The 57671-nt window shown below is 54.4% G+C and carries 51 protein-coding genes (2 of these 51 cut by a window edge); 19 read left to right on the top strand and 32 right to left on the bottom strand.

Features of this window, described 5'->3' with window-relative positions:
- On the top strand, positions 1-2592 hold the 3' portion of the coding sequence (gene acrD / locus QNH99_RS06755) for a multidrug efflux RND transporter permease AcrD (RefSeq protein ID WP_109717570.1). 525 nt of this gene lie to the left of the window's left edge; only the last 2592 of its 3117 coding nucleotides appear in the window; the start codon falls outside the window, past its left edge; the stop codon is at positions 2590-2592.
- A gap of 125 nt (positions 2593-2717) precedes the next feature.
- On the opposite strand, the gene ypfM is transcribed toward acrD, so the two are convergent.
- Positions 2718-2780 carry a protein YpfM gene (gene ypfM / locus QNH99_RS06750; protein WP_139015967.1) on the bottom strand — a complete coding sequence of 21 codons (63 nt, stop codon included), beginning with the start codon at positions 2778-2780 and terminating at the stop codon, positions 2718-2720.
- Between the two features lie 386 nt (positions 2781-3166).
- On the opposite strand from ypfM, the gene QNH99_RS06745 reads away from it, so the two are divergent.
- From QNH99_RS06745 to QNH99_RS06735, 3 genes are read left to right on the top strand one after another with little or no spacing between them, the layout of a single operon-like run.
- Positions 3167-3535, top strand: a complete 369-nt coding sequence (locus QNH99_RS06745) for an ArsC family reductase (protein ID WP_063880517.1) — start codon at positions 3167-3169, stop codon at positions 3533-3535.
- Position 3536: 1 nt separating this feature from the next.
- Positions 3537-4664, top strand: coding sequence for a succinyl-diaminopimelate desuccinylase (dapE, locus tag QNH99_RS06740; RefSeq protein ID WP_063880518.1), 1128 nt, complete (start codon positions 3537-3539; stop codon positions 4662-4664).
- A gap of 22 nt (positions 4665-4686) precedes the next feature.
- Positions 4687-4872 carry a YpfN family protein gene (locus QNH99_RS06735; protein WP_047715355.1) on the top strand — a complete coding sequence of 62 codons (186 nt, stop codon included), beginning with the start codon at positions 4687-4689 and terminating at the stop codon, positions 4870-4872.
- A gap of 35 nt (positions 4873-4907) precedes the next feature.
- Here the strand turns inward: QNH99_RS06735 and ypfH are convergent, their stop codons facing one another.
- The 6 genes from ypfH to dapA all read right to left on the bottom strand — a co-directional run bounded on the left by ypfH (position 4908) and on the right by dapA (position 11401).
- Entirely contained in the window at positions 4908-5588 is a 681-nt protein-coding gene (gene ypfH / locus QNH99_RS06730) for an esterase (RefSeq protein WP_096012848.1), read from the bottom strand.
- A gap of 73 nt (positions 5589-5661) precedes the next feature.
- Positions 5662-7629 carry a tRNA(Met) cytidine acetyltransferase TmcA gene (locus QNH99_RS06725; RefSeq protein WP_410516184.1) on the bottom strand — a complete coding sequence of 656 codons (1968 nt, stop codon included), beginning with the start codon at positions 7627-7629 and terminating at the stop codon, positions 5662-5664.
- Positions 7626-8486 (bottom strand): neutral zinc metallopeptidase, encoded by an 861-nt coding sequence (locus QNH99_RS06720; protein ID WP_283350507.1) that lies wholly within the window; start codon positions 8484-8486, stop codon positions 7626-7628. The genes QNH99_RS06725 and QNH99_RS06720 overlap by 4 nt, the downstream gene beginning before the upstream one ends.
- 130 nt (positions 8487-8616) lie before the next feature.
- Complete coding sequence (gene purC, locus QNH99_RS06715) at positions 8617-9330, bottom strand: phosphoribosylaminoimidazolesuccinocarboxamide synthase (protein WP_063880523.1); 714 nt, start codon at positions 9328-9330, stop codon at positions 8617-8619.
- Positions 9331-9476: 146 nt separating this feature from the next.
- Complete coding sequence (gene bamC, locus QNH99_RS06710) at positions 9477-10508, bottom strand: outer membrane protein assembly factor BamC (protein WP_063880524.1); 1032 nt, start codon at positions 10506-10508, stop codon at positions 9477-9479.
- 14 nt (positions 10509-10522) lie between these two features.
- On the bottom strand, positions 10523-11401 hold the full coding sequence (gene dapA / locus QNH99_RS06705) for a 4-hydroxy-tetrahydrodipicolinate synthase (RefSeq protein ID WP_109717565.1): 879 nt from the start codon (positions 11399-11401) through the stop codon (positions 10523-10525).
- 110 nt (positions 11402-11511) lie between these two features.
- Between dapA and QNH99_RS06700 the strand changes: the two genes are divergently transcribed.
- Positions 11512-12126 carry a glycine cleavage system transcriptional repressor gene (locus QNH99_RS06700; RefSeq protein WP_217268180.1) on the top strand — a complete coding sequence of 205 codons (615 nt, stop codon included), beginning with the start codon at positions 11512-11514 and terminating at the stop codon, positions 12124-12126.
- Between the two features lie 142 nt (positions 12127-12268).
- Positions 12269-12736: a thioredoxin-dependent thiol peroxidase gene (gene bcp, locus QNH99_RS06695; RefSeq protein ID WP_014605294.1), complete on the top strand. Its 468-nt coding sequence runs from the start codon at positions 12269-12271 to the stop codon at positions 12734-12736.
- 37 nt (positions 12737-12773) lie between these two features.
- Here the strand turns inward: bcp and QNH99_RS06690 are convergent, their stop codons facing one another.
- The 3 genes from QNH99_RS06690 to QNH99_RS06680 form a co-directional block, all read right to left on the bottom strand.
- On the bottom strand, positions 12774-13844 hold the full coding sequence (locus QNH99_RS06690) for an AI-2E family transporter (RefSeq protein ID WP_063880527.1): 1071 nt from the start codon (positions 13842-13844) through the stop codon (positions 12774-12776).
- Between the two features lie 262 nt (positions 13845-14106).
- A complete protein-coding gene (locus QNH99_RS06685) occupies positions 14107-16062 on the bottom strand; it encodes a glycoside hydrolase family 127 protein (RefSeq protein ID WP_410517466.1) in 1956 nt (651 codons plus the stop codon).
- Positions 16063-16072: 10 nt separating this feature from the next.
- The gene (locus QNH99_RS06680; RefSeq protein WP_283354870.1) at positions 16073-17473 is read right to left on the bottom strand and encodes an MFS transporter; all 1401 of its coding nucleotides are present in this window, start codon (positions 17471-17473) and stop codon (positions 16073-16075) included.
- Positions 17474-17720: 247 nt separating this feature from the next.
- Here QNH99_RS06680 and QNH99_RS06675 point away from each other — a divergent pair, with 247 nt between their 5' ends.
- Positions 17721-18542, top strand: a complete 822-nt coding sequence (locus tag QNH99_RS06675) for an AraC family transcriptional regulator (protein ID WP_410517659.1) — start codon at positions 17721-17723, stop codon at positions 18540-18542.
- A gap of 71 nt (positions 18543-18613) precedes the next feature.
- Here QNH99_RS06675 and QNH99_RS06670 read toward each other — a convergent pair whose 3' ends face one another.
- From QNH99_RS06670 to QNH99_RS06635, 8 genes are all read right to left on the bottom strand, one after another.
- Complete coding sequence (locus QNH99_RS06670; protein ID WP_109717561.1) at positions 18614-20194, bottom strand: sensor domain-containing diguanylate cyclase; 1581 nt, start codon at positions 20192-20194, stop codon at positions 18614-18616.
- A gap of 155 nt (positions 20195-20349) precedes the next feature.
- On the bottom strand, positions 20350-21180 hold the full coding sequence (locus QNH99_RS06665) for a phosphodiesterase (protein WP_283350509.1): 831 nt from the start codon (positions 21178-21180) through the stop codon (positions 20350-20352).
- An 11-nt stretch (positions 21181-21191) separates the two neighbouring features.
- A complete protein-coding gene (locus tag QNH99_RS06660; protein WP_218995381.1) occupies positions 21192-22178 on the bottom strand; it encodes an ABC transporter ATP-binding protein in 987 nt (328 codons plus the stop codon).
- Complete coding sequence (locus QNH99_RS06655; RefSeq protein ID WP_096012838.1) at positions 22175-22990, bottom strand: ABC transporter permease; 816 nt, start codon at positions 22988-22990, stop codon at positions 22175-22177. Before QNH99_RS06655 ends, QNH99_RS06660 begins: the two co-directional genes overlap by 4 nt.
- Positions 22987-23868 carry an ABC transporter permease gene (locus QNH99_RS06650; protein WP_410517465.1) on the bottom strand — a complete coding sequence of 294 codons (882 nt, stop codon included), beginning with the start codon at positions 23866-23868 and terminating at the stop codon, positions 22987-22989. Before QNH99_RS06650 ends, QNH99_RS06655 begins: the two co-directional genes overlap by 4 nt.
- The gene (locus tag QNH99_RS06645) at positions 23868-24890 is read right to left on the bottom strand and encodes an ABC transporter substrate-binding protein (RefSeq protein ID WP_410517464.1); all 1023 of its coding nucleotides are present in this window, start codon (positions 24888-24890) and stop codon (positions 23868-23870) included. The genes QNH99_RS06650 and QNH99_RS06645 overlap by 1 nt, the downstream gene beginning before the upstream one ends.
- On the bottom strand, positions 24874-25899 hold the full coding sequence (locus QNH99_RS06640) for a substrate-binding domain-containing protein (RefSeq protein WP_410517463.1): 1026 nt from the start codon (positions 25897-25899) through the stop codon (positions 24874-24876). Before QNH99_RS06640 ends, QNH99_RS06645 begins: the two co-directional genes overlap by 17 nt.
- 230 nt (positions 25900-26129) lie before the next feature.
- Positions 26130-26336, bottom strand: a complete 207-nt coding sequence (locus tag QNH99_RS06635) for a hypothetical protein (RefSeq protein ID WP_283354867.1) — start codon at positions 26334-26336, stop codon at positions 26130-26132.
- Between the two features lie 114 nt (positions 26337-26450).
- Here QNH99_RS06635 and QNH99_RS06630 point away from each other — a divergent pair, with 114 nt between their 5' ends.
- Positions 26451-27914: a tetratricopeptide repeat protein gene (locus tag QNH99_RS06630; protein WP_283350512.1), complete on the top strand. Its 1464-nt coding sequence runs from the start codon at positions 26451-26453 to the stop codon at positions 27912-27914.
- Between the two features lie 4 nt (positions 27915-27918).
- Complete coding sequence (gene arsC / locus QNH99_RS06625; RefSeq protein ID WP_283354866.1) at positions 27919-28266, top strand: arsenate reductase (glutaredoxin); 348 nt, start codon at positions 27919-27921, stop codon at positions 28264-28266.
- On the opposite strand, the gene hda is transcribed toward arsC, so the two are convergent.
- The 3 genes from hda to upp form a co-directional block, all read right to left on the bottom strand.
- Positions 28263-28964 (bottom strand): DnaA inactivator Hda, encoded by a 702-nt coding sequence (hda, locus tag QNH99_RS06620; protein ID WP_216639872.1) that lies wholly within the window; start codon positions 28962-28964, stop codon positions 28263-28265. The genes arsC and hda overlap by 4 nt on opposite strands.
- Before the next feature lie 95 nt (positions 28965-29059).
- Positions 29060-30355, bottom strand: a complete 1296-nt coding sequence (uraA, locus tag QNH99_RS06615; protein WP_063880540.1) for a uracil permease — start codon at positions 30353-30355, stop codon at positions 29060-29062.
- 159 nt (positions 30356-30514) lie between these two features.
- Positions 30515-31141 (bottom strand): uracil phosphoribosyltransferase, encoded by a 627-nt coding sequence (gene upp / locus QNH99_RS06610; protein ID WP_013026702.1) that lies wholly within the window; start codon positions 31139-31141, stop codon positions 30515-30517.
- Between the two features lie 230 nt (positions 31142-31371).
- Here upp and purM point away from each other — a divergent pair, with 230 nt between their 5' ends.
- Together purM and purN are read left to right on the top strand one after the other, a co-directional pair.
- Positions 31372-32412, top strand: a complete 1041-nt coding sequence (gene purM / locus QNH99_RS06605) for a phosphoribosylformylglycinamidine cyclo-ligase (protein ID WP_096012831.1) — start codon at positions 31372-31374, stop codon at positions 32410-32412.
- Positions 32409-33047, top strand: a complete 639-nt coding sequence (gene purN, locus QNH99_RS06600; protein WP_256853027.1) for a phosphoribosylglycinamide formyltransferase — start codon at positions 32409-32411, stop codon at positions 33045-33047. The genes purM and purN overlap by 4 nt, the downstream gene beginning before the upstream one ends.
- 29 nt (positions 33048-33076) lie before the next feature.
- On the opposite strand, the gene pstB is transcribed toward purN, so the two are convergent.
- The 3 genes from pstB to QNH99_RS06585 are packed head-to-tail and all read right to left on the bottom strand — an operon-like array spanning position 33077 to position 37584.
- Positions 33077-33850, bottom strand: coding sequence for a phosphate ABC transporter ATP-binding protein PstB (gene pstB / locus QNH99_RS06595; protein WP_063880543.1), 774 nt, complete (start codon positions 33848-33850; stop codon positions 33077-33079).
- Positions 33851-33856: 6 nt separating this feature from the next.
- Positions 33857-35491, bottom strand: coding sequence for a phosphate ABC transporter permease PstA (gene pstA / locus QNH99_RS06590; protein WP_410517462.1), 1635 nt, complete (start codon positions 35489-35491; stop codon positions 33857-33859).
- On the bottom strand, positions 35488-37584 hold the full coding sequence (locus QNH99_RS06585; RefSeq protein ID WP_410517461.1) for an ABC transporter permease subunit: 2097 nt from the start codon (positions 37582-37584) through the stop codon (positions 35488-35490). Before QNH99_RS06585 ends, pstA begins: the two co-directional genes overlap by 4 nt.
- A gap of 154 nt (positions 37585-37738) precedes the next feature.
- Between QNH99_RS06585 and ppk1 the strand changes: the two genes are divergently transcribed.
- The 5 genes from ppk1 (at position 37739) to mgtE (ending at position 43811) form a co-directional block, all read left to right on the top strand.
- Positions 37739-39799, top strand: coding sequence for a polyphosphate kinase 1 (ppk1, locus tag QNH99_RS06580; protein WP_063880546.1), 2061 nt, complete (start codon positions 37739-37741; stop codon positions 39797-39799).
- A 5-nt stretch (positions 39800-39804) separates the two neighbouring features.
- Positions 39805-41328 carry an exopolyphosphatase gene (ppx, locus tag QNH99_RS06575; RefSeq protein WP_063880547.1) on the top strand — a complete coding sequence of 508 codons (1524 nt, stop codon included), beginning with the start codon at positions 39805-39807 and terminating at the stop codon, positions 41326-41328.
- A 2-nt stretch (positions 41329-41330) separates the two neighbouring features.
- On the top strand, positions 41331-41969 hold the full coding sequence (gene tehB / locus QNH99_RS06570) for a tellurite resistance methyltransferase TehB (RefSeq protein WP_172896757.1): 639 nt from the start codon (positions 41331-41333) through the stop codon (positions 41967-41969).
- Between the two features lie 98 nt (positions 41970-42067).
- Positions 42068-42253: a YfgG family protein gene (locus tag QNH99_RS06565; protein WP_063880548.1), complete on the top strand. Its 186-nt coding sequence runs from the start codon at positions 42068-42070 to the stop codon at positions 42251-42253.
- Positions 42254-42377: 124 nt separating this feature from the next.
- Entirely contained in the window at positions 42378-43811 is a 1434-nt protein-coding gene (mgtE, locus tag QNH99_RS06560; protein WP_410517460.1) for a magnesium transporter, read from the top strand.
- Here mgtE and QNH99_RS06555 read toward each other — a convergent pair whose 3' ends face one another.
- Together QNH99_RS06555 and QNH99_RS06550 are read right to left on the bottom strand one after the other, a co-directional pair.
- Positions 43812-44315, bottom strand: coding sequence for a helix-turn-helix transcriptional regulator (locus QNH99_RS06555; protein ID WP_096012827.1), 504 nt, complete (start codon positions 44313-44315; stop codon positions 43812-43814).
- A 1-nt stretch (position 44316) separates the two neighbouring features.
- Positions 44317-44580 (bottom strand): hypothetical protein, encoded by a 264-nt coding sequence (locus QNH99_RS06550; protein WP_096012826.1) that lies wholly within the window; start codon positions 44578-44580, stop codon positions 44317-44319.
- A 189-nt stretch (positions 44581-44769) separates the two neighbouring features.
- On the opposite strand from QNH99_RS06550, the gene QNH99_RS06545 reads away from it, so the two are divergent.
- Positions 44770-44949, top strand: a complete 180-nt coding sequence (locus QNH99_RS06545; protein ID WP_063880551.1) for a DUF2158 domain-containing protein — start codon at positions 44770-44772, stop codon at positions 44947-44949.
- Positions 44950-45066: 117 nt separating this feature from the next.
- Here QNH99_RS06545 and QNH99_RS06540 read toward each other — a convergent pair whose 3' ends face one another.
- Entirely contained in the window at positions 45067-45840 is a 774-nt protein-coding gene (locus tag QNH99_RS06540; protein ID WP_096012825.1) for a DUF3750 domain-containing protein, read from the bottom strand.
- 446 nt (positions 45841-46286) lie between these two features.
- Positions 46287-48257 carry a tetratricopeptide repeat protein gene (locus QNH99_RS06535; RefSeq protein ID WP_410517459.1) on the bottom strand — a complete coding sequence of 657 codons (1971 nt, stop codon included), beginning with the start codon at positions 48255-48257 and terminating at the stop codon, positions 46287-46289.
- 362 nt (positions 48258-48619) lie between these two features.
- Between QNH99_RS06535 and QNH99_RS06530 the strand changes: the two genes are divergently transcribed.
- Positions 48620-49639, top strand: a complete 1020-nt coding sequence (locus tag QNH99_RS06530) for an alpha/beta hydrolase (RefSeq protein WP_096012822.1) — start codon at positions 48620-48622, stop codon at positions 49637-49639.
- A 322-nt stretch (positions 49640-49961) separates the two neighbouring features.
- On the opposite strand, the gene QNH99_RS06525 is transcribed toward QNH99_RS06530, so the two are convergent.
- From QNH99_RS06525 to guaB, 4 genes are all read right to left on the bottom strand, one after another.
- Positions 49962-50324 carry a hypothetical protein gene (locus QNH99_RS06525; protein ID WP_218995370.1) on the bottom strand — a complete coding sequence of 121 codons (363 nt, stop codon included), beginning with the start codon at positions 50322-50324 and terminating at the stop codon, positions 49962-49964.
- 10 nt (positions 50325-50334) lie between these two features.
- Entirely contained in the window at positions 50335-52602 is a 2268-nt protein-coding gene (locus QNH99_RS06520) for a type VI secretion system Vgr family protein (protein ID WP_256853033.1), read from the bottom strand.
- A gap of 656 nt (positions 52603-53258) precedes the next feature.
- Complete coding sequence (gene guaA / locus QNH99_RS06515) at positions 53259-54839, bottom strand: glutamine-hydrolyzing GMP synthase (protein WP_063880555.1); 1581 nt, start codon at positions 54837-54839, stop codon at positions 53259-53261.
- 69 nt (positions 54840-54908) lie between these two features.
- Positions 54909-56375 carry an IMP dehydrogenase gene (gene guaB, locus QNH99_RS06510; protein ID WP_063880556.1) on the bottom strand — a complete coding sequence of 489 codons (1467 nt, stop codon included), beginning with the start codon at positions 56373-56375 and terminating at the stop codon, positions 54909-54911.
- 168 nt (positions 56376-56543) lie between these two features.
- On the opposite strand from guaB, the gene xseA reads away from it, so the two are divergent.
- On the top strand, positions 56544-57671 hold the 5' portion of the coding sequence (xseA, locus tag QNH99_RS06505) for an exodeoxyribonuclease VII large subunit (RefSeq protein WP_096012873.1). It continues 246 nt past the right edge of the window; 1128 of the gene's 1374 nt are visible here — the first part of the coding sequence; its start codon is at positions 56544-56546; its stop codon lies off the right edge, out of view.

The raw sequence follows: 57671 nt of genomic DNA, 5'->3' as shown, positions 1-57671 counted from the left end.
GACGCCTACGGCACGCAATATGCGATGCGTATCTGGCTCGATCCCTACAAACTGACCGCCTATTCTCTGACCACAGATGATGTGGTTACCGCCATTAAATCTCAGAACGCCCAGGTGGCCGTCGGCCAGGTCGGTGGCCTGCCCGCCGTCAAAAAACAGGCGCTAAACGCCACGGTAAATGCGCAGTCGATGTTGCAAACACCCGAGCAGTTTAAGGCGATTACCCTGAAGAACAATCCTGACGGGTCGGTCGTCACCCTGGGCGATGTGGCTGATGTGGCGCTGGGTGCAGAAAAGTATGATTATCTCAGCCGCTACAACGGCCAGGCGGCGTCCGGACTGGGTGTAAAACTGGCGTCCGGCGCGAACGAGATGAACACGGATAAACTGGTGCGTGCTCGTCTGGATGAGCTGTCACAGTATTTTCCACATGGGCTGGAGGCCAAAATCGCCTATGAAACCACGCCTTTTGTTAAAGCCTCTATTACGGATGTCGTGAAAACCCTGCTGGAGGCCATCCTGCTGGTGTTTGGCGTGATGTACCTGTTTATGCAGAACTTCCGTGCCACGTTAATCCCCACTATCGCCGTGCCGGTGGTGCTGTTTGGCACCTTCTGCGTTATCTATGCCTTCGGATACAGTATTAACACTCTGACCATGTTTGCCATGGTGCTGGCTATCGGTTTGCTGGTGGATGATGCCATCGTGGTGGTCGAGAACGTTGAGCGAATCATGAGCGAAGAAGGGCTGTCGCCCCGCGCGGCCACCCGCAAATCCATGGGTCAGATTCAGGGCGCACTGGTGGGCATTGCGCTGGTGCTGTCAGCCGTGTTCATCCCCATGGCCTTTTTTGGCGGCACCGTGGGGGCGATCTACCGACAGTTCTCCATCACCATCGTCTCCGCCATGATCCTGTCAGTGCTGGTGGCGATGATCCTGACGCCCGCGCTCTGTGCCACGCTGCTCAAGCCCATCGCCAAAGGAGAGCATCACGGTCAGCGTGGGTTTTTCCGTTGGTTTAACTACCATTTTAACCGCAACGCCGACCGCTATGAACGCGGTGTCGCCAGTATCCTGCGCACCGGCGGGCGCTGGCTGCTGCTGTATCTGGCGATTATTGGCATTATGGCGTACCTGTTTCTTCATCTGCCCTCCTCTTTTTTGCCGCAGGAAGATCGCGGCATGATCATGACCCAGGTACAGCTTCCTGCCGGTTCGAGCATGGATCAAACCTCAGCGGTAGTGGCAAAAGTTGAAAAATATTACCTGACCAAAGAGAAAGACAATGTTCTGTCGGTCTTCTCAACGATCGGTTCCGGGCCGGGCGGTAACGGGCAGAACGTGGCGCGTCTGTTTATCCGTTTGAAAGACTGGGACGACAGACCAGGTGCCGATCGCACCTCATTTGCCATTATTGAACGCGCCGGTAAAGCGTTTAAACACATCAATGAAGCCGTCGTGATTGCCAGCAGTCCACCGGCAATTACCGGGCTGGGCAGCTCATCCGGCTTTGACCTGGAATTACAGGATCATGCCGGTATTGGTCATGACAAGTTAATGGCGATGCGTGACACGCTGCTGGACAGGGCCAGCAAAGACAAACTCCTGTCTCGCGTGCGCCACAATGGTCTGGACGACAGCCCGCAGTTGCAAATCGATATTGATGAGCGTAAAGCACAGGCACTTGGCGTGTCACTGGATACCATTAACGACACGCTGACCACCGCCTGGGGTTCCAACTACGTTAACGACTTCCTGGATCGCGGCAGGGTGAAAAAAGTTTACGTTCAGGCGGAAGCCCCGTACCGCATGCTGCCGGATGATGTCAATAAATGGTACGTGCGCAACAGCAGCGGCACGATGGTGCCCTTCTCCGCGTTTGCCACCAGCCGCTGGGAAACGGGTTCACCGCGTCTGGAACGTTACAACGGCTACTCCTCACTGGAAATCGTCGGGGAAGCCGCGCAGGGCGTGAGTAGCGGCACCGCGATGGACGAGATGGAAAAACTGGTCAACGCTCTGCCGCTGGGCGTCGGTTTCCAGTGGACGGGTGCGTCGTATCAGGAGCGGTTATCCGGCTCTCAGGCTCCCGCACTCTATGCCGTTTCTCTGCTGGTCGTGTTTCTCTGCCTGGCGGCACTGTACGAGAGCTGGTCGATTCCCTTCTCGGTGATGCTTGTCGTCCCACTTGGCGTTCTTGGTGCTTTGATTGCCACCTGGACGCGAGGACTGGAGAACGATGTCTATTTCCAGGTCGGTCTGCTGACCGTCGTGGGGTTATCGGCTAAGAACGCAATACTGATCGTAGAATTTGCCAATGAGCTTAACAGCAAAGGCGGAGAACTGATTGAATCGACGCTGGCGGCCTCACGTCAACGCCTGCGGCCGATCCTGATGACCTCCCTGGCCTTTATCTTCGGTGTGATGCCGATGGCGATCAGCAGCGGTGCGGGATCGGGCAGCCAGCACTCGGTGGGAACGGGCGTCATGGGCGGTATGATTTCCGCCACCCTGTTAGCCATCCTGTTCGTCCCGCTGTTCTTTGTTCTGGTGCGTCGCCGCTTCCCACTCAAAGAGAAACATCAGGACTGAGCTGCCGCCTGTTTTCACAATGAACAGGCAAAAAAAAACGGCCTCTGAAAACAGCGGCCGTTTTATTTCTGTGTGTGGTAAGAATTACAGCAGAGGGGAAATTGCCCTGCTTTTCTCCTCGCGTGTTACTTATTGCGTAACATCGCTTCGATGAATTCTTTCCAGTTCCCCATTTCGGTGTCAATCATAGAACCCTCTCTTATTGTAGTGGCAATATTACGCCTTTTTTTTCGCCTGGTGAATACGTTTACACCTGTTATTACTATCGGCAAAGGCGCCAAAAGGCTGAGTCTTTTCTGATTTGCTGGCTGACGCACATTTCAGCAAAGGCTTAACCTGACAGGTTTTAATGCGGTTTTGACCAGGACGTAGCCTAAAGAGCGTAATTAAGGAAATTCTTAATTCAGAATTGATAAACCACGTAATTATTAGAGGCAAAACTGAAACCGTTTACCTACAGGCGGGAAACCTCTGTATTGGCGCAATTTATTTCCCCCAGACGCCATCGGGCGGATGATGCATCAGATCACACTATGGTAAACTGCCGAGCTGATTTTAATGACAGGAGCAGACGATGAGCGCGCAGTGGGTCATGTTTGGGATTAAGAATTGCGACACGATTAAAAAAGCGCGTCGCTTTTTAGAGGCGGCGGGCGTGGACTATCGTTTCCACGATTACCGTGCTGACGGCCTGACCGGTGACCAGTTGCAGCAGTTTATCGACGTGCTGGGCTATCAGGACCTGCTCAACACGCGCGGCACAACCTGGCGTAAGCTACCCGAGGCAGAGCGTGAGGCCATTACGGATGCCGGGAGTGCCAAAGCGCTGATGCTGGACCAGCCCGCCATCATCAAGCGCCCTGTCCTGCGCGCGCCCGACGGCGCTTTGCTGCTCGGCTTCAGTGAATCCCTTTACCAGAACCTGCTTCAGGAGAAGTCATAATATGTTTTGTCCGGTCATTGAGCTGACGCAGCAGCTTATTCGTCGTCCTTCTCTCAGCCCCGATGACGCCGGATGTCAGGCGCTGCTGATTGCGCGTCTGGAAGCGATTGGTTTCCATATCGAAACCATGAACATCAACGATACCCTGAATTTCTGGGCCACCCGCGGTGAAGGCGAAACCCTGGCGTTTGCCGGCCACACCGATATCGTGCCGCCTGGCGATGCCAGCCGCTGGATCAATCCGCCGTTTGAACCCACCATCCGTGATGGCATGCTGTTTGGTCGCGGTGCCGCCGATATGAAAGGATCGCTGGCCGCCATGGTCGTTGCCGCCGAGCGCTTCGTCGCGGTTCATCCTCATCATAAAGGACGCCTGGCCTTTTTGATTACGTCTGACGAAGAAGCCAGTGGCGCAAACGGTACGGTAAAAGTCGTTGAGCGCCTGATGGCACGTAACGAGCGTCTGGATTACTGTCTGGTCGGGGAACCTTCCAGCAGCGAAGTCGTGGGTGACGTCGTGAAAAATGGCCGTCGTGGCTCGATTACCGCTAACCTTACCGTGCATGGCGTACAGGGCCATGTGGCCTATCCTCAGCTTGCTGATAACCCGGTGCACCGTGCTCTGCCTGCACTCAATGAGCTGGTCGCCACCGAATGGGATCAGGGCAATGCCTTCTTCCCTGCCACCAGCATGCAGATCGCCAACGTTCAGGCTGGCACCGGCAGCAACAACGTGATTCCCGGCGAGCTGTTTGTCCAGTTCAACTTCCGTTTCAGTACCGAACTCACTGACAGCATGATTCAGCAGCGCGTGGCAGAACTGCTGGATCGGCATCAGTTGCGCTATACCATCGAGTGGAAACTTTCCGGTCAGCCCTTCCTGACATCACGCGGCAAACTGGTTGATGCCGTAATAAACGCCGTAACGCACTATAATGAAATTAAGCCGCAGTTACAGACTTCTGGTGGAACCTCTGACGGACGTTTTATTGCTCGAATGGGCTCGCAGGTGGTGGAACTGGGCCCGGTGAATGCCACAATTCACAAAATCAACGAATGCGTTAAAGCATCCGATTTACAAATGCTGAGCCGAATGTACCAACGCATCATGGAACAATTGATCGCCTGACAGCGAGGGAAGGAGCGGGCCTATGGAGTTTATTAAAGATTATTGGTGGATACTGGTGATCCTGCTGATGGTAGGTGTGTTAATGAACGTTTATAAAGATCTGAAACGCATCGATCACAAAAAGTTTATGGATAACAAGCCTGATCTCCCGCCACACCGTGATTTTAACGATAAGTGGGACGACGACGACTGGCCGAAAAAGAAATAACCGCTTCGCGCCCTCGCCTGTGTGAGGGCGCACGATTACATCGTCATAATGACATCATCACTGCCGGGTTTTCCGCCGCCCAGCGCCTCATCAAAATAGCGTTTCGGCACCGTGTACTGCAGATGATGCAGGGCAAAATGCATACTGCGCTGATCGATGGCATGTGCCAGATCTTCCACAATATTTAGCGTCACGTCACCGCCGAGCAGCCTTAAACGCTGTTCAGCCTGCTGGGCCTGTGCCAGCGGAATGTTCTCATCCTCATCGCCGTGAATCAGATGCACAGTCGTACGCGTGCTGGCTTTTTCCGGTAGCGTGACAAAGCGGCCACTAAAGACAATCGCCCGACCAGCCAGATCGTCGTGGGCTTTGATGCCTTCCAGCACCATACTGGCACCCTGTGAAAAGCCCACCAGCGCGGTGGCTTCGGGATTCACGCCGCTTTGCTGCTGCCAGTGGCGAACCGACGCCACAAATTGCGGCATGCTGGTGTCAACACAGGCCTGCTCGCTTTTATCATGCAGTCCGGCTTCCTTAAACCACTGACCGCCAGGGCCAGGCGATCCCACCGACACCACCAGCGCCGCAGGAAAGGTTTTAGCAAACCAGCTGCCAATTTCGGCCATGGCGTCGGGATTATCACCAACGCCATGATAAAGCAGAAACAGCTGGGCAGCCCTTGCAGGCTGCTGAACAATTACGTATCTCAGTGTCATATCGACCTCCTGCTACTACTCTACGCTCCCGGGCGCAGGATGATATTGGGAATATTTGAACGACTTGGTGGATTTATTGCAATTGCCTGCGCAACGCGTCGCCATCCCTGTCGGGTAACGCCAGCAGTGCCCCGGCGGCTTCAGCGCGTAACGCCATAATAAGCGCCTTGCGTCCGTTGAGCCGTGCCGCCTGCGCCAGTTCAGCCAGACTGATGTTGGCGCTGACCGCCTGCCGGAGTAACGGCAAAGGCTGCTGGCTGATATCCACCAGCCGCTGGAGAACCGCCAGGCTTGCCTCCAGTGGGCGCTGCGCCCAGGCAAAACCGGCTGCCAGCCAGGCATCGTGCGGGGTAAAATCCTGATCACAAGCCTCAGGTAATGGCAGGTCCAACTGAATATGTGATCTCAGCAGTGGCCAGTCGCGTGCCAGTTGCCCGCTCGCCTTCTGCTGCAGCTGTTTTCCGGCGGGCGTCAGCCCCCGTAAGGCCATCGCGGCGTAGCAGCCGCTGCTGGCTTCGCGCTGACTGCCGATCCGTGCCAGCGTAAAACCGCAGGCTTGCCAGAACGCCCAGAGATCGTCAGTGTAGCCAAAGCTGACGGAGAGGTAGTCGTATCCGGCGGCATCGGCACTGGCGGACGCAACCAGTTGCTTTCCGGTTCCCTGACGGCGGGAAGACGCGGCGACAGCAATCCGGCTGATGCGTAAGGCGCGAAGCGTGGCGGCGTCGGTGAAACCCGCGTGCGCCGCCAGCGACTGCGCAACTAAGTTACCGCGAGGCCGCCTGTGGCCCGCCCAGACGGCCTGCGCTAATTCATTTGTCAGTCCGCCCTCTTCCACCAACCATAGCGCCCCCTGCAGCGCCGGAACATCGCCCGCCAGCCAGAGATGCATTCCCGGCGCATCCAGCAGGCGACGCAGATCCAGCGGTGAGGTGCGGTAATGCGCACGGGTGAGCAGTTGATAAGCCGCCTGCTGGGCAGCAATGTCAGAGCCTTCGACTCGCCGGGGCGATAACTCACCCGTTCCCGCTGTATCGGGCGCATCCTCGAACAGCAGCGCCTGGTTAAGCCAGTGTTCCAGCGGGTCATGGCGCGCCCAGCGCAGCGGTTCGTCCAGGGTAAAATGGCGTACCTGCTGAAGCGCCGCACAGAATTTCAGCATAAAGCCCCGGCCGCTGCCTTCATAACCCTGAATCGTCGTTACCAGCAACACGCGCGGAAACCGCGCCACCAGCGCATGGAGTAGCGGTGCCGGAATGGCGGCGGCTTCATCCACGATGAGCCAGTCAACGTCAGGCAATGTGGGCAGGGCCAGGATCGCATCAGGTGCCATAAACCGGTAATGATCCCCGGCGAAGGACGCTAACACTGTCGTGGTGATTTTTGCGGGTGCGGTGATCAGGCAACGCGTGTTCTGCCGGGCCAGCATGCCTGCCAGCGCCGACTTTCCTCTGCCACGTGCCGCTGTGATCACCGCCACGCCCGAAGAGAAACAAGCCAGCTCGTGCAAAATCGCCTGCTGCTGAAAAGCCGCCTGACAATGCCAGGCGGGCCGTGGCGTCCAATTGGGCAACAGGAGCGGCTGCAGCGGCTGGTGTAACAGCACCTGCTCATCATTTTCAATCAGGTATTGCAGATGATGGACAAAGTTTGGTGTGGCTATCGGCTCGCTGACATCCGCCCAACGCAGGCTGTCAGCATCGGGCTGCTGCGCCCAACGCGTCCATTCGGGCACTAACAGTAGCAGCCAGCTACCGGCTGTCAGCGTTCCTGCCAGCGCCGCCAGCGCCTCGGCATGAAAGCCATATCGGGCATCGAAAACGGCATGACGGAACTCGCGCCCCAGCAGCGTACGAAAGGCGGCAGTCGGACAGTGCGTGCCCACATCTGGCGCGTTATCGCTCAGCCACAGCCCGTCGCCTTCCAGCGTCTGGCACCAGGCGATCGCCGTCTCCTGGCACCAGCGGGCTTCCCCGCTGATGACGGCTAATCGCCGAATACCGGCGGCCTGCATGGCACAGGTCACTGCTTTCAGGTTCATCCTTTATTAGCAAAGGTATCGCACTGGCCGGGGTTACCGCTGTCGAATCCGCGTTTGAACCAGGTATAACGCTGCTCCGAGGTGCCGTGCGTAAAGCTGTCCGGGACGACCCGACCCTGACTTTTCTGCTGCAGGCGATCGTCACCAATGGCTTCGGCGGCGTTTAACGCTTCCTGTAAGTCCCCGACGTCGAGGATTTTTTCCTGCTCCATATAGTGGCCCCAGACGCCGGCAAAGCAGTCGGCCTGTAGCTCCATTTTTACGGACAGCTGGTTTATCTGGGTCTGGCTGGCCCCCTGCTGCATCTGACGGACCCGGGGTTCAATGCCCAGTAACTTCTGCACGTGGTGGCCGACTTCATGTGCAATCACATAGCCCTGCGCAAAGTCTCCGCCTGCCCCCAGTTTGGTTTTCATATCGTCATAGAAGGACAGGTCGATATAGACAGTCTGGTCTGCCGGGCAATAAAAAGGCCCCATAACAGACTGCCCGGTCCCACAGCCGGTGCGCGTGGCTCCGCGATACATCACCAGCTTCGGCGGCGTATACTGTTTGTTCATCTGTTTGAACAACTTATCCCAGGTATCTTCGGTCGTCGCCAGCATCACCGAGGTGAACTTCGCTGCCTCGTCCTGATTCGGGTTAGTAGTGCGCTGCTGCTGGCTCACCGACGCGCCCTCGCCTCCAGTAAGCAGCGGCGTCAGGTCATAACCGTAATACCCCGCCACCGCGACCAGAATCAGCATGATAATGCCCGCTTTGCCGCGCGGCAGAGGAATACGGCCTCCCCGGTTGCCCGATGACTGATTACGGCGATCTTCTACATTGTCGCTTTCGCGACGTCCTTGCCAGCGCATGTTTTGCTCCCTGTGGCAGGTTAACTCTGATGGCATGATTTTAGATGCGTGACGGAGCAATCACCAGCTTTACGCCAAAATGAAAAAAGGAGAGCCGAGGCTCTCCTTTCATTGATTCACTGAGTTTTATTCAGTCGAGTTTGACACCCAGACGCCGGGCTACCGCTTCATACGCTTCAATCAGGCCACCCAGGCTCTGACGGAAGCGGTCTTTATCCATTTTATCCAGGGTTTCTTTGTCCCACAGACGCGCGCCATCGGGTGAAAATTCGTCACCCAGCACAACTTCACCGTTGAACAGGCCAAACTCCAGCTTGAAGTCCACCAGGATCAGACCCGCATCATCAAACATTTTGCTCAGTACGTCGTTCGCTTTGTAGGTCAGCTCACGCATACGTGCCAGATTCTCTTTGCTCACCCAGCCAAAGGTTTCACAGTAGGATTCGTTGACCATAGGATCGTGTTTAGCATCGTCCTTCAGGAACAGGTCGAACAGCGGCGGGTTCAGCACCATGCCCTCTTCAACACCAAGACGCTTGACCAGCGAACCTGCCGCACGGTTACGGACCACACACTCAACCGGGACCATGTCCAGCTTTTTCACCAGCGCTTCGTTATCTGACAGCAGGGCTTCCATCTGCGTCGGAATGCCCGCTTCCTGCAGCTTCGTCATGATGAAATGGTTGAACTTGTTGTTCACCATGCCTTTGCGATCAAACTGCTCAATGCGGGCGCCGTCACCGGCTGATGTATCGTTGCGGAATTCAAGTATCAGCAGATCCGGGTTATCGGTGCTGTATACGGTTTTCGCTTTACCGCGATACAACTCAGCTCGCTTTTGCATCTTATTTAACTCCAAACATGAAAGATCCGGTTCTGAGGCAGACTATTTGCGTTGATTGCCGTGACGCAATCGATTACCTCGTCTGGCGCTATTATGCCAAAAAACGAAATAAAAAGGCCGGAGAATCTCCGGCCTGAGGTAATTTTTTATTTATTCAGTGCGGCCTGGAACACCGCCACTAACGCATCGTTTTGCGCCTGTGTCAGTACATGGCCTTTAGGATCAATAAATTGCAGGCTGGTCCGGTTGTCGAGGTCGCCAACCTGAACCTTGTAATCGCCGTTCGGCAATTCAGGATCTTTGGCACCTACGCTGTCCCAGGTGCTGCTGCCTGGCGACTTGTAGGTCACTTTCATGCTGCCAGTCGAACGCGTGCTGTCGGTCACTTCCATGCCAACACGATTCATGGCTGCCGGTAAACGCTGCCATGCCACGTTGAACGGCGTACGCAGCACCAGCATTGGCAGACCGGTATCATCGGCACCGCTTTGCACGTCAATCGCACCGCTGACGCGGCCCGCTGCGGCGTTTTCATTTATGGTGGCGATCTTATCCATTCCGGCGGCAATTTCATTCAACATTTGTGCGGTATAACGCTGAACCTGTACCGGCGACGTCACGCTATTGCCTTCCTGCTGCAGTTCAAGCAGACGCACGGTCAGGACCTGCTGATAACTCTGCGACTGAACGCTGATTTGGTAACGGCCACGATACTGCTTATCTTCGTCCGCCCGGTTCCACTGTACCCAGTCGGTCGTCAGCTGCTGTCCGGCGTCATTACGGGAAGCGATCGGGAAGTTATTCGACTGTACAACGCCTACAACCTGAGACCAAATCGAGCCGCGGCTGTTATCAAACATCAGCACGCCGGTGTTATTGCTGAACTGCGCACGTGAGCCGTTCATCAGCGCCAGAGGCTGAGCAGGTGGGCGAATATCGAGCTGCTTGCCCACTGGCGCCTTGCTGGTTGACGGTGGAATATCGTATTCGCCGTTCTGGACAGGCAGAATCATGCCCGACGGCGCTTTCAGTTCGCGCAGCCCGCTGGCCTGTAAGTAAGACTCATCACCGCTGACCTGACGTTTATAACGCTGATCGTTCGAACAGGCCGACAACAGCATCAGGGTGGAAAGCCCCACCACCGTTGCAACCGTTGACCGCTTTACTGAGTAATTCATTCAAACTCCCTAAATTATCGCAAACCCGCTTTCACCAGCGCCTGCTCCACTTTCGGCTGTGCAACCGCAGTCAGTGGCGTCATAGGCAGACGCAGCGTGTCATTAGCGATTAATCCTAGCTGTTTTGCCGCCCATTTAACCGGGATTGGATTAGGTTCACAGAAAAGCGTCTGGTGCAGGTGCATCAGACGCTGATTCAGACGGCGAGCTTCCACGAAATTACCCTGCTGTGCGAGCCTGCACAGCTCGGCCATTTCGCGTGCTGCTATGTTTGCCGTCACCGAAATGACGCCATTGCCGCCCAGTTGCATAAAGTCCAGTGCGCTGGCATCGTCGCCGCTCACCAGGATGAACTCATCATTAACCAGCTCTTGGATCTGGCTGACACGCGATAAGTTCCCCGTTGCCTCTTTGATTCCGATAATATTTTTGATTTCAGCGAGGCGGGCAACGGTTTCCGGCAACATATCACAGCCGGTGCGCGAAGGTACGTTATACAGCATTTGCGGCAGGCTGGTACTGTCAGCAATCGCTTTAAAGTGCTGAAACAGGCCTTCCTGCGTCGGGCGATTGTAATAAGGCGTAACGGTAAGGCAACCGACAACACCCGAATTCTCAAAGCGTTTGGTCAGAGAGATACCTTCCGCTGTGGCGTTAGCACCGGTTCCGGCAATCACGGGAATACGCCCATCCGCCAGTTCCAGGGTTTGCAGCACCACATCACCGTGCTCGTCATGGCTCAGCGTGGCTGACTCGCCGGTGGTGCCGACGGAAACGATCGCCGCAGTACCGCTGGCGACATGGTAATCAATCAGTTTTTTCAAACTCGCACGGCAGACATTACCTTTGTCATCCATTGGCGTAACGAGTGCAACAATACTTCCCGTAAACATTGGCGATCCCCTCGACAAACAAGTGCTTCATGGTACGTTTTACACTTAGGGAAAAGCAAGCAAGCTCCGCCATTCCCGCGCTTGTCAGCAGTTTTTTTTATGTTTACCTTATGGTTATTAGCAAATGCACAGGGAATCCTATTTTGCCGCAATCTCAACCCCACCACCTGGTGATCACCGCTCTGGGTGTTGACCGCCCGGGTATCGTCAATACGATCACCCGCCACGTCAGCAGTTGCGGTTGCAACATCGAAGACAGTCGCCTTGCCATGCTCGGGGATGAATTTACGTTCATCATGCTGCTTTCCGGTAGCTGGAACGCGATTACGCTGATTGAGTCGACGCTGCCGCTGAAAGGCGCTGAGCTGGAGCTGCTGATCGTCATGAAACGCACCCATGCCACAGCCCGGCCGCCGATGGCGGATACCGCGTTTATTCAGGTCGAAGTGGCTGACTCGCCGCATATCATTGAGCGCTTTACGGATTTGACAGATAAGCACCAAATGAACATTGCGGAACTGGTGTCACGTATCCAGCCCGCCCAGCAGGATCGGCCCGCCACGCTGTATATTCAGATGACGGCGCACAGCCCAACGCGTAGCGATGGTCCGGCATTTGAACAGGCATTTAATGAACTGTGTCAGGAACTTAATGCCGAGGGCGCGTTACGTCTTTATAGCCTGAACGATGCCGATAACCGTGAACTGGTGATACCCGGCAGGTAAAGACGAGCGCCGCCTTGACTGTTCTGCTACGTTAAAAGTACGGTCAGGTGAGGAAATCGTCTGAAATTGATTATTTTCCATTTGGCAGTTTCTCGCCTCTTGGTGTATTAACCACAGCATGAACTCAAAATGGAGAGATGTGATGAATCCACTGAAAGCCGGTGATACCGCACCGAAATTTAGCTTGCCCGATCAGGATGGCGAACAAGTGAATTTAGCCGACTTCCAGGGGCAGCGCGTTCTGGTCTATTTCTATCCAAAAGCGATGACGCCGGGTTGTACCGTGCAGGCATGTGGTCTGCGTGACAACATGGATGAGCTGAAGAAAGCTGGCGTCGAGGTGCTGGGAATCAGCACAGATAAACCTGAAAAGCTGTCACGTTTTGCAGAAAAAGAGCTGCTTAACTTCACTCTGCTGTCGGACCAGGAGCATCAGGTTTGTGAGCAGTTTGGCGTCTGGGGTGAAAAAACCTTTATGGGTAAAACCTATGACGGCATCCATCGCATCAGCTTCCTGGTGGATGCGAATGGCAAAATCGAGAAGGTGTTCGACGACTTCAAAACGTCAAATCACCACGACATCGTGATGGACTATCTGAAATCAGCCTGATGTCTTCAGGGCGCGGCATCTACCGCGCCCTGAACGTTTAACGATTCAGCGTTTCATCCAGCGTGGCCTCAGGCCAGGCGTGCACCACCGCCTTGACCAGGGTTGCGAGCGGAATCGCAAAAAACACGCCCCAGAATCCCCACATCCCACCAAAGATCACCACCGATAAGATGATAACCAGCGGATGAAGATTGACCGCCTCTGAGAACAAAATGGGCACCAGCACATTGCCGTCCAGCGCCTGAATCACCAGATAGACGGTAAGCAGCGTCCAGAACTCGCTATCCAGCCCCCATTGGAATAAGCCCACACCAATAACCGGGATGGTCACCAGCATCGCGCCAATGTAAGGAATCAGAACTGAAACGCCCACCAACACGGCCAACAGAAGCGAATAGTTGAGGCCGAGGAACATAAATGCCAGCCAACTGGCGATGCCCACCACCACCATCTCCAACACTTTGCCACGAATGTAGTTGGTGATTTGCTGGTTCATCTCTTGCCATACTTCACCCGCCAGCCCACGGTTACGCGGCAGGACGCGTCGCACGGCACTCAGCATCTGCTCTTTATCCTTCAGCAGAAAGAACACCATCAGCGGCACCAGCACCAGGTAAATCATCAGGGTCATTAATCCCACCAGCGATGCCAGGGAATACTTCACCAGAGAATCGCCCACGCCGCTGAGACGACCGCGCAGGTTCTCGACGATGACATCAATGATGCCGGCATCGACCAGGGCGGGAAAACGTCGCGGTAACCCCGCCGCATACTGATAGAGTTTGTTCAGCATGTTAGGCAGATCTCGCGTCAGGTTGATGCCCTGTTGCCAGGCCACGGGCGCGACGATCAACACCAGAACCAGCAGAATTCCGGCAAACAGCACCAACACAATGCTGGTCGCCCAGCTACGCGTACAGCCAATGCGTTGTAGCCGTACCGTTGGCCATTCAAGCAGATAAGCCAGTACCACCGCCACCAGTAAGGGGGCCAGCAACCCGCTCAGGAAGAAAAGAATGCAGAACCCCGCCAGCAGAATCACCAGCAGGCCAATCGCCTGGGGATCGCTAAAACGGCGTTTGTACCATTGAATCAATAAAGCCAGCATGCCGTCAGGTCCATAAGGTCAGAAAGGGCCATGATTGTACCGGATATTCTGGTGCTGGAAAGACGTGAAAATCAGTCCGTGACCTGACAGGTGCTAGCGGATGATGAAAAACGGCACGCGGTGAAGGTGCGTGCGGCACCATTCCCCCCGGCCTCAGGCTTCCCGCCGTTACGCACTGGCAGGCAAATCGTCGCCGACGGGGGTCATTATCTTCACCGCAGGCCAGCAACACGCCCGGCCTGCTGTGGGCCGTTTTCAGGCGTCAGGCTTCATTCACCCAAATACGCATCTCCCCTTCTCCCCGGTTCGCCCAACAGAACCAGGGAATAAACGTCAGCGTCTGGGTTTGCTGCGCGGCAGGGGCGTGATCGAAGTGCCACAGCGGCTGGCGATCAGGATCGCTGGCGGTTTTTTTCACCCCTTCAGCCTGTATTAACACCTTATGCGCAAAAACACCGCGTCCTTGAATGGTGGTGAACGATGCCGACGCGGGCAGCCACAGATTGTGTAACTGCTCGCCGTTATCGGCCTGCTCCAGGCAGTACACCAGCGGGCCGCGCTGAACCGCCACCTTGCCCGCCACGTGACGCACTAACGGATTACCATAAACCCGGCGCACCGGCATCGGGAGCGTCAGAGTGAGCGTATCGCCCTCTTGCCACTGTCGCTCAATGTAGAGATAACCCTTGCGGGCGCGATCGGTCACAGCGTCGCCGTTACAGCTTACCTGCGGCGCCTCACACCAGTCAGGCAGACGTAACGCCAGCGTATGTTGCACGGGCTGCGCGACATCGACGCTGATGGTGACCTTTTCATCCCAGGGGAAATTACCGCTTATGCTAACGCCCAGGGTATGTTCACCGACCGGTATTTCAACCCGGTTGCCGACATAGAGATTGATATAAAGCGCATCCTCGCGTGGCGTATAAATATAGTGGCCGAGTGAGGTCAGCACACGGGCAATGTTCGGTGGACAGCAGGCACAGCCGAACCAGCGCTGACGCACAGGTTTCACATGATCGTAGATATGATTAAAACTGAGGGTTTTCGGGTGCACCTCCAGCGGATTGACGTAGAAGAAGTGTTTCCCGTCCAGCGCCATGCCGCCCAGTACCGTATTATACAGCGCGCGTTCCATTACGTCGGCGTACTGGCTGTCGGCTTCCATTTCCAGCATACGTCTGGCAAACATCATCAGGCCAATGGACGCGCAGCTTTCGGCATAAACCGTGTCATTCGGTAAATCGTAATCGCTACTGAATGCTTCACCGCTGCCCTGGGAGCCGATGCCACCGGTAATATACAGCTGCCGCTGCGCCATGTTGTGCCATAGCCGCAGGCAGTCCTGACGTTTTTCTTCGTCCTGGCTCAGACGCGCAAGGTGCGCCACGCCGGTCATCAGATAAACGAACCGCACAGCATGTCCCACCGCGTGCTGCTGTTCTGCAAGGGGTTGATGCGCCTGGCTGTAAGCCTTGTCCTTCACCATCCAGGCCGGGCCATAGGTATTCCAGTAGGAGGTCTGCCCGCGCTTCTCGTACTCAATATCATAGAAGTGAGGCTGCGTTCCCCGCTGCGCGATAAAATAATCTACCAGCGCCATATAGCGTGGGTCCTGGGTCACTTCATACAGCCGCATCAACGCCAGCTCGATCTCCGGATGGCCTGGGTAGCCGTGCAGCTGATTTTCGCCGGGGCCAAACATGCTGTCGATGTGATCGGCAAGCTTGCACACCACCTCAAGTAAACGGCGTTTACCTGTTGCCTGGTAAAACGCCACGCCCGCCTCAATCATGTGTCCGGCGCAATACAGCTCATGGCATTCGGCAAGATTCGTCCAGCGATCTTCCGGCGCTTTCACCGTGAAGTAGGTATTGAGATAACCATCCTCGCACTGCGCCGCCGCCACCAGTTCAATCACCTCATCCGCCGTCTTTTCCAGTTCTGCATCAGGCTTCTGGCAAAGTGACCAGGCGACGGCTTCCAGCCATTTCGCGACATCGCTGTCCTGGAAAACCATGCCATAAAATTCCCCTTCCTGCTGGCCAGCCGCGATGCGAAAGTTTTCGATGGCATGGCTGGGATCGGCTTCGTCGATCCGATCGTTGAGCGCCTCCCATTGATAAGGAATGACCACCTCCCGCACCAGTCGTTGATACTGACCGAGAAAGGGATCGTGAATCGTCAGCTTATGCAGATCGACTTCATTGACAGACATTTTACTCTCCTCAGGACGGGACATGGCGAATTCGCAGGTCGCTGGAAATCTGCGCCATCATCGGGTTATTGAGCTTGCAGGCGCGGATGGCGAATAGCAGCAGCAGATGAAACAGGGCAGGCAACAACGTTTCCATTGCGGTAATGCCCTGCAAGGATGCCGGTGTCTGATGCGTGATTCCTGGCTTGTAAGCCACCAGGATAAACAGCAGGCTGATAATGACGCCGCTGGAGGCCCAGGCAAGCTTAATAAAGAACAGGTTAAACGCGAAATTCATGCCCGATGAGCGGACGCCGTTTTTCCATTCACCGTAGTCATCGGCAAAGGCCATCAGGGCAAAGTGCAGCGGGAGCGTGAACCCCAGAATGACGCCGTTGACGAGGATCACCACCAGCCATAATACCTGCCATGACGGCCCCACCGGCAGGAACCACATCATGACCGCCAGCACGGCAAGCACAAAATTGGTCCAGTAGTAGAGCCGGACGGTGTCGATGTGTTTTGCCAGCGGGTTAACGATGACCGCGCCTAAGATAGAGGCTAAGGTCACCATGGTAAAAAACAGCGAAGTGTAGGCGGTGCTGCCCTGTAACACATAGGTGATGAAGTACATGTAGCCGCCGCCACGGATATTGAACACGTTAATCAGCAAAAACGACATCACCAGCATCAGTAACAGCTGATCGTTTTTACGCAACCCGGCCATATGTTCGCGCAGGGTAAACTTGCCCAGGCTGTCCAGCGGTACGCGCTCGCGAACCCAGAAGAAGCAGCACAGGAACATCACGACCGCCAGAGCGCACAAAATGCCGACGCCAGACTGATAGCCGAGTGCCGCATTCCCCTTACCTAAGACAGAAACCAGCCACGGCAGCCCTACCGAGACCAGAAATCCGGCCACGCCGCACAGCACAAACCGCCATGACTGGCACGCCAGCACTTCTGTGTGGCGGGTGGTCATGGTGTTAATCAGCGCGCAATAGGGCACATTAATGGCGGTATAGCTGACGGAAAGCAGCAGGTAGGTGGCAAACGCCCAAACGATTTTCATGTCCATGCTGACGGCGGGCACCGTGAACGTCAGGACACCAATGATGCCAATGGGGACAGCGACCCACAGCTGCCAGGGACGGAAACGTCCCCATCGGCTATGCGTACGGTCGGCAATCACGCCCATCACCGGATCGGATATCGCATCAAACACGCGCAGCGCCATAAACAGGGTGCCGACCAGCGCAGGTGTTAAGCCAAAGACATCGGTGTAGAAAAACGTCAGAAAGTTCATGATCAGGCAGGTGATCACCGTGCCGCCGGCGTCTCCCAGCCCGTAACCTATTTTTTCACGCAGGGACAGCGCACTCTGCGTCGCCGACTGGCTAAGATCGGCCTGAGCGATGGTGGTAGAAGTCATAAAAACGCCTCATGCAGGACAGAGAGGATGACCCGCTTTCTGGCGGGCTTATTGGTGTTTTAGCGCCTTACCCGATTTATTCTGTCAGGAATCCGTTAACCAACAAGAGCACAAAAAAGTATAAAAACGGGGTAATTCCGACCTGTGAAGCAAACTGTGAAGTGGATCAGATACATTCGTGGTTTTTTGTTAATAATCATAGACAAAGGTGATTGTCAGGGTTGTCGCAGCGGGAAAATGAATAATGATGTTCGAATTATCCATAGCGTTTCCGGTTCGGGTGCAAAATGGCGGGCTGTTTATTTCACGCGGTGTCGGGACACATCCGGCACGCAGGCTGACCTCGTGGGAGATCATCTTCGTTGAGCGCGGTCAGTTAACCATTCGCGAGGATGACGTGCTGTACAGCGTGCAGGCCGGCGAAAGCCTGCTGCTCAGGCCCGGGCATTTGCATATGGGTGAAGGGATTTTTCCGGCGGATCTGAAATTTTACTGGCTGCATTTTGACTGGTTGAAACAGCCGAAGCCTCAACATGGATTACACCAGGCACTACTGCATCTTCCCCAGCATACCCGCGTTGGCGATCCGGCCTATATCATCGCCCTGTTCAGGCAGTTCCTCAGCGAGCAGGAAAACATTCACCGGAGCGTCGCACTGGAATGTATTTTACTGCTGATCCTCCAGCAGCTCGCCGCTCCCGCCCTGCATGAGGACGTCGTTGACAGTCCCGGCGTTGACCTGGCCTGGAAAGCGAACCAGCTCATTCGTACCCAGTATCACCTGCCGCTTTCGACCTCCGCACTGGCAAAAATGCTGCATTGCAATGCGGATTATCTGGGACGCGTTTACCGGCGCGTATTTCGCCTGACGCTGACGGAAGCCATCCACCGGCAGCGTGTGTTAATGGCAGAAAAATTGCTGATCGGCGACAAGCTGCCGCTAACCGAGGTGGCGCGCCAGTGTGGGTTCAATGATGTAGGCTATTTTCGCCAGATATTCCGCAAGCACACCGGCTTAACGCCCGCCAGCTGGAAGCGGCGCTACTGCCGGGAACATATCAATTCCTGATGATTCGCCCCGGCCCGCCGCGGGATTTCCCCGCACGGGCGAAGCGCCAGGTCTGCCGACGCGGTTAACGATTAAGACGCTTTAACGCGTTTCGCGACCACGGTGCAGTTGCGCCCGGTGTTTTTAGCCTGATACAGGGCATCATCGGCCCGCTTCAGGCTGCTTTCCAGTGGCAACCGGCGCGCGTCCCATTCGGCCACACCGATGGATATGGTGATATGACCGACTTCCTCAATCTCTTTTTCCGCGATGCTGTTCCGAATCCGCTCGGCCGTGGCCTCTGCTTCTTTCAGAGAGGTATTCGGCAGCAGCATTAAAAACTCTTCGCCACCGTTACGGCTGACCACGTCCGACTGCCGGGCGCTCTGCCGTAGCGCCTGCGCCACCTGCTGAATCACCCGGTCGCCAACATCGTGTCCCCAGTTATCATTCACGCTTTTAAAATGGTCGATATCCAGAGCCAGGACGGCGAAAGGCTGGCGTATGCTCTGGTAATAATCGAGTACCGCATTCAGCCCGCGTCGGTTCAGTAACAGGGTCAGTGAATCGGTCTGTGCTTCGGAGCTCAGGCGACCGATTTTATCCTGTACCAGACCAATGCCGGTGAGTAGCGCGCGTTTTACCTGCGCGGCCTCAAAGTACCATGCGCGAATGCCGCCAATTTCATAAGTGGCGCTTGAGGCATCAATTTTGCTGGCCTTGCGGGCCAACTGCCAGAGCGGCATGGCGATCATCCGCGCCAGAATGACCGCCACCAGCAAGGTCAGCAGCGCAAAGGGCACAGAACGTTTCAGGACTTTCAGGAGCAGGCCCGACAGCGGTTGCAGCGTGACGTCGACAGGCTTCAGTGCCACCACCATCCAGCCGGTCGTCGGGACGATGGCGTAACCCGCCAGCCGGGTCGGTTTGTCGGTCTCCGTTAAGACCAGCGAGCCATTATCTTTTTCCTGGCGCTCACGTTCGCTCATCAACGGCGGCATAATTTTGCCGACCATTTGACGATTCTGGTGATACAGCACCTGGTTATTACTGTCGAGAACAAACACGCTGGTGCCGTCACGATAAAACTGTTCACCCAGCAGCGCGTTCAGAATACTTTTCTTTTTAAGGTAAATCGTGCCGCCAATATAACCCAGATAGCGTCCCTGGTTATTCCAGATCGGCCATGAGACAAAAATAAGCAGGTTATTCGCAGCGGAAACCGTCGGTTTGCTAATTAACGGCTGTCGGGTTTGCAGCGCTTCGCGGGCCGCATCGCTGGTCAGATGCATCCCCGTTAAAGTCAGGGATTCAGGTGATATCGCCCGAACGTTGCCGTTGTCATCTACCACGGCGACAGAGTTGAAACTGTCGGTCTGTTCACGTAAACGGTTAACTTCCGCTTTGAGCAGTGACGCATTATTGAAATCTTTTCCCAGTACATTGGCGCTAAAGTGCAGTTGAGACTGCGCCAGACGGAAAAAAACCTCACTGGTGGAGGCCAGCTTGGCGGCATACGCGCGGTTGGCTTCCAGCGTGCTGTCAATCAGCACCATGCGTTGCACGCGCCAGGTCGCATATAAATTATTGGCAAGCGTGATGACAATACTGGTAATTACCAGCAGCGCAATAAGCGTGCGTAAGTCCGCCCGGGGACGGAAATTAATTAGCATGGCGTGGACGCCACAGTGCAAAGATTCATTTTGCTGTGCCTGGCTCTGTTGTTTTTATGGTAATAGCGGTCCTACTGCGTGTAAGTCTACACGCTGTAGGACAATTTGAGCAGGTTTAAGCGCGGCATTCACCAAAAAGTCAGCCTGTACGGCCTTTAATCGATTAAACCGTTTTGGTCATAAAAAGGCCAGGGCCCGTCATAGTCACCAATGGCACATTGATGCGTCGTCATTCCCTGCTGTGGATGCCAGCGATGGAGCAAAAATCCGGCCGGTTCCAGCACAAAATTTGCAGGCCCATCCGGTTGCAGATCCAGCGCGACCTGATGGGAGACGCCAGGCGCAATACAGGCCAGAGTTCCTGCAAAGCGCGTCTGAATGGCGCGATGCACATGGCCGCACAGCACGCGTTCTGTCTGCGGATGGCGGGCAACAATCGCCGCCAGTGCGTCGGGATCGCGTAATCGCTGGCGATCCATATGATCGATCCCGCAGGCAAACGGCGGATGATGCAGCATTACCAGCGTCGGCACGCTCGGTGACGCGGTCAGTGCTGCATCCAGCCAGCTAAGCTGCTGCTCATCAAGCTGGCCCCACGGTTGCTGCGGCACGCTGGAGTCGAGCGCCAGCAGTTGAATACCCTTCACCTCCTGCCGCCAGTTGAGCGTTGGCCCCTGCTGCAAATAAGGATGATCGGGAAACGCCGCCCTCAATGCCTGGCGATCGTCATGATTGCCCGCCATCAGATAAAACGGCAGATCCAGCGTTGCCAGCGCCTGCCGTAACGTCTGATACTCTGCCGCCGTGCCAAAATCCACCAGGTCACCGGTTATTACCACGGCATCGGGCCGCGGCCTAAGCCCATTCAGGGTGTTAATCGCCCGTAGCAGGGCGTTATAGGTATCGACCTTTTTATACGACAGACGACCGTGGGCTTTAATATGCAAGTCGCTGATTTGCGCAATCAGCGTAGGTTCAACAGACAAACGTTGTCTCCTTAAACAGTAAATTCAAGCGCGGCCTGCTCAGCCACCGACCAGCTGACGCGCTGCCCGGCGTGCCAGGTTTCCCGTGCGTGTCGCTCTACCTGAATCGGCTTGTCCAGCCCGATATCGATCATCAAACGTTGGGATGCTCCGAGAAAGGTGCTGGCAACGATATAACCGTGCTGTGCATAGCGGCCTTCGTCTGCCAGCAGCACATCCTCTGGGCGACAAAAACGCAGCGGATGGCCCTGCTCATCACGTGCGATACAGTTAATCGCGCCAACGAAATCCGCCACAAAGCGAGAGGCCGGACGCTGATAGATGGCCTGCGGCGTGTCGATCTGCACCAGGCGTCCCTGCTCCATGACGGCAATACGATCGCCCAGCGCCATGGCTTCCTGCTGATCGTGGGTCACGTACACGGCGGTGATAGCCAGTTTTTTTAACAGGCTCCCGATTTCCAGACGCAGCCGCTCGCGCAGTTTGGCATCCAGCGCCGCCAGCGGCTCGTCAAACAGCAGCACTTTAGGCCGTGCCGCCAGCGCTCTTGCCAGCGCCACGCGCTGTTTCTGTCCGCCGGAGAGCTTGTCGATATGACGTTGGGCCAGGGAAGTGAGATCGACCAGTTCCAGCATTTCCTCAACACGTGCCTCTCGCTCGTGGCGCGGGATGCCCTGCACTTTCAAGCCATAAGCCACGTTCTGTGCCACGTTCAGCGTGGGGAACAGGGCGTAGTTTTGAAAGACCATTCCCACGTTACGTTTCTCGACAGGCAGGTCGGTCACGTTGCGATCGTCAAACCACACTTCACCCGGCGCATCGGTGCTCTCCAGGCCGCTGATAATGCGTAACGTGGTCGTTTTGCCGCAGCCGGATGGGCCCAGCAACACCAGGGTTTCGCCTGACCGCACGCTCAGATCGAGCGGATGGAGCGCCTGGTGATGATTAAAGCGGCGTGCGCAGCCGCGCAGCGTCACGTTTACAGCCTCAAGGATCATGCTTTCTCCTCCCTGTGTTGCTGACGAGACTGGCGTTCAAGCCAGTGATTACAGGCGTTGAGCATCAGCAACAGTGGTAAAATCATTAAAATAAAGATCAAGGTATAGGCCGACCCCACTTCCAGCCGCATGGAGGCATAGCTGTCGGCCAGGCCCACGGGCAGGGTTTTGGTGAGTGGCGTATGTAACATCCAGGTAATGTTAAATTCGCCTACCGATAGCGTGATCACCATAAAGGCTCCGGCGAGAATGCCGTTGCGGCAGTTAGGCACCACCACGGTGAAAAAGCGACGCCAGAAGCCCGCCCCCAGGCTGGCGGCAGCCTCTTCAAGGCGCGGTAGCTGAATAGCCTGCATCACCGCCAGCACCGGGCGAATCATAAACGGCAGCGTAAAAAGGACGTGGCCGATCAAGATAAAAACCCAGCTGTCACGCAGGCTGCTGAACTGACCGTACAGCAGGATAATGCCCAGTGCGGTGGCCAGGCCCGGTAGCGCTACCGGCAACATCAGGCACTCTTCAATGCGTGATGACCAGCGCGACGGCGATTTCAGTAAGCCCCAGGCGGCCGGCACACCGATCACCAGGGTGACCGCCAGACAGCTGACGGCGATTAACAGTGACAGCCAAAAGGTGTCGCTGTACATCTCCCAAACCTGTTCCACCCATTTCAGCGTCAGTCCGCTGCGCAAACCAACAAAGTAGTTCTGCGTCACGCCCGCCAGCATCGACAGGATGACCGGAACAATCATGAACAGAGCAGTCAGCGTGGTAATGGCGATTTGCAGGTAAAATAAACCACGACGTTTCATGACGACGTCTCCTGGCGGGATTGGGTGAGCACCCGCGCCAGCATTAAGCCTGCCCAGGCAACGGCCCCCATGACCACCGACAGCGCCGCAGCAGTGGCGAAGTTCGCGTAGTTGGTAAATTCGCCATAGATGGTGAGCGGAAGGACACTCAGGTCAGTTCCCAGAGTAAATGCGGTGCCGAATGCGCCCATGCTGGTGGCAAAGCAGAGCGCACCGCTGGAGAGCAGTGCCGGTTTAAGCCCCGGCACAATCACATCCCAGACAATGCGCCACTGGCTGGCACCTAACGAACGGGCCGCCTCTTCCAGCGAGCGATCCAGTTTTTCGCTGGCGGCCACTAATGTCACTATGGCGCGCGGCAGTGAAAAGTAGAGATAACCAATGAACAGCCCGGTCAGTGAATAGGCCAGCGTCCAGCGCTCGTCAAACAGGCGCAGGCTGATCTGGGCCAGAACGCCCTGCCGTCCCGCCAGCATCACCACTAAAAACCCCACCACCACGCCAGGAAAAGCCAGGGGAAAGGTCAGCAGTGCCAGCAACGTTCCGCGCCCGGTGAAGCGCTGGCGGGCCAGAAAGCAGCCCACCACAGTGGCAATGACCAACGTCAATAGCGTGACCGACAGCGACAACAGTACGGTATTCACCAGGCTTTGCAGATATTGCGGCTGGGTAAGCACCGTCCAGTAACCACTGTGCTGGGTGCTGCGATCTGGCGTCATGCCCATCTGTAATAAACGGGCGAAAGGCAACAGCCAGAACGCGGCAAAAAACAGTAACGCAGGCAGCAGCATCCATGGCCAGTTAGCCCCCTGCTCGCGTCGGCGTGACCGGTGGCGCGAAGCCACCGGTAAATCGCGGCGGGCGTCAGACGGTGCCATTACCGAATCTCACTCAGGTAACGGGCAGAGAAGGCTTTCTGTGCATCGGCCATCTGCTGGTAGTCCACAGTGTGCGCACGGGCGTAATCACTGTCTGGCAGAAAGTGCGTTTTAGCCTCAGCAGACATGGCAGAAGGACGCACCGGACGCAGATAGGCATTGGCCCAAATCGCCTGACCTTTATCAGACAGCACATAGTCCATGACTTTTTTGCCGTTGGCGGCATGGGGCGCGTTTTTCACCAGGCTGATGACGTAAGGCACCGTGACCGTTCCTTCCTGTGGGATCACAAATGCCACATTGGCATGGTCTTTATATTTGGCGCGATAGGCATTGAAGTCGTAATCCAGCAGAATCGGGATCTCACCGGAGATAAGACGCGCGTAGGCGGTCTGCTTAGGCACGACAGGCTTGTTCGCCTGTAACTTTTTGAACCAGGTCAGGGCTGGGGTGAAATCCTGCATGCTGCCCCCTTTCGCCTGGTTTACCGCCACGGCGGCAACATAACCGACAAACGCACTGGCCGGATCGAGATAGCCCACCATGCCTTTGTATTCTGGCTTCAGCAGATCGTCCCAGGATTTGGGAATGGGCGCGCCGCCCAGGGCATCCACATTCACCATAAAGCCCATCGTGCCGGAGTGCAGTGCAACCCATTTCCCCTCCGGATCTTTCATGCCTGTCGGCACCTGATCCCAGTTGGCTGGCTTGTAGTCAGCAATCACGCCTGCCTGCGCCGCCTGGATACCGAAGCTGACGCCGTAGTACACCACGTCGGCAACCGGATTACCTTTCTCGGCAACCAACTGCGCCAGAGCCTGTCCTGAGTTCTTGTTATCCTGCGGCACCACGATACCGGTGTCTTTCTTGATGGCCTGCAGCTCAGTGGCCCAGTCCGCCCATTCGGGTGGGCAGTTGTAGCAGATAGCATTTTCAGCCGCCTGCACCAGCGGGCTGGAAAATGCGCAGGCGGTAAAGAATGCCGCCCTGGCAAGCAGCGTGATTTTATTGTATGTAGACATGATGGTTCCCTGATGTTGACGAGTGAAATACGGCCGCGATGCTCTCGCCTGTACGCAGCCGGTGGTCCAGCAGGCGCGAGTCATCGTGAGAAGGTTGGAGAAGCATATCGATTGCGCAGGCACCCAACTGATCGCTGGGCTGCACTACGCTGGCGAGTGATGGCGAAAGCTGTTCGCCAATGGCAATGCCATCAAACCCCATGACCGACAGCTGTTGCGGCACCTGAATGCCTGCACGTGCCGCCGCGCCAATCAGACTGATCGCCAGCAAATCGTTACTGCAAATCACGGCGGTCAGCGGGTCAGGGCCGTTGATCAGCGGTAAAAGCGGATCGAATCGGGATTGGATATGACTTGGCATGTCAATCAGCCCGCGAGGGACCAATCCCGCCTGCTGCATGGCATCGCAATAGCCCAGATAACGCTGGCGTGCACGGTCAGACTGCAACATCGGCCCTGCCGCCATGGCGATATGCTGATGGCCCAGCGCAATCAAATGTGCCGTGGCTTCCGCCATCGCGCGGCGGTTATCCACGTACACACAGCGCCAGTTTTGGTTTTGCGGGACGTTATGCGCCAGCACAAAGGGCATGTGCGCCGCTGCCAGCGTCGGTAATACGCTGCTGCTGTCCGCGTCGGACACGGTCAGCACCAGGCCCGCGACGCGCTGACGCAACATATGTTCGACAATGGCCGCTTCGCGTTCTGGCTGGTAATCCGTCGTTGCCACCAGCAGGCCATAACCCGCCAGCCGCGCCTGTTGCTCCATGGCCTCAAGCTGCAAGGCAAATACCGGGTTACTGAGTGAAGGAAGTAAAACCCCCAGCGTGGTGGAGTGTTGCGTGCGAAGCTGGCGCGCAATATGGTTTGGTCTGAACCCCAGCTGTTCCGACGCATCCAGCACTTTTTTCAGGGTGCCAGGCTTGAGCAGATGGGGATCGGAAAAGGCACGGGCCGCGGTTGCTCGCGAAACGCCTGCCAGTACCGCCACACTGATTAAATCACTCATCTCACCCTCGTTTATCCGTAATGAGATCGATCTCATTGCTGCGTAAACTAACGGCGTTGTGTGACACGCACATCACGGCAAGATGACGTTGTGGTGACAGCAGCCCAAAATGCCGCCAACACGTCGCAGCCAAAGGCAGCGTTCTGATTTTGCTGTAAGGCGCGGTGGCCTTGCTGAAGAGAGCCGGCATGAAGCCGGGAGGGAGACTTTCGGCGCGCAAGAACCGAGCGTCATTGCCGGGTCACGGAAAGAGATGCTGCCCGAGCTTTGCCCCTTCGTCGCCTCAGCGGAGAGGGGATGATCATCGCCACGTCGGTGTCTTTACTCAGCCCGCTGACAGGCCAGCGTTGTGCATCCGTATGACGTTCTGTCGCCCACCGTGGCCTGACAGGTCGCGTTTTACGCACAATCCCCTGCACCTGCTGCCACTGCGCCATTTCATTCTTCCCCACCAGTGGTTAAGATACGAAGAAGGCACCAATATTGACGTAAAAAAAGAACATTTCCGCTGCTTACCTGGCTAAATCAGGGATTCATTACAGGATAAAGGCATGTTGAACCGGTTAAAAAAGACGCTGATTGCGACGCTGCTCCCTGCACTGACATTATCCTGCCCGTTAACCTCGCACGCAGATATCAGTGACTCATTGCCGGATATGGGGACAACGGCAGCCTCGACCTTGTCGATTAATCAGGAACTGCAGATGGGCGACTTCTACGTCCGCCAGCTCCGCGCCAGCGCCCCGCTGATTAACGATCCCTTACTGAATCAGTACATCAACCAACTCGGGCAGCGCCTGGTTTCACATGCGGACGGGGTTAAAACGCCTTTCCACTTTTTTCTGATTCAGAACGATGAGCTCAACGCGTTCGCCTTTTTTGGCGGTAATGTGGTGCTGCACGCGGCCCTGTTCCGTTTTACGGATAATGAGAGCCAGCTGGCGTCGGTGATGGCCCATGAAATTTCCCACGTCACGCAACGCCATCTGGCGCGCGCGATGGAAGATCAAAAACGCAATGCGCCGCTGACCTGGGTGGGCGCTCTTGGCTCCATTTTACTGGCAATGGCCAGCCCGCAGATGGGGATGGCGGCACTCAGCGGCACGCTGGCAGGCACGCAGCAGGGAATTATTAGCTTTACCCAGAACAATGAGCAGGAAGCAGATCGCATCGGTATTCAGGTGTTGCAGCGATCGGGGTTTGATCCCCAAGCCATGCCTAACTTCCTGCAAAAACTGGCTGATCAGAGCCGTTTCTCTTCAAAACCGCCTGAAATACTGTTAACGCACCCGCTGCCTGACAGCCGCCTTGCCGATGCGCGCAACCGTGCCAACCAGATGCGTCCGGTGGTCGTGCAGTCATCACAAGACTTCTATCTGGCCAAAGTGCGGTCACTAGGCATGTATTCGACGGGCCGCAACCAGTTGACGGACGATTTGCTCACGCAATATGCCAACGGTAATTCTCGCGAACAGCTCGCCTCACAGTACGGTAAAGCCGTGCAGTTTCTTCAGGCCAAAAGCTATGGCGAGGCGAAAAAGATCGTGGCACCCCTGCTGGCTAAACAGCCTGAAAATGTCTGGCTGCTGGACCTGATGACGGACATTGATATCGGCCTGAACCAGCCGCAGCAGGCAATAGCTATGCTGACCGCCACGCAGGCGGCAAAAACCAGCCCGGTCGTGCAGCTAAACCTCGCTAACGCTTATGTGGAAGCGAAACAGCCCGCGAATGCCAGCCGCATCCTGAACCGCTATACCTGGACACATAAAGATGATACCAACGGATGGGATCTGCTGGCTCAGGCCTCAGCACAGCAGGGACAGACAGATGAAGAACTCTTTGCCCGCGCCGAAAGTCTGGCGTTGAACGGCCAGCTCGATCAGGCCATTAGTGCCCTGAGCCGTGCCAGTGCACAGGTGCCGCTCGGCAGTCTGAAACAGGCCCGATACGATGCCCGCATCGATCAGCTGCGTCAGCTTCAGCAACGCTTTAAGCAGTATCAAAAAGGATAATAGTATGGTGACGCTTTATCATAATCCGCGCTGCAGCAAGAGCCGGGAAACCCTGGCGCTACTGGAGCAAAAGGGTATTCACCCGACAATCGTGCGTTATCTGGACACACCGCCCGATCGCCAGACCCTGCAAATCCTGCTGCAGAAACTGGGCATGCAAAGCGCGCGTGAGTTGATGCGCCATAAAGAGCCATTATATGCGGCGCTGGGGCTGGATCGGCCAGAAATCGGGGAAAGCGCGTTGCTGGACGCCCTGCTGGAACATCCCAAATTGATCGAGCGACCCATTGTGGTTAACGGCGATCGCGCCCGACTGGGACGTCCGCCCGAAGCGGTGCTGGAGATTATTTAGAGACCGAGGGTTTCTTTCACGAAGGGAATCGTCAGCTTACGCTGGGCGCTGATCGACGCACTGTCCAGGCGATCCAGCGTATCAAACAGGGTACGCATTTCACGATCGAGCCGCTTCAGCAAAAACCGACCAACGTCTTCGGGCAGTTCAAATCCCCGCAATCCGGCACGCAGTTGTAAAGCCTGTAACTTATCTTCATCGGAAAGCGGCTGTAGACGATAAATTTGCCCCCAGTCGAGGCGGGATGCCAGGTCGGGCAAATGCAAATTAAGCTGACGCGGTGGGCGATCGCCGGTAATAAATAACCGAGTATTGCCGGTTTCCAGGATGCGGTTATAGAGATCGAAAATCGCCATTTCCCATGCTTCGTCTCCCGCAATGCATTGAATATTGTCGATGCAAACCAGCGGCAGTTGCTCCATGCCTTCCAGCACTTCCGGGACAAACCAGGTTCGTTTATCAAGCGGCACATAGCCCACGGCTTCGCCGCGTGCGGACATTTCAGCGCAGGCGGCGTGCAGCAGATGGCTGCGACCGCCCCCTTCACGAGACCAGAAATAGAGATAGCTGCCATGCTGCTGGCTAAGCGCACCCTTAATCGCGGCAATGAGCGACGGGTTTTCACCCGGCCAGAAGCTGGCGAAGGTTTCGTCGTCAGGTAAATAGAGTGGCAATGACAATTGTGCCGGCGTGTTCAGAAGCACCTCAGCAAGAGAACAAGCAAAAATCGGGGCAAGTCTATCATAGTTTTTAACCAGAGATGAATCGGGCATCCCTGCCCGCGTATTGACGTCTAGCTGCGCGATGACGACTCGGGGTTATCTTCTGCATCCAGAATCACTTCTTCCGGACGCAATACGGAAATCACCCGAAAGATTAAGGCCAGCGCAACGCCGACGAGTGTTGCCAGCGCCATGCCTTTTAGCTCGGCAGCACCGATATGCACTTTCGCCCCGCTAACGCCAATAATCAGGATAACTGAGGTCAGGATCAGGTTTTGCGCCTTGTTGTAATCCACTTTAGATTCAATCAATACGCGAATACCGGACGCACCGATAACCCCATACAGCAGCAAGGACACGCCGCCCATAACGGGCACCGGAATCGCCTGAATCGCGGCCGCCAGTTTGCCCACGCAGGAAAGTAAAATGGCGAAAATGGCCGCACCGCCAATCACCCAGGTACTGTAAACACGGGTAATCGCCATCACGCCGATGTTTTCGCCGTAGGTTGTGTTAGGCGTTGATCCAAAGAAACCTGAAATGACCGTCGATAAGCCGTTGGCGAACATCGAACGATGCAGCCCGGGATCGCGCACCAGATCTCTTTTCACGATATTCGCCGTGACCACCAGGTGGCCCACATGCTCGGCGATAACCACCAGAGCAGCAGGCAGAATGGTCAGCATGGCAATCCACTCAAAGCGCGGCGTATAAAAGGTTGGTAAGGCAAACCAGGGCGCATGTTCAACGCCGCTCCAGTCCACGATGCCCATGAATGCGGAAAGCGCGTAACCCACCAGCACACCGATCAGAATCGGAATGATGGCCATAAAACCACGAAACAAGACCGAACCAAACACGGTGACGGCCAGGGTGACGACGGAAATCAAGACGGTTGTGCCGTCCGGCGACTGGCCTTCGGCAGGAAGCAGTCCGGCCATATTCGCGGCTACGCCAGCCAGTTCCAGACCAATGACGGCCACGATGGCGCCCATCGCCGCAGGCGGGAACATCACATCCAGCCAGCCTGTCCCGGCTTTTTTAACGATCAGCGCAACCAGGCAGAACAACACGCCACACATAATAAAACCGCCCAGCGCCACTTCATAGCCCAGCGGCAGCAGCAGCAAGACGGGCGAAATAAAGGCAAAGCTCGATCCCAGATAAGCCGGGATTTTTCCTTTACAAATAAACAGATACAACAAGGTGCCAATACCGTTAAACAGCAATACCGTCGCCGGATTGATGTGGAACAGAATCGGTACTAATACCGTAGCGCCAAACATGGCAAACAGATGTTGCAGGCTGAGCGGAATGGTTTGCAGTAATGGCGGCCGTTCGCTAACGCCGATAGCGCGACGAGTCATTAAAAGTCCCCTTGAGTTAATCGTCTGTTTTTAGATAAAAAAAAGCCGACTCTGTGGTCGGCTAATTCATTTGATGGTCTGTTACGACAGAAAAAAGCGGCCCGGCCTGCTGCTGCAGGCTGAAAACACCGTGATGCGTGGAGCCGCGCATTTTCGTCATTACTTGGTGCCGAAGATTTTATCGCCAGCATCACCCAGACCCGGGATGATATAGCCTTTGTCGTTGAGTCCCTGATCCACAGAAGCGGTGTAAAGCTCAACATCCGGATGCGCTTTTTCCAGCGCGGCAATGCCTTCAGGCGCAGCGACCAGCACCAGCACTTTTATGCTGCTACAGCCCGCTTTCTTTAACAGATCGATCGTGGCGATCATCGAGCCGCCTGTGGCCAGCATCGGGTCAACCACTAACGCCAGGCGCTCTTCAATATTTGAAACCAGCTTCTGGAAATAAGGTACTGGCTCCAGGGTTTCTTCGTCACGGTAAACGCCTACAACGCTGATGCGCGCGCTGGGAACGTGTTCGAGCACCCCTTCCATCATGCCCAGACCGGCACGCAGAATAGGCACCACGGTGATTTTTTTACCTTTGATTTGATCAACCTGAACCGGGCCATTCCAGCCCTCAATCGTCACCTTTTCGGTTTCCAGGTCGGCGGTGGCTTCATAGGTCAGCAGACTGCCAACTTCAGAGGCCAGCTCGCGGAAACGCTTTGTACTGATATCATGCTCACGCATCAGTCCCAGTTTATGTTTGACCAGCGGGTGTTTAACTTCCACGATCTTCATTGTTGTTCTCCCGGAGTGAGTTGAGCTAAAAAAAAATCGCCGGATTATACCGCCTTTTCGCCCCTGCGCCACATGTGCTTGCGCAATCAAATGCATTTTGTCAGGACAAAGTAAGGATTAATGAAAATCGCCAGGGACGCAATCTGAGACTCGCAAACGTTTGCCTGCGCTGGTAGAATTGCCGCGCTTTATATTAAACCACCAACCGCAACTCGCGTGGGGACCTCGCAGTGACCGATAAGACCTCTCTCAGTTACAAAGACGCCGGTGTTGATATTGATGCTGGTAACGCTCTGGTTGACCGTATTAAAGGCGTAGTGAAAAAGACGCGTCGCCCGGAAGTAATGGGTGGACTGGGCGGTTTCGGTGCGCTTTGTGCGCTGCCGCAAAAATACCGTGAACCCGTGCTGGTCTCCGGCACCGACGGCGTAGGTACCAAACTGCGTCTGGCGATGGATCTCAAGCGCCACGATGCCATCGGCATTGACCTGGTGGCGATGTGTGTCAACGACCTGGTGGTACAAGGCGCTGAACCGCTCTTCTTCCTGGATTATTACGCCACCGGCAAACTGGATGTGGATACCGCTTCCGCCGTTATCACCGGTATCGCCGAGGGTTGCCTGCAGTCAGGCTGTGCACTGGTGGGCGGTGAAACCGCTGAAATGCCAGGCATGTATCATGGCGAAGACTACGACGTGGCTGGCTTTTGCGTGGGCGTGGTTGAGAAGTCAGACATCATTGATGGCAGCAAAGTGCAGGATGGCGATGTCCTGATCGCATTAGGTTCCAGCGGCCCGCACTCCAATGGTTATTCACTGGTGCGCAAAATTCTGGAAGTCAGTGGTACCGATCCGCTGGTGGAACAGCTGGAAGGCAAACCGCTTGCCGATCATCTGCTTGAGCCAACCCGTATCTACGTCAAGAACATCCTGAGCCTGATCGAACAGGTCGATGTTCACGCTATCGCTCACCTTACCGGTGGCGGTTTCTGGGAAAATATCCCACGCGTGCTGCCCGATAACACCCAGGCCGTGATTGACGAGAACAGCTGGCAGTGGCCCGCCGTGTTTAGCTGGATGCAGCAGGCCGGTAATGTCAGCCGTCATGAAATGTACCGCACGTTCAACTGTGGCGTCGGTATGGTGATTGCACTGAGCCCTGCCGATGCGGATAACGCCGTTGAACTGATGCGCGCCGCTGGTGAAAATGCCTGGAAAATTGGCGTGATTAACGCATCAGAAGCGGAAGAGCGTGTGGTCATCACGTCATGAAAAAGCTGGTTGTGCTGATTTCCGGCAACGGAAGCAATCTTCAGTCCATCCTTGACGCCTGTGCAAACGGGCGTATTCACGGCAGCGTCGCTGCCGTATTCAGTAATAACGCTTCCGCCTACGGCTTAGTCCGCGCCTCGCTCGCCGGGATTCCGGCGACCGCGCTGAATCCCCGTGATTTCAGCGATCGTGAACGTTTTGATCGGCAGCTTATGCATGAGATCGATGCTTATGCCCCGGACGTCGTCGTGCTGGCCGGTTATATGCGCATTTTAAGCCATGCTTTTGTGGCGCATTACGCTGACCGCCTGCTGAATATTCACCCGTCGCTTCTGCCCAAATATCCCGGTCTGCATACTCACCGCCAGGCGCTGGAAAACGGCGATGCTGAACACGGAACCTCTGTGCATTTCGTGACGGATGAGCTGGACGGTGGGCCGGTGATTCTACAGGCAAAGGTGCCGGTTTTTGCGGAAGACAGTGAAGCGGACATTACCGAGCGCGTACAACATCAGGAACATGCCATTTATCCACTGGTGATTAGCTGGTTTGTTGAAGGCCGGCTGGCCATGCGTGAGGGTCAGGCCTGGCTGGATGGTAAACCATTGCCCCCTCAGGGTTATGCACACGAGTAACTCACGGGGAGCCTGGCTCCCTGCACCTGTCAGCCATACCGCCCGGTAATATAATCTTCCGTTCGCCGCACCTTCGGCGCAGTGAAAATGCGGTCGGTGTCATCAAATTCGACCAACGCGCCATTGTGCATAAAGGCGGTGTAGTCCGACACCCGTGAAGCCTGCTGCATATTGTGGGTGACCAGCACCAGCGTGAAGTGCTGTTTCAGGGTGCTCATCAGTTCCTCAATCACCAGCGTTGAAATCGGGTCCAGCGCGGATGTCGGTTCATCCAGCAACAGCACGTCCGGCTCAATCGCGATAGCACGCGCAATCACTAACCTTTGCTGCTGACCGGTGGAGAGCGTCAGGGCATTCTGTGCGAGTTGATCTTTCACTTCCCCCCATAACGCCGCCGCCCGCAGTGCTCGTTCACAGGCCTCGTTCAGCACCCGCTTATCGCGCACGCCCTGTAAGCGCAGCCCATAAACCACGTTTTCGTAAACCGACTTCGGAAAAGGATTGGGCCGCTGGAACACCATCCCAACACGACGGCGTAGCGCGGAACGATCCTGAGTGGGCCGCATAATCGACTGCTGCTCAAGCAAAATGTCCCCGTCGACACGACAATTGTCGATCACATCATTCATGCGGTTAAAACACCGCAGCAGCGTTGATTTGCCACAGCCGGAGGGACCGATTAATGCGGTAATCCGGTTTTTAGGCAGTTGCAGCGAGATATCATGAAGCACCTGGCGCTCACCGTACCAGAGTGAAAGATGATCAACGGTTAGCGCAATATCAGTTTCGGGCATTGTAGTCATCGTCAGTTATTGAGTCATCAGGCGATAGCGTTCACGCAGACGGTGACGCAGGCCCATGGCTAACAGGTTCAGCAACAGAATAATTAACACCAGCAGCAGCGCCGTGGCAAAAACCAACGGACGGTCGGCCTCTGTATTAGGGCTTTGAAAGGCTAAATCATAAATCTGAAAGCCCAGATGCATGAATTTCCTGTCAAGGTGCAGATAGGGGAAGACGGCATCAACGGGCAATTCCGGTACCATTTTTACCACGCCAACCAACATCAGGGGGGCGGTTTCTCCCGCCGCGCGGGCCACCGCCAGAATCAGCCCGGTTAACATGGCCGGAACCGCCATCGGTAACACCACATTCCACAAGGTTTCGGCCTGGGTCGCCCCGAGCGCCAGCGATCCCTGCCTCAGGCTATCCGGAATACGTGATAACCCCTCTTCCGTTGCCACAATCACCACCGGCAGGGTCAGCAAGGCCAGCGTCAGCGATGCCCAAAGTAAGCCTGGCGTGCCGAACGTGGGATTTGGCAGTGCGCTGCTGTAAAACAGCCGATCGACCGTTCCGCCCACCAGCCAGACAAAAAAGCCCAGACCAAACACACCATAGACAATAGAGGGCACGCCCGCCAGATTCACCACCGCGATGCGCACCAGCCGAGTCAACGCATTACGTCCGGCATATTCATGCAGCCAGACTGCCGCGATGACCCCCAGCGGCATGACCACCACCGACATCAGCAGCACCATCAGCACCGTGCCGAACAGCGCGGGGAAAACGCCAAAATCGCTTTCGCCTTCGGCAGGTGAATCGCTGACAAAGCGCCACAACTGCTGTAAGAAGTGCCCTGTTTTTTCTGTTAGCGTCATGGCGTTGGGCTGCCAGGCGGCCACAATCTGCGACAGTGGGATGCTGTGCTCAATGCCATTAACGTCACGCAGAATCAACACGTCACGCTCGCTTTCTTCTTGCAGGTTGTTGAGTCTTTCATTGAGCTGGATAAGCCGGCGTTCCAGGGCTGCCTGGTTGGCGTCGTATTCTGACTGCGCCTGTAAATCGAACTGCTTTTCCTCACGCTGCTGTTCAGCCTGATCGTCTAACTGATCCAGTTGTTGATTCAGCTGAGCCATATCAATACGACGGATCTCGCTGGCCTGGCGCACAGTGAGCTGTACCTGTTCGAGTCGCTGCTGCAGTAGCGCATGGATGTTCTTTGCCGTCAGCGCCTCATTGTCTTCGCGCAAGCCGACAAGCCAGCCGTAAGCATTGCCGTGGCTGCGGCGCTGTAACACCATGATATCGTCCGGCTGACTGACCGCCGGTGCGGCTTTGCTGAGCGCAATACGAAAATCGGGCGCGGCCCAGTCGCGATTGCCGGTCTTGATCAGGTAGCGGTGCAGAAAGGCTCGCTGGCCGTCTGTCCCTTCAACGGGTGCCGGATACTTCGACTGCCGCTCAAGGGTTTCACCCAGCAGGCGGGTTTGACTGCCGTCGGGCTGCGTAAACGTATAGAGTTCTACTCTGTGGGGCCAAAACGTCCGTAGCCCCTGCCATCCCAGCAACCCAATCAGTAAGGTAAACGCCAGCAGACACACCGTCACGGCCCCGGCCGTTAACCAGCGCCAGCGGTCGTTTTGTCGCATCACCTTCATGCCTGCTCCTTATACTGACTGAAGCGCAGGCGCAGGCGCTGGCGGATGAGTTCTGCAAAGGTATTAATGATCATCGTAAAAATCAGCAGCAATAGCGCACTTAAGAACAGAATCCGATAATGGGCGCTGCCCACCGCGGCTTCGGGCATCTCAATCGCGATATTGGCGGAAAGCGTACGCAGGCCGCTGAACAAGCCGCCTTCACTTTGCGGCGTATTACCGGTCGCCATGAGTAAAATCATGGTTTCGCCGACCGCCCTGCCAAAGCCAATCATCAGGGCGGCAAAGATGCCCGCCGAGGCGCCCGGCAGCACCACACGCGTCAGGGTTTGCCAGGGCGTGGCACCCAGCGCCAGTGAACCTTGTCCCAACGAGGCCGGTACGCTAAACAGCGCATCCTCTGCCAGGGTAAAAATTAAGGGCACCAGCGCAAACCCCATCGCCAGCGCTGCCACCAGCAGGTTACGTTGCTCGTAATGCGGTAGCCAGTCGCCGGCATCCGGTACGATCAGCGTCGACAGCCACAACGTTAGCAGAGTGACAACAAGCAGCACAGGCAGTAATAACAGCACCTCGCGCCCCGGCTGCCGCCAGCGTTCAGGCAGACGATGGCTCACTACGCCGCACCCGAGCAGGCTACCGGCAAGCGTGACGGGCAGCAACAGCACGCCAATTAACGCCTGACCCACATGGGGCGCTAACCATAATCCGGCTATCAGTCCGATCACCACGCTGGGCAGTGCGCCCATCATCTCAATCGCGGGCTTAACCCAACGGCGCAAGCCCGGCGCCATAAACCACGCAGTATACATGGCAGCCGCCAGCGCCAGCGGTGTCGCAAACAACAGTGCCATGCTGGCCGCTTTTAGCGTGCCCACGACCATGGGGATTAAGCTGAATTTTGCCTGATAGCTGTCGCCAGCATTCGTGGATTGCCAGACCCAGTCGGGTTTAGGGTAGTTTTCATACCAGATTTTTTGCCAGAAATTACGCCAGGTCACATCCGGCCAGGCATTCGTCAGCTTCAGCGTTTCCCAGCCTGACTGCCGTTCCAGCAACAGGCTGTTGCCATGGGGTGAGAATTGCGCCTGAAGAATGCCGGGGGCCAACTGGCGTTGCAGGATCGGCCCATTCTGTTTACTGGCAAAGACTTTCAGCATGCCGGCGTGATCAAAAGTGGCGAAAACCCGTCGCTGTGGCTCGCTGATGATCGTGGCCTGTCCGGCGCTGTGTTCAAAAGTACGCACAGGGTGTAAGCGCAGACCGTGCTCACCTGCGATGGAAAACCACTGGGTAATGCCGCTGTCATCCTGGATCAGCAGGGTTTGCCCTCCAGCCAGTAACTGCAGCTGTTGAGGCACCTGAGGCAGCGTCTGCGTTTCGCGCAGCCATGCTCGCCCGTCATCAATTTGCCAGACCCGCAGCAGGTGACCTTCGGTGGTATACAGCAGGTCACCTTTTGGCGACAGTAACAGATGTTGGGGCTGCTGGGCTGGCAGCGTAATCAGCGATGCCTGCTGGTTAGTGCCCAGCGTCAGTATGCTTAATCCTGCGTCACCTGAGGCGGCAATGCGCCACTGTTCCGGGGTAATCGTGGCGAGCGCCATCTTTTTTATGCCACCCTGCGGCAGCCGAAACACGTTATCGCCTAGCGGAAAATGCCACTCGCCCTCGCCCTGGCTTATCACTGGTTGCAGCAGCGTTAAGTTGCCCTGGGCATTAAGCAGTAATGTCCTGTCGTCTGCGCTGGTCACGATTTGCTGTGGAACGGATGACAGTGCTAAAGCCGGTGCCGCCGGTTGGCCATTCAGCGGAATAAATCGCGCCTTACCATCACTGCTGATTCGCCAGCCCAGGGTTCCCTGGTTGCCAATCGCCAGGGCCGGGGCCGAGTCCCACAGTCGTTGGCTGCTGATGCTTTGCACGCCCGGCGCGCTGAACAGCGGCAGGACCACCCAAAGCAACCAGAAGAACAGCAGCATCATCAGTAGCAGAATAGCCACCCCGCAAGACGTGACGAGGCGCCGCGTAAAGCGGTCAATCGCACGTCGTCGGCGATCGCTAAACTGCACAGGAATATGGTTTACGCTCATGCGGCCCTGATTATCCGGCGGAAATGAGTCGCTATGTTGCCCGTAGCTGGTTGATAAGACAACTTTTGCCGTTGGACAACCTTGCCATACTCTCGCCATAATGCAGTTGGATACTGTATCGTCGTCAGTCCTGCAACCGTCATACGGAGTGAGAATGGGTCAGGTAAAGCTTTATATCGAAAAAGAAATGAGCTGGTTGTGCTTTAACGAACGTGTTTTGCAGGAAGCGGCAGATAAAAGTAATCCGCTGATTGAACGTATGCGTTTCTTAGGTATTTACTCGAACAACCTCGACGAATTTTACAAGGTACGTTTTGCCGATTTGAAACGACGTATCCTGATTGGCGAAGAGCAAGGCTCTGCCAGTACGCCACGTCATTTATTAAAGAAGATTCAACAGCGCGTCCTGAAATCAGATCAGGAATTTGATGCCCTGTATAACGACCTGCTGCTGGAGATGGCGCGCAATCAAATCTTCCTGATTAATGAGCGTCAGCTTTCCCCCAATCAGCAAAGCTGGCTGCGCCACTATTTCAAGCATGAACTGCGTCAGCACATCACACCGATTCTGATTACCCATGAAACCGACCTGACCGAGTTTCTTAAAGACGATTACACGTACCTGGCCGTTGAAATTATTCGCGGTCAGGATATTCAGTACGCCCTGCTGGAGATCCCCTCCGACAAGGTGCCGCGCTTTATTAATCTGCCAGCTGAACCGCCACGTCGCCGTAAGCCGATGATCCTGTTAGATAACATCCTGCGCTATTGCCTGGATGATATCTTCAAGGGGTTTTATGACTACGACACGCTCAACGCTTATTCGATGAAAATGACGCGTGACGCAGAGTACGATCTGGTAACGGAAATGGAGTCCAGCCTGCTGGAACTGATGTCCTCCAGTCTGAAACAACGTCTGACGGCTGAACCTGTGCGGTTTGTTTACCAGCGTGACATGCCGGACTCGATGGTGGCGCTGCTGTGCGACAAACTGTCGATTTCAAATTATGACTCCGTCCTGGCGGGCGGCCGTTACCACAACTTTAAAGATTTTATCGGCTTCCCTAATGTCGGGAAAAACAACCTGATTAACCGGCCGATGCCGCAAATCCGTCATATTGGCTTTGATGGTTTCCGCAACGGCTTTGATGCCATTCGTAACCGCGACGTGCTGCTTTACTATCCCTATCACACCTTCGAGCATGTGCTGGAATTGTTACGTCAGGCGTCATTCGACCCGAGCGTGCTGGCGATTAAAATCAATATTTACCGCGTCGCCAAACATTCCCGCATCATGGATGCGATGATTCACGCCGCCTATAACGGGAAGAAAGTCACGGTTGTAGTGGAACTTCAGGCCCGCTTTGATGAAGAAGCCAATATTTACTGGGCGAAACGTCTGACTGAAGCCGGTGTGCACGTTATTTTCTCGGCACCCGGCCTGAAGATTCACGCCAAACTGTTTTTAATTTCCCGACGTGAAGGCGAAGAGATCGTGCGCTACGCCCACATCGGCACCGGTAACTTCAACGAAAAAACGGCAAGGCTCTACACGGACTATTCCCTGTTAACCGCCGATGCTCGTATCACCAATGAAGTGCGCCGGGTGTTCAACTTTATCGAAAACCCTTACCGTCCGGTGACCTTTGACCATTTAATGGTTTCTCCGCAAAACTCACGTCGGATGCTGTATGATTTGATCGATAACGAGATAGCCAATGCCCAGCAAAAACGCCCCAGTGGGATTACGCTGAAAATTAACAACCTGGTGGACAAAGGGCTGGTAGACAGGCTTTATACCGCATCCAGCGTGGGCGTAAATGTTAATTTACTGGTGCGCGGAATGTGCTCATTGATTCCAGACTTGCCCGGGATCAGTGAAAATATTCGCGTAATCAGTATCGTTGACCGCTTCCTGGAACACGACCGTGTTTATATTTTTGAAAACGGTGGTGATAAGAAAGTGTTTCTTTCATCCGCTGACTGGATGACGCGTAACATTGATTATCGCATCGAAGTTGCCGTAGCGATCCTTGATCCACAAATAAAGCAGCGCATTCTGGACATTATTGCTATTCAGCTCAGCGACACCGTTAAAGCCCGGGTTGTCGATAAAGAGCTGACTAACCAGTACGTTCAGCGCGGCAATCGTCGTAAAGTGCGGTCGCAGATGGCTATTTACGATTACATTAAGAAGCTGGAACAACCTGAATAACGCCTATGCCAATCTCCCAAAAAAGTACGCCGAAACCTCAAGAGTTTGCGGCAATTGACCTTGGTTCCAATAGTTTCCACATGGTAATTGCCCGCGTGGTGGATGGTGCTTTGCAGGTTCTGGGGCGTCTGAAGCAACGGGTACATCTGGCCGATGGTCTGGATGCCAAAAATTACCTGAGCGAAGAGGCAATGGAACGCGGGCTGAACTGCCTGGCGCTGTTTGCTGAACGCCTGCAGGGCTTTAACGCCAGCAACGTGACGATTGTGGGCACCCATACGTTACGCCAGGCGGTGAACGCCGAAACCTTTTTGCAGCGTGCAGCAGAGGTCATTCCCTATCCGATTGAGGTGATTTCCGGCCACGAAGAAGCTCGCCTGATTTTTATGGGCGTCGAGCATACTCAGCCAGAAAAAGGCCGCAAGCTGGTGATCGACATCGGCGGCGGGTCAACGGAATTGGTTATCGGCGAGGATTTTGAGCCGCAACTGGTGGAAAGCCGTCGTATGGGCTGCGTCAGTTTTGCCCAGCTTTATTTCCCTGGCGGTGAAATCAGCGTAGAGAACTTTCGTCGCGCTCGCCTGGCCGCCACTCAAAAGCTGGAAACGCTGGCGTGGCAGTATCGTCTGCACGGCTGGCAGTATGCGCTGGGCGCATCGGGCACCATCAAAGCGGCCTGCGAAGTGCTGCTGGCCATGGGCGAGAAAGAGAAGCTGATTACGCCCGAGCGCCTGACCATGCTTTACGATGAAGTCATTAAGCACAAATCCTTTGCGGCGCTGAGCCTGCCGGGTCTGTCTGAAGAGCGTAAAAGCGTATTTGTTCCCGGCTTAGCCATTCTCTGTGGCGTGTTTGATGCACTCGCCATCCGTGAGCTGACGCTGAGTGATGGCGCCCTCCGGGAAGGCGTGCTGTATGAAATGGAAGGCCGTTTCCGTCATCAGGATATTCGCAGCCGTACAGCCCAGAGCCTGGCTAATCACTATGCCATTGACAGCGATCAGGCCCGGCGCGTACTGGAAACGACTGAACAGCTTTATCTGCAGTGGCGCGATCAAAATCCCAAACTGGCGAATCCACAGCTGGCTGCGCTGTTAAAATGGGCAGCCATGTTGCATGAGGTCGGGCTGACCATTAACCACAGTGGTTTACAGCGCCATTCTGCCTATATTTTGCAGAACACTAACCTGCCGGGCTTCAATCAGGATCAGCAAATGCTGTTGGCGGCGCTGGTCAGATTTCACCGTAAAGCGGTGAAGGTGGATGAGCTGCCACGCGTGACGTTGTTCAAGAAGAAGCAGTTTTTACCCCTGATCTTTCTGCTTCGTCTGGGCACCTTACTGAACAACCAGCGCCAGGCCACGACGCGCCCGGATTCGTTAAAACTGACCTGCGATGACGGTCACTGGACGCTCACCTTCCCGGCAGGCTATTTCAATCAGAATAACCTGGTGCAACTCGATCTTGAGCGTGAGCAAACCTACTGGGATGAAGTAACCGGCTGGAAACTGATTCTCGCAGAAGCCTGACAATGCGGGCATTGACTGCCCGCATCACTGAACCGACGACGATGACATTACGAACCGATAATTATTTTGCCGAGACCTATGGCTTAACACCGACCCATTCTGAAGTGGTCGAAGCCTTACCTCAGTTGACGCCCGGAAAAGCGCTTGATCTGGGATGCGGAAGCGGGCGTAACACGCTGTTCCTGAATCAACATGGTTTTGAAGTCACGGCCTGGGACCATAATCCCGCCAGCCTGGATCGCCTGAATCACATTATTGCCACCGAAGGCCTGACCGGCATTCATACGGCCCAACAGGATCTGAACCAGGTGCGTTTTAATGGGGCCTACCAAGTGGTGCTCTCCACCGTGGTAATGATGTTTTTACAACCGGGAACGATCCCGCAGCTTATTGCCGATATGCAGGCCTGTACGGTGAAAAACGGCTTTAACCTGATTGTTGCGGCCATGAATACCGAGGACGCGCCCTGCCCGTCTGACTTCCCGTTTGCCTTTAAATCGGGTGAGTTAAGTCATTACTACCGCAACTGGCATATTGTGAAGTACAACGAAAACTGGGGACAGCTACATCGCAAAGATGAAAACGGCAACCGGATTAACTGCCGCTTTGCCACGCTGTTGGCGCAGAAAGCCAGTTATTAACACAGTTGTGTTTTTTTTAAACAACGGTTGATTTCACTGGGCGACTGTGACTAAATATTGCTGTCGCCCGGTTTGGGTTATTACAGGAATTACCCTGCGTGAACAGCGCCCTTTCTCCACGAAGACGTAAAAAAAGCGTCAGCATGACGCGGATTGTTTTACTGATCAGTTTTATCATTCTGTTTAGTCGCCTCGTTTTTATCCTGCCTGCGGCCTTCGAGCATCACCAGCAAAAACAAACTGAATCACCGCCGGTGATCACGACGCTTTCTGACAGTCGTTAATCGAAAGGTGTCATTAACCTGATTAAACGACGCGCAATCCCGCTGCTTGCGCCATTTTTTACATCCCTTTTCCAGTCAAAACGCTACACTTCGTGCAGGTGCTTTCAGACTAAAGGGATGCAATGTGTCTGCCTCACACTCTCAACGTTTAAGTGAAATTCGTCATCGTATTCTGACGCTGCTGCTCAATGAGCACGACCTTGTGGATGAATTACTGGATAAAGCCAGTCATCTCTCCCCTGAGCAGCAACGTGAAAATGTGATACATCGGGAAATACTCCAGCAAGACATCAGCCAGCTTCACGCCGCTGACCTTGCCGATATTCTTGAAGCCTTGCCTGAAGAAGCCCGACTGGCACTCTGGAGCCTGGTTCCGGGTGAAAAACGCGGCCGCGTACTGGTTGAAGCCTCAGAAACCGTCTGGGACAGCCTGACCGAAGAGATGAGCGATCGCGCCATCCTGCAGGCGATGGAACCGCTGGATATTGACGATCAGGCCTGGCTGGTGCGTTACCTGCCGCGCGACCTTACAGGACGCCTGCTGACCTCTCTGGAGCCGAACCTGCGAGCACGCATCCTGAGCGTGATGCAGTTTGACCGTGATCGCGTGGGTCGGGTCATGGACTTTAATATCCTCACGGTACGCGAGGATGTCACATTAGCCACTGTGCAGCGCTTTTTGCGTAAAGGCAAAAGCATGCCGGATGGCACAGACAAAATCTTCATCACCAATGAAAACAATCAGCTGCTGGGCGAGCTACTGCTAACCGATATCCTGCTGAACAAACCTAAGACTATGGTGAGCGACGTGATGAATTCGCATCCCACCACCTTTCAGCTCGACGACAAAGCCGAAGACGCGGCCAGTGCCTTTGAACGTTATAACCTGATCTCAGCGGCGGTGACCGATGCGCAGGGTAAACTTATTGGCCGTATTACCATTGAAGACGTTGTCGACCTGGTCAACAAAGAGAACGAAAGCAATATCCGTAAAATGGGCGGGATTAGCCAGGAAGAGGATGTTTTCGCCCCGGTGCGTAAATCTGTGCGTAATCGCTGGGCCTGGCTGGCGATCAATTTATGTACGGCGTTTATTGCATCCCGCGTCATTGGCCTGTTTGAAAACACTATCTCGCAAATTGTCGCCCTTGCCACGTTAATGCCGATTATTGCCGGTATTGGCGGTAATACCGGCAATCAGACCATCACGATGATTGTCCGCGCCCTTGCGCTGCATCAGGTTGAACCGGGCAACTTCTCGTTCCTGTTTATGCGCGAACTCAGCGTAGCCTTGATCAACGGCCTGTTCTGGGGCGCGATTATGGGCGGTATCACCTGGCTTATGTACGACAACATGGCGCTGGGCGGCGTCATGATGCTGGCCATGGTGCTGAATCTTTTGCTGGCAGCCATAATGGGTGTGATGGTGCCGCTGGTCATGACCAAAATGAAACGCGATCCCGCCGTGGGCTCCAGCGTATTAATTACCGCCATCACCGATACCGGTGGTTTTTTTATTTTCCTGGGCCTGGCGACGATCTTCCTGATACCGCATTGATTACTGGTTTTGATAACCGTAGCGCTGCAGCGATCCCATGACATTCAGTCGACGTGTCACCTGTGCCAGTTCGCAGGTGACCGCGGGCAGCTGGTAGTGATTGCGCTGCCCCAGCCACTCCAACACATCAGCTAAATGCCAGATAGCCGTTTTGCCATCGTGTACCGGTAACGGAAACTGTTTGCTGTGCGTCAGCATCAGTTTGCGCATGTTCTGACGTGATACGCCAATCAGGTCTGCAACATCGGTTAAGCCGACAAAATCAGGCGCGGCTTCAACCATCAATGCGCCAGGAATAGCAGACTGCACATCTGCTATCGCACTGCTGAGTGCGTGGCTCGCCGAGTCGGCGTGGCGCGTAAATTCCAGCGCCAGCTTGCCTGCCACACCGGCACCGACCAATGCATCATCGCATCCTGCCTCCGCCAGTTTTTCCAGTAACGCATCAATGGACCCCGCTGATTCAGGCAATTCAAACCGCAAGATGAAATGATATTCCGTCATATTAATTCCCTCTTTTTAACGTATCAGTAACGGTACAGTTATCTACTACGCGCCGCAGCGCTCTGGCATGGTTATGGGCATTTTTTGGGGTGCGCCAGATGCAGGTCAGACAGTATTCCCCACAGCGGCACGTCGACAGATTTGCCGGACAGTACATTTTGCCCCATGCGTGATGACCCGTAGCCACCACGAGCCACCCCTGTGATTCTGCGTAACATAAGGCGGCTTCAATCTCTTTGCTGGGATGTCGCTTTCTGTCCACCATGGCGCCTATCATTCCTTGTTTTTAGAGGGTTGTCAACTGACAACTAAAGTGTCATTCGTGCGGTACAGGGGCAGCATGCGGGCTGTCTGGCGGCAGGTAAAACAGGTTGCGACTAAAATGGAAAGGATTACGCAAAAAAGTGTCAGCCTGACGTGATGGACGACAATCGAAGATAACAACGGAGGAAATATGTTTAAAACTGATGACCTGGTACAAGCGAAAACGGGCGGACCCAAAATGGTCGTACTGCGTGCCGATGGTGAAACACTGTGGTGCGCTCGCGTGGACGATGCCAGCAAAAAGGAAATTGAAGTTAACGCAGAAAGCGTCAATCTCTACCATGAAGAGGGCGATTTTGGCGTCTGTTAAAAGGGATGACGTGACTCACACCGACCGCAACGGTTAAGGCAACCGGCCGTTCGGTTACCCGGGAGCCTGGCTTCCGGGTAACCTTTTCTGATTGCCCTATTCCGGGCTATTCGGCCGTCAGATTTTATTTTCCTGCAGGTTATTGCTGCCTAAACCACCGATAAAGGGCAGCCGCAACCGAAACGGGGAAAAGCCTATTCCCGCGCTTAACCCCAAAAGATTGAATTCAATCCCCTCTTCCGCCCCTAAGGTGATGCCTGCTACGCCGAGTATCGACACCTGAACCCCACGACCTGAAGGCGGTAACCCCACCGGACGCCATAATGGCCGGTAGTCTTTTCCCAGTGCGTTGGCGGGCAAGTCAAGCTGCAAGGCGGGCACGTTACGACCGATGTGCGCCATAAAGGTATTACTGTTGGGTCCAGGCCAGGCATGATAGGTGGTAGGCCAGGGATAGGATTTTATGGCGGCTTCAATTTGCGGGATCATTTTTTGCGCATCGGGGCCGCGGTGCTCAACCAGCAGCCGCGGTTTTGCTCCGTACCAGTAGCCATCAGGCAGGGATGAATTGCGCCTGACTTTATCGCCACTGCCCCAGCTAATCACTTCGTAACGTGTATAGCGGGTTTCACCTGCACGTTTAAAGATAATCCACGGATGCACTGCGATTGCGCCTTTCCAGCCGTATGTCGGTGCGGCATAGACCTGAACAATAGCCTGACTGGCATGAGCATGGGGATCGGGCGCAACGCCAGCCGAATCCCGGCGCGCCGTCGCCCAGCCACCCTGGCCGGTAGCGTTGTTACCATGAGTGGCTTGCGCCAGGCTGGCCGCAAGCGACAGCAAAATTACGGTGAGAAAACAGAGACTGAAGATTTTCAGAGGCAGCATCGCGGTTCCTGCAGGTAAAAGATAAGGGATGATTTTGCAATGAAATATAGGGTTTGTATTCACTAACTATGCTGCGATGTCATCGCAATATTCACTCCCGCTGGTTAGTGGCTGCTGACGTAATGCCCGCCATCACGCAACGTTAAAAGGCCGTGATGGCTGTCACCACCAGCATGCTCAGAGGCGGGCTATACGCAGAATCAGCCAGCCTGAAACCCGCCCAGGCTCAAGAAGTAAACAGGGATACTCGCCGCCCGCATTCAGCGGGCAACCGGTCTGGGCTGCCCTTTGCTTTGCGGTCAGTACGGAAGGCGTCAGATCCAATCCCGAAGGCACGCGAAGCCTGCACTTCACCCACGCACGAGGCGGATAACAGATTCCAGGTGCATTTCATGCCTGGCGATTTCAACAACAGCATAGGTTATCTTGAACCCGCCGTCTGAAAACTAGCCTGTTATCGCCTTTTCCGCTACACGCTGCAACCACGCTTCATAGCGCTGCTGCGCCTCCGGCGCGACAGGTTGGCTGCGTGAGTTTATCTCACCTTCGATGCCAAATATTTTCCACATCAGCGGCGCGAGTCCTGCGATCACGCTGTGTTGACTGCTCTCCATTCTCAGCCATTCCAGACTGGATGTCTGGTAACCCGGCAGTGCCTCGGAGTGATAATCGAAAGCTTTGCCCAACCCGGAAAGATACATGATTTTAGCGGCAGTCAGGGATGGCCAGCGAAGGGAAATATTCAGCGGCAAGTCCAACATAGCGCGCTCATTCCAGACCTCCGAATACGGAACCTGTTGGTTAGCCAGCAACGTCAGCATTAACGATTGCCCCAGCCCGGTCAGATAGACAGGCAACGCGTCAGCCGGAGGACGTTGATAAAAGGCATCCAGTGGATGTTCGCGCTTCAGGCCGGCCTGCATCAGTAATTTTCGCTCCAGCTCCTGCATCACGTTGCCTAACCCGGCATCCGTTGCCTCTTCAGTTTCAGTCAACTGTTTACTGCGCGTGGTGCAGTTCCACAGCGACAACGCAATCTGCCAACGACGCTGTTCGCCCTCGCCAGTGCAGCCAATTTCCCCCGTCACCACATACTTCATGTCAGGAGGCAGGATCTCATAAATATCCTCACCCACCATCGGTTGGCCAGTGAGAACAGGACCATGGCCCTCCGCCATCAGAAAATAGGTGCACGCCGCATAATCACTCCAGTAATGTACGGCTTCAGCCAGATAGAGCGGAATCGCGCGCGACAGGCGGCCAAGCTCGTCTTCACGCTGTATGCCCTGGGCTGCTAATCCATCAGGTATTTTTGATAACGCAAAGAAACCGATCTTCGCTGTCTCTTCGGATTTTTGGTTAAACAGCCAGTCGGCTTTGCATAAGCCGTAATGCCAAATGGGCTGCGTGACAGATAACGTTGTGATTTTCACATCATCAGGCGCCACCTGCTGAACGGGTTCCGTTTGGCGACGTTTCTCTTCAAACGCTTGTCTGTAATAATCAAGATGCTGCTTGATCGGGGCAAAATTGAGTGCATACAGCTGGTTAAGAAGCTTGAGCCCCTGCTCCGTCTGGTCCTGCTCAAGATAAGCCTGCAATAAATTTATACCGGCCATAGGATCGTGCTTTTGAACATCGTAATGAGGCGCAACCAGCGAAATCAGAAGGGGAATCTCGCCATTTCGTCCCAGGTCACCAGAGATCATATACAGCGCGTCAGAATCGTACCGTCCACCCGACAGTACCTCGTCATAAAGTCCGCGAGCCTTGTCGGTTTCGTTATGCTCCAGATAAAAACGGGCCATCCAGAGCTGTGCCCGCCAGCTTCCCGGCATCGCGGCAATGCTGCGTAAGCCCTCGATATAGGCCTCATCACCACCCCGCTCGCGCTGGATGCTCGCCCACCAGAGTAAGCCATTGTCGAGGTTGGGGTCCGTTTGAATGGCCTGCCAGAGCGTGTCATCTGCCTGTTTATCCTCACCACGCTCGGAAAAGACTTTCGCCAGATTAGTGAGTAAGGTTCCTGTCGCGCCTGATTTATCGATTCCCTGGCGCAGGGTTTGTTCTGCCGCATCCAGTTGGCCGGTTTTCATCAGTACGATGCCGTGAAGGGTATGACTTCGCTCGGGATTGCTGTCAATGTCCACCAGGCGCTCCGCTGCCGCAACCAGATCGGAAGCAAAGGCGTCTTTCAACCCCATCAGAATCGCGGTGTACAACGCGTCCGCATCATCCCACTTCTTTTCCAGATCCGGCAGAAAGACCTTCTCACGCCATTCATTGCGTGCAATGTACATTTCCTGTCCATGAGCATCGTAAGCAACAATCATCTCCCGTTCTTGAGCGGGCTCGTCTGGTGCGGTATCGGCGGGTTGGTTTTTATTGCGCAGAGAAGAGAGAAGACGCTTAAACATGGTTAATTCAATCCTTGAGTAGTGAGACATCAGACAGCCTGATTGCCAGCCTTCATCATGCCGCCTGTGTTCGCGCCCTGAGGCGGTTTTACCGACTGACAGCGTAGCGGCACAGATATGAGTGTAGCGCTCAAAAAAACAGCTGGCACGAAATTGATTAACCAACGGGCAAATAGTTAAAAAATGCCGTCCAATAGCGATGCCGCGCCTCTTCCTTTTGCCTTTCGTCATTCACATTCTTATCGCATCAGAGAGAAAATATTAAGTAGCGCACTATTTAATAGTTTACAACACGATAAAATCCTGCCATCTTAGCCAAACTAAATAGTGCACTACTTAATCGCAAACACAAGGAAATCAAAATGAACGTGAAACTCACCGCAGGTGCTTTATTGTTAGCCAGCCAGATCACATCAGCATGGGCCAGCCCTGTGGAGAATGCGCCTGAACCTACCGTTGGTGTCGCCGCCTTTCTTAAAGCCCTTAACAGCGGCGGCGGCAAGCCCATCGAAACCTTAACGCCGAAAGAAGCACGCGCAGTGCTGACAGGCGCGCAGCAAGGCGCCGCGCTGCCGCCAGCACAGATTTCTGAAAAAACCATCACAGCATTGGGCAAACCACTCAAACTAACGATTGTTAAACCCGAACACGCCAGCGGAGTGCTCCCGGTATTCATGTTCTTCCACGGTGGCGGCTGGGTGCTGGGTGACTTCCCGACGCACGAACGTCTGGTGCGAGACCTTGTGAACGAATCCGGCGCTGCGGCGGTATTTGTGAATTACGAGCCATCACCGGAAGCCCATTATCCGGTCGCGATTAACCAGGCTTATGAAGCGACAAAATGGGTAGCCGAACACGGTGCGGAAATTGGCGTTGACGGTAAGCGCCTGGCGCTGGTCGGTAACAGCGTGGGAGGCAACATGGTGGCCGCCGTCGCGCTGCAGGCCAAACAACATAAAACCCCGGCGATTCGTTACGATGTGATGCTGTGGCCTGTTACCGATGCCCGCTTTGATGATGCTTCTTATCAGCAATTCGCCAACGGCTATTTCCTGACCCGAAACATGATGAAGTGGTTCTGGGATAACTACACCACGTCAGATAAAGATCGGAATAACATTCTGGCTTCTCCGCTGCGTGCCACTGAGGCACAACTGGCAGGTTTACCGCCAACGCTGATTCAGACTGCCGAACTCGACGTGCTGCGCGATGAAGGTGAAGCCTTTGGTCGTAAGCTGGATGCCGCCGGTGTACCGGTGACGGTTACCCGCTATAACGGCATGATTCACGACTTTGGTTTGCTGAATGCCTTGAGTAAAGAGCCTACCGTGCGTACGGCGATTGGCCAGGCGTCAGCGGAATTGAAGGAACATTTAAAATAAGTTCATTTCTTTCCAGAGATAAGATGGCTCATAAAAAATTGTGGCCAGAACAACATTAATGTAAACGATAACGTTTGACCAGCCGAAGAATAACGGCTGGTTATTTATTTGTCTCAAAGCTACCAAAGGGGCTTTTTTCTTAATAAGTCGATTATAAATTCGGGTATTGGTTTTCTCATAATGGCACAAGCCGTTATCTGTCGTTTTTTAGATACTCATGCCGGTCCTACTTATTATTGGCGTTAAAATCCAACAGATTACCTCTGTAATGAAAGCCATGCTTACACATCGGTTAAACTTAACCCACTGATTATATTGAGTTTTAATTAATTTCGTTGCCCAACACCACGATTTTCGACGGCGAGTCATTTCTATAACGTATAGTCACCTGCCGTCCCGGCTTGAACTCATCTGCATTGAAAATTTTCACCACTACGTCTTTTTGCGTCAGGATTTTTTCAGTCCCAGCGGTGAATTCGACGGTAAGATTGATTGAGAGGCGTCCCTCAGCATTCTGATTGCGATGCTGCACTGCATTAATAATTAGGGCCGTCGTTTCCGTACCATCCTGCATTGTGGACTCATTGCCGCGTGCCGCCAAAACGGAATTGCGAATGCCTATAATAACGATCATTACAATAATCGCCGTTGCGATTATCAGACTCCACATAGCTAAATTTGCCATTTTCATCTTCTTAAACAAAAGTGGTTAACGCGCTCAGAAAAGAGCGAAAACTAGATAGTGTTGTTTCTGTTCCACTAACAAACTGAATTTTATTGTCGTGGCGTTTAAGCTCGAAAGGTTTGTTTTTTATTGAAAATGCACCAACTGACACACTCATGACGGATGTACTAATTGTTGAGGTCGTAAAGCCAAAAGAAGCGCCAGTAAAACTTTCTGAAAACCCAGTAACGCTGAAAGAGTTTCCAGTAAAACTTTCATTATGAGCTTTTGCTTTGCTTTTAATATTTGGTGCGTCAAGGTTTATTTTCGTGGTGCTACGTAAGGTAATATCATGCGGACTATATATAGTGATAGTGCCGTCATTAACGTTCTGCGTCCAGTTTCCGCTATTAATATTTACTAGTACACCGTCATTAATGGTTTCAACTTTACCACCACTATCGATGGTCGTATTCAAGCCCTGATTATACGTTTCTGTCAGTTTGCCGGTTACGTGATGGGACTCTCTACCGTTAATGGTAGTATCACGGTAACTTGTTACCTCGACGGTATCTCCACCATCTAAGACTTTTAGCGTTCTTCCTTTTTGTATAGTCGTGTGCTCACCATTATTGAAGTTTTTCGTTTCGATATTATCAACGGTAGTCGTACGCTTTTGGTGATAATGAAAGGTTGCATCCCCGGAAATATTATCGTTTTGTTCTTTTTTTATCGCGGTGTTACGGTTGCCATCAATACTTACGTTCTGATCATTTTCAACTGAAACCTTCATATCCTTTTCTGAATGCAAATCAACAAGTTCATAACCTGGATTATCTTCAAAAAAAAGGTGGCTGGCATTGTCTTTATTACCATCTTTACTTCGAGTCATAAAACCCATCACTGTCGCGGCGGCTGGCAATTCCCATGGAGGCATACTGGCTTCGTTATATACTCGTCCAGTAATTATTGGCCTGTCTGGATCGCCGTTAATAAAGTCGATAACGACTTCGTCTCCAACTCGAGGTACTTGTACACCGCCAAAGCCCTGACCAGCCCATGCACTTGATACACGAACCCAGCAAGAGCTAGTGTCATCGCCTTTGGCATGCCTGTCCCAGTGAAACTTCACTTTTACCCTACCATACCTGTCAGTCCAGATGGTCTCTCCAACAGGTCCAACGACGCGAGCTGTTTGCGGCCCATGGGTTCGTGGCCATTCTGTTCGTTGTTGCGAGCGAAAATTAATATCTGCAGGAATCACTGCAAAATTTATCTTATGGATACTATCGGTGACGCTACCGCTAGCATAGCTGTTTTCTTCAAATGTATAATCTGCGCTGACAACAAGGTATTCATTACTATTAGCTTTATAGGGCGGCGCAGAGAGAGTAAAAGTGTATCCTGGCGCAATGCCAAGTGCCGTACCGGAAGCATCAACGCGTTGCTGTTCTGCCTGCCATTCTTCCTGGCGAATACGTGCATAAAATTCACCATGCTGCTGATCAACAAATCTTCCCGGCCACTCATAATAATCTATTTGACCTGGCGAGGGTGAAGCGGGGTTCTGCCGAGCCTGAAACATCCAGGCATGAGGTTTCCTAAAATCATAGTCATCTATGCTGTAAAGACCTGGCATTACTCGTTCACTTATAGCCCATTTCCCTATGCCTTCCTCACTGGTTGTACCACCTGACGGGCTGATATGGTAAGGAATAACTTCATAACCATTGAAAGGTTGATGACTCACTGCTGAATCCATTAGCACAAGCGTATGCGATTCCGCATCGTGTCGGAAAAAGAAATATATTCCTTCAAGTTCCATCAACCGTGAAATAAATTCGTAGCTACTCTCCTGATACTGAACACAATATTCCCAGTTACGGTATTCGCCAGTAAGCTTGTCTTCAACCTGTACATCATATTCGGACAGGATGGTCTTAACAATATCAGGAACCCGCTGATTCTGAAAAATACGCTGATCTCGATTTCGGAGTAGTGGCCATAAATCAGATTCAATTTTGAAGAGATAAACCGCATAACGAATCCCGTTCAGCTCAGTCCCCTGAAGGTTTACCTCCGTTATTTTACCGTTGAAATAACGAGGCTGCAGACTCTGAGTGGGAACGAACACTGTCAACGATTTTCCAAGTAGCGCTTTACGATCAATATTTTCATCTTGGCTGAGCATAGTAACGTTCAGGGTGAATGATCGGGACATTACTTCTGTACCATTCAATTTCCAGAACAGCAAGGATTCCGCGCCTGCTGGCGGGATTACTGTAATGCGGTTAAACATTCATTACCTCCTTGAAACATAACCAACCGAGATTGAGTTGAAACATCCAGCGTAAATGTAGTGCGTACTTAACAATTAAGTGCCTAATACTGCTATCAAGCTGATAAAATATGTAATGATAGTACCGTTATGGATTCTATTAATCACATATTTCTTGTGGGTATGTGGGGTTCATACTACGTTTACAGAAAATTCTTAATCCGTTATGCTAATATTGTTAAAACATAAATAGTATGCAGTATGGTTCAACACTGTAACATTGAAGCACGATATTATATCAGCCATCATATAAAACTACCGCAGCTACTTTCAACATCTGCAATAGCCTGAGCTAAATAATCAGGACAATCGATGATGTAAGCTGCATGCAGATAATCTGCGCCTGACTCCTTTCCCTGTCATCTCCCCCACGAAACGATTGTAAAGCTGAATGGCGTTGCAGTAAGTTTTCAGTTGTGCACTGCATAGAGAAGTTTTGATGATAATGTACAGTTTTAGAGCTATTTTCAGGCTCTTCAGCATGCCGATAAGGCAAAAATTATTACCGACGCTAAATCGAGTCTTTCAACAATGGATAAAAAGAAAAAGCCACCAGCAAAGGCTGATGGCTCAAGGTTTTTACAGTTCGGTGTCAATCGTCAGCAAAAGGCTGTAAATCATTCCCACTCAATCGTCGCCGGTGGTTTGCCCGAAATATCATAAACTACCCGGGAAATGCCGTTAACTTCGTTGATAATGCGATTGGATACGCGGCCCAGGAAGTCATACGGCAGGTGCGCCCAGTGGGCGGTCATGAAGTCGATGGTTTCGACCGCACGCAGTGAGACAACCCAGTCATATTTGCGGCCATCGCCCATCACGCCAACGGAACGCACAGGCAGGAACACGGTAAAGGCCTGGCTGACTTTGTTGTAGAGGTCGGCTTTGTGCAGCTCTTCAATAAAGATGGCATCTGCGCGACGCAGCAGGTCACAATACTCTTTCTTCACTTCACCCAGCACGCGCACGCCAAGGCCAGGCCCCGGGAACGGATGACGATAGAGCATATCGTAAGGCAGACCTAACTCCAGACCGATCTTACGCACTTCGTCTTTAAACAGCTCACGCAGCGGCTCGACCAGGCCCATCTTCATCTCTTTTGGCAGGCCACCCACGTTGTGGTGCGACTTGATCACGTGCGCTTTACCGGTAGCCGAGGCAGCGGATTCAATCACGTCAGGATAAATAGTGCCCTGCGCCAGCCACTTCACGTCCTGCAGGCGCAGTGCCTGCTCGTCAAACACTTCGACGAAAACGCGGCCAATGATTTTGCGCTTCGCTTCCGGATCGTTTTCCCCTGCCAGGGCATCCAGGAAACGTGCTTCACCGTCAACGTGCACAATATTCAGACCAAAATGGTCGCCGAACATGTCCAGCACCTGCTCAGCTTCGTTCAGGCGCAGCAGCCCGTTATCCACGAATACGCAGGTCAGGTTTTTACCGATGGCGCGATGCAGCAGCATGGCAGTCACTGACGAATCCACACCGCCGGATAAGCCCAGGATCACTTTGTCGTTGCCGACCTGCACACGCAGACGCTCGACGGCATCCTCAATGATTTTCGCCGGTGTCCAGAGCGCTTCACATTCACAAATATCCATCACGAAACGTTCCAGCATGCGCAGTCCCTGACGCGTGTGCGTGACTTCCGGGTGGAACTGCACGCCATAGAAGCGTTTCTCTTCGTTAGCCATGATGGCAAACGGACAGGTTTCTGTGCTGGCGACCGTAACAAAACCATCAGGGATAGCGGTCACTTTATCGCCGTGGCTCATCCAGACATCCAGCAGCGGTTTACCGGCAGCGCTGATGGCATCTTCGATATCGCGAATCAGCGCGCTTGCGGTGTTGACTTCAACCTGCGCATAGCCAAACTCGCGCTCGTTGGACCCTTCTACCTTGCCACCCAACTGCATCGCCATGGTTTGCATGCCGTAACATACACCCAGAACCGGTACACCCGCGGTAAACACATAGTCAGGTGCGCGCGGGCTGTCGTTTTCGGTGGTACTTTCCGGGCCGCCAGACAGGATGATGCCGCTTGGATTGAACTGGCGAATCTGCGCTTCGGTGACATCCCATGCCCAGAGTTCACAGTACACGCCAAGCTCACGTACGCGGCGCGCGACCAGCTGAGTATATTGAGAACCAAAATCGAGAATCAGAATGCGGTGCTTATGGATATTTTCCGTCGTCATTGAGGGGTTTCCAGAACGGTGACTTTAAGTAAAGCGCCCGGCTGTTGCCGGGCGGGAAATCTTACGGGGTTATGAACCCATGCGGTAGTTTGGTGACTCTTTGGTGATGGTCACATCATGCACGTGGCTTTCATTGATGCCCGCACCGCTGATACGCACGAATTCAGCTTTGGTACGCAGGTCATCAATGGTCTGGCAGCCGGTCAGGCCCATACAGGAGCGCAGGCCGCCCATTTGCTGATGCACGATCTCTTTCAGGCGGCCTTTATAGGCCACGCGGCCTTCGATACCTTCTGGCACCAGCTTGTCAGCAGCGTTATCGGTCTGGAAGTAGCGGTCCGATGATCCTTTAGACATCGCGCCCAGCGAGCCCATTCCACGGTAGGATTTAAAAGAACGGCCCTGGTAAAGTTCGATTTCACCCGGCGATTCTTCAGTACCTGCCAGCATCGATCCCACCATCACACAGGACGCGCCCGCCGCAATCGCCTTAGCGATATCACCAGAGAAACGAATCCCGCCATCTGCGATAACCGGAATGCCCGTGCCTTCCAGCGCGGCAACGGCGTCAGAAACGGCGGTAATCTGAGGTACACCCACACCGGTAACAATACGGGTGGTACAAATTGAGCCAGGGCCGATACCGACTTTGACCGCGCTCACGCCAGCTTCAACCAGCGCCAGCGCACCTGCACCTGTCGCCACGTTGCCGCCGACGATTTCAAGCTCAGGATATTTAGCGCGGGTTTCGCGAATACGTTGCAGCACGCCTTCGGAGTGGCCATGCGATGAATCAATAAGCAGTACGTCCACCCCTGCTGCAACCAGGGCATCCACGCGCTCTTCATTGCCCGCACCTGCACCCACGGCGGCACCAACGCGCAGACGACCCTGCGCATCTTTACAGGCGTTAGGTTTACGTTCGGCTTTCTGGAAGTCTTTAACGGTGATCATGCCCAGCAGGTGGAAACTGTCATCCACGACCAGCGCTTTTTCTACACGCTTTTCATGCATTCTGTGCAGCACGACATCACGGGCTTCGCCCTCTTTCACTGTAACCAGACGTTCTTTCGGCGTCATAACGGCAGTGACGGGCTGGGTAAGATCGGTGACGAAGCGCACATCGCGACCGGTGATAATGCCCACCAGTTCGTTGTCCGCGTTCACCACCGGATAGCCGGCAAAGCCGTTACGTTCGGTCAGCTCTTTGACTTCTGCCAGCGTGGTGGTTGGCAACACGGTCTGCGGTTCGGTGACCACGCCGCTTTCATGCTTTTTAACCTTACGCACTTCATCTGCCTGGCGCTCAATCGACATATTTTTGTGAATGAAGCCCAGACCGCCCTCTTGCGCCAGCGCAATAGCCAGACCCGCTTCGGTCACGGTATCCATCGCAGCAGAAAGCATTGGAATGTTCAGACGAATGTTTTTGGTCAGTTGAGTGCTGAGATCGGCCGTATTCGGCAGGACGGTGGAGTGTGCAGGAACGAGCAGGACGTCGTCAAAAGTGAGTGCTTCTTTAGCGATTCTTAACATGGCAATACTCCACCTTGGGTGCGTGAGAATAGATAAAATATTGCCGCGGCATTATACAGGCCGTAATCGATTGCCTCCACTATTATTTAATAAAAAGTCTTGATCCGCACAATCAGCAATGTAGTATCGACTGATTAACCTACTGATTTGGAATTTGATCTTCGTCACATGTCGCTGCCGCCAAACGCCAATATTTTTACCGTCAGCCGTCTCAATACCACAGTGCGTCAGCTGCTGGAAAATGAGATGGGTTTGGTTTGGCTCAGTGCCGAGATCTCCAATTTCACCCAGCCTGCCTCGGGTCACTGGTACTTCACCCTAAAAGATGATGGCGCACAGGTACGCTGTGCCATGTTCCGCAATGGCAATCGTCGCGTCACGTTTCGTCCTCAGCACGGTCAGCAGGTCCTGGTGCGCGCGAACATCACCTTGTATGAACCGCGCGGCGATTATCAGCTGATTATTGAAAGCATGCATCCCGCTGGTGAAGGCCTGTTGCAGCAGCAGTTTGAGCAGTTGAAAGCTAAGCTGGCACAGGAAGGCTTATTCGAGCCCGGGCACAAAAAACCCTTGCCCCAACCGGCTAAACAGGTTGGCGTTATTACTTCCGCGACCGGTGCAGCCCTGCACGATGTACTGCGTGTGCTGCATCGTCGCGATCCGTCATTGCCTGTGGTGATTTACCCCACCGCCGTACAGGGCGTGGATGCGCCTGCCGCTATCGTGCGCGCCATTGAGCTTGCGAACCAGCGTGCAGAGTGCGACGTGCTCATCGTGGGGCGCGGCGGCGGTTCGCTGGAAGATCTGTGGAGTTTTAACGACGAGCGAGTCGCGCGTGCGATTTTTGCCAGTCGCATTCCCGTGGTCAGCGCGGTGGGCCATGAAACCGACGTGACTATTGCCGATTTTGTTGCGGACCTGCGCGCGCCAACGCCTTCTGCCGCGGCAGAGATTGTCAGCCGTAATCAGCTTGAACTTCTGCGTCAGCTGCAGTCACAACAGCAGCGGCTGGAAATGGCGATGGATTATTATCTGGCACGCCAGCAGCGGGGCTTTAGCCGTTTAGATCACCGCCTGCAACAGCAGCATCCGCAGTTGCGCCTGGCCCGCCAGCAGACTGCACTGTTTCGCTTACAGCAGCGCCTGAGCGAAGCGATGGAAGTGCGGCTGCGCAACGCCAGCCGCCAGCAGGATCGCCTGTCACAGAGGCTGGCACAGCAGCAACCACAGAAGCGCCTGTATCTGGCGCAACAAAGCCTGCAAAGCTGGCATTATCGCCTGCAACAAAGCATGGAG

It is taken from the genome of Pantoea allii, from assembly GCF_046529425.1.
Taxonomy (GTDB): Bacteria; Pseudomonadota; Gammaproteobacteria; order Enterobacterales; family Enterobacteriaceae; genus Pantoea; species Pantoea allii.
This window is presented reverse-complemented; position numbering and strand designations above follow the sequence as displayed.

Coding starts and splice junctions, on each gene's coding strand:
- purC (WP_063880523.1), bottom strand. CDS start 9,330: ATGCAAAAGCGAGCTGAGTTGTATCGCGGTAAAGCGAAAACCGTATAC.
- QNH99_RS06535 (WP_410517459.1), bottom strand. CDS start 48,257: ATGTTTAAGCGTCTTCTCTCTTCTCTGCGCAATAAAAACCAACCCGCC.
- QNH99_RS06690 (WP_063880527.1), bottom strand. CDS start 13,844: ATGCTGGCTTTATTGATTCAATGGTACAAACGCCGTTTTAGCGATCCC.
- QNH99_RS06675 (WP_410517659.1), top strand. CDS start 17,721: ATGTTCGAATTATCCATAGCGTTTCCGGTTCGGGTGCAAAATGGCGGG.
- QNH99_RS06640 (WP_410517463.1), bottom strand. CDS start 25,899: ATGAGTGATTTAATCAGTGTGGCGGTACTGGCAGGCGTTTCGCGAGCA.
- ppx (WP_063880547.1), top strand. CDS start 39,805: ATGCCAATCTCCCAAAAAAGTACGCCGAAACCTCAAGAGTTTGCGGCA.
- guaA (WP_063880555.1), bottom strand. CDS start 54,839: ATGACGACGGAAAATATCCATAAGCACCGCATTCTGATTCTCGATTTT.
- QNH99_RS06635 (WP_283354867.1), bottom strand. CDS start 26,336: ATGGCGCAGTGGCAGCAGGTGCAGGGGATTGTGCGTAAAACGCGACCT.
- guaB (WP_063880556.1), bottom strand. CDS start 56,375: ATGTTAAGAATCGCTAAAGAAGCACTCACTTTTGACGACGTCCTGCTC.
- bcp (WP_014605294.1), top strand. CDS start 12,269: ATGAATCCACTGAAAGCCGGTGATACCGCACCGAAATTTAGCTTGCCC.
- QNH99_RS06685 (WP_410517466.1), bottom strand. CDS start 16,062: ATGTCTGTCAATGAAGTCGATCTGCATAAGCTGACGATTCACGATCCC.
- purN (WP_256853027.1), top strand. CDS start 32,409: ATGAAAAAGCTGGTTGTGCTGATTTCCGGCAACGGAAGCAATCTTCAG.
- arsC (WP_283354866.1), top strand. CDS start 27,919: ATGGTGACGCTTTATCATAATCCGCGCTGCAGCAAGAGCCGGGAAACC.
- QNH99_RS06585 (WP_410517461.1), bottom strand. CDS start 37,584: ATGAGCGTAAACCATATTCCTGTGCAGTTTAGCGATCGCCGACGACGT.
- QNH99_RS06530 (WP_096012822.1), top strand. CDS start 48,620: ATGAACGTGAAACTCACCGCAGGTGCTTTATTGTTAGCCAGCCAGATC.
- ypfH (WP_096012848.1), bottom strand. CDS start 5,588: ATGACACTGAGATACGTAATTGTTCAGCAGCCTGCAAGGGCTGCCCAG.
- QNH99_RS06725 (WP_410516184.1), bottom strand. CDS start 7,629: ATGAACCTGAAAGCAGTGACCTGTGCCATGCAGGCCGCCGGTATTCGG.
- upp (WP_013026702.1), bottom strand. CDS start 31,141: ATGAAGATCGTGGAAGTTAAACACCCGCTGGTCAAACATAAACTGGGA.
- QNH99_RS06630 (WP_283350512.1), top strand. CDS start 26,451: ATGTTGAACCGGTTAAAAAAGACGCTGATTGCGACGCTGCTCCCTGCA.
- uraA (WP_063880540.1), bottom strand. CDS start 30,355: ATGACTCGTCGCGCTATCGGCGTTAGCGAACGGCCGCCATTACTGCAA.
- bamC (WP_063880524.1), bottom strand. CDS start 10,508: ATGAATTACTCAGTAAAGCGGTCAACGGTTGCAACGGTGGTGGGGCTT.
- ppk1 (WP_063880546.1), top strand. CDS start 37,739: ATGGGTCAGGTAAAGCTTTATATCGAAAAAGAAATGAGCTGGTTGTGC.
- QNH99_RS06520 (WP_256853033.1), bottom strand. CDS start 52,602: ATGTTTAACCGCATTACAGTAATCCCGCCAGCAGGCGCGGAATCCTTG.
- QNH99_RS06700 (WP_217268180.1), top strand. CDS start 11,512: ATGGTTATTAGCAAATGCACAGGGAATCCTATTTTGCCGCAATCTCAA.
- QNH99_RS06540 (WP_096012825.1), bottom strand. CDS start 45,840: ATGCTGCCTCTGAAAATCTTCAGTCTCTGTTTTCTCACCGTAATTTTG.
- QNH99_RS06555 (WP_096012827.1), bottom strand. CDS start 44,315: ATGACGGAATATCATTTCATCTTGCGGTTTGAATTGCCTGAATCAGCG.
- QNH99_RS06670 (WP_109717561.1), bottom strand. CDS start 20,194: ATGCTAATTAATTTCCGTCCCCGGGCGGACTTACGCACGCTTATTGCG.
- tehB (WP_172896757.1), top strand. CDS start 41,331: ATGCGGGCATTGACTGCCCGCATCACTGAACCGACGACGATGACATTA.
- QNH99_RS06650 (WP_410517465.1), bottom strand. CDS start 23,868: ATGGCACCGTCTGACGCCCGCCGCGATTTACCGGTGGCTTCGCGCCAC.
- QNH99_RS06680 (WP_283354870.1), bottom strand. CDS start 17,473: ATGACTTCTACCACCATCGCTCAGGCCGATCTTAGCCAGTCGGCGACG.
- QNH99_RS06525 (WP_218995370.1), bottom strand. CDS start 50,324: ATGGCAAATTTAGCTATGTGGAGTCTGATAATCGCAACGGCGATTATT.
- QNH99_RS06660 (WP_218995381.1), bottom strand. CDS start 22,178: ATGATCCTTGAGGCTGTAAACGTGACGCTGCGCGGCTGCGCACGCCGC.
- pstB (WP_063880543.1), bottom strand. CDS start 33,850: ATGACTACAATGCCCGAAACTGATATTGCGCTAACCGTTGATCATCTT.
- dapA (WP_109717565.1), bottom strand. CDS start 11,401: ATGTTTACGGGAAGTATTGTTGCACTCGTTACGCCAATGGATGACAAA.
- QNH99_RS06735 (WP_047715355.1), top strand. CDS start 4,687: ATGGAGTTTATTAAAGATTATTGGTGGATACTGGTGATCCTGCTGATG.
- QNH99_RS06545 (WP_063880551.1), top strand. CDS start 44,770: ATGTTTAAAACTGATGACCTGGTACAAGCGAAAACGGGCGGACCCAAA.
- QNH99_RS06745 (WP_063880517.1), top strand. CDS start 3,167: ATGAGCGCGCAGTGGGTCATGTTTGGGATTAAGAATTGCGACACGATT.
- QNH99_RS06550 (WP_096012826.1), bottom strand. CDS start 44,580: ATGGTGGACAGAAAGCGACATCCCAGCAAAGAGATTGAAGCCGCCTTA.
- QNH99_RS06720 (WP_283350507.1), bottom strand. CDS start 8,486: ATGCGCTGGCAAGGACGTCGCGAAAGCGACAATGTAGAAGATCGCCGT.
- QNH99_RS06645 (WP_410517464.1), bottom strand. CDS start 24,890: ATGTCTACATACAATAAAATCACGCTGCTTGCCAGGGCGGCATTCTTT.
- pstA (WP_410517462.1), bottom strand. CDS start 35,491: ATGAAGGTGATGCGACAAAACGACCGCTGGCGCTGGTTAACGGCCGGG.
- dapE (WP_063880518.1), top strand. CDS start 3,537: ATGTTTTGTCCGGTCATTGAGCTGACGCAGCAGCTTATTCGTCGTCCT.
- QNH99_RS06655 (WP_096012838.1), bottom strand. CDS start 22,990: ATGAAACGTCGTGGTTTATTTTACCTGCAAATCGCCATTACCACGCTG.